Source organism: Citrobacter sp. Cpo037 (genome assembly GCF_030332945.1).
GTDB lineage: Bacteria > Pseudomonadota > Gammaproteobacteria > Enterobacterales > Enterobacteriaceae > Citrobacter > Citrobacter portucalensis.
Genome location: NZ_JAOWGW010000055.1, coordinates 1 through 57,671 on the forward strand (window position 1 = coordinate 1; position 57,671 = coordinate 57,671).

Consider the following 57,671-nt stretch of genomic DNA (forward strand, 5'->3'; position numbering starts at 1 on the left):
AATCGGCCCAGATCCGCGAAATTTTAATCAGCGAGTCAGCTTGGGAAGAAATGACCTGCTTATTCGCACCTTCCTTAGCTAACCTTTTACCCCAACTCTCCTGAGTATTTGATTCACTAATTAATCTTCGCGAATATGACTATTCGTCACAGGGTTAAATTAAACATTTCAATTAATGAAAAATACCTGCAAATCCTTTTATTGACCCTGGCCAATTCTTATTGGGACCTAAGAAAAATCTGGGTGAATATTACTTAAATCCTTCCATAAAGGTACGTAACAGACTGGTTTATGGCGCATTACCCCTGAAAACACCAGGGTGATGAATTGTTTCATTCACGTTAATTTTAATTCGCATGCTCATTAATTATTCGGGGGACTTCAGCCTCTGAACTGACCCCGTTCGCGGACCGCGGTGCTCCCTATCACACGTAAAAACGCAAACGAAAACTGACAGCACGCCCCGCTTCTGACAAAATAGTGGCATCCCCTTCGGTTTAACGTAACAGACGGAATTCTCTCTCTGATGGCAGCAAAGATTATTGACGGTAAAACGATTGCGCAGCAGGTGCGCTCTGAGGTTGCTCAAAAAGTTCAGGCGCGTTTAGCGGCTGGATTACGCGCCCCAGGCCTGGCTGTTGTGCTGGTAGGTAGCAACCCGGCTTCGCAGATTTATGTTGCGAGTAAACGCAAAGCCTGTGACGAAGTGGGGTTTGTCTCCCGCTCCTATGACCTGCCTGAAACCACCAGCGAGGCGGAGCTTCTTGAGCTGATCGATACGCTCAATGCAGATACCACCATCGACGGTATCCTGGTACAGCTGCCGTTGCCGGCGGGTATCGACAACGTGAAAGTGCTGGAACGTATTGCACCAGATAAAGACGTTGACGGTTTCCACCCGTATAACGTCGGTCGTCTGTGCCAGCGCGCGCCGCGCCTGCGCCCATGTACTCCGCGCGGTATTGTTACCCTGCTTGAGCGTTACAACATCGATACCTACGGTCTGAATGCCGTGGTCATTGGCGCCTCGAATATTGTCGGTCGCCCAATGAGTATGGAGCTACTGCTGGCTGGCTGCACCACCACCGTCACCCACCGATTCACCAAAGATCTGCGCCGCCACGTAGAAAATGCTGACCTGCTGATTGTTGCCGTCGGTAAACCGGGCTTTATTCCTGGTGAGTGGATCAAAGAAGGTGCGATTGTGATTGATGTCGGCATCAACCGTCTGGAGAATGGTAAGGTTGTTGGCGATGTGGTCTTTGACGATGCGGCCGCACGAGCGTCATATATCACGCCGGTCCCCGGCGGCGTAGGCCCAATGACGGTCGCCACACTTATCGAAAACACGCTGCAGGCGTGTGTTGAATATCATGATGTAAAGGACGTTTAAGATGGCCACATTTTCACTGGGTAAACACCCACACGTTGAACTCTGCGATTTGCTGAAGCTGGAAGGCTGGAGCGAAAGCGGCGCCCAGGCAAAAATTGCTATTGGCGAAGGGTTAGTGAAGGTCGATGGCGTTGTTGAAACGCGTAAACGCTGCAAAATCGTTGCCGGACAGACAGTCAGCTTTGAAGGCCACAGCATTAACGTCGTGGCGTGACCCTAAGTGCCGGATGAGGTTAACACCGTATCCGGCCACTTCCCCCTCTCGTTTTCAGATAATGACTTCATCCCCGCTTCACAGTGAACTGTTAGCATGTTGTTTTTCAACACGAAGCGATCATCATGCCCACTATCGTTACTCACGCGGCCGTTCCGCTCTGTTTAGGCTTAGGTCTCGGACTTAAAGTCATCCCCCCACGATTACTGTTTGCTGGCGTCGTTCTGGCCATGCTGCCAGATGCCGACGTGTTGTCATTTAAGTTCGGCGTCGCCTACGGCAATGTGTTTGGCCACCGGGGATTTACCCACTCACTGCTGTTCGCCTTCGTGGTACCGCTGCTCTGAGTCTTGATTGGCCGACGATGGTTTAAGGCGGGATTGATTCGCTGCTGGCTATTCCTGACGGTTTCACTGCTGTCGCACAGTCTGCTGGATTCTGTCACCACCGGCGGTAAAGGCGTCGGCTGGCTGTGGCCGTGGTCGGATGAGCGCTTCTTCGCGCCATGGCAGGTGATTAAAGTCGCCCCGTTTGCGTTATCACGCTACGCCACGCCGTACGGGCACCAGGTGATCATGTCGGAGTTAATGTGGGTATGGCTGCCGGGAATCGTAATGATGGGTGTGCTGTGGTGGTATCGGAAACATTAATCTGCCGGATGCGACGCGATGCGTCTTATCCGGCCTACACGGCCCGGTAAGCGTAAGCGCCACCGGGCATTACAGAGTTACTTACGACGCCAGGTGGTACCCTGCGGGCCGTCTTCCAGCACGATGCCCATCTCGTTGAGACGGTCACGCGCGGCGTCAGCTGCCGCCCAGTCTTTCGCCTTACGTGCATCCAAACGCTGTTGGATTAGCGCTTCAATTTCAGCAACTTCACCGTCATCCGCCTGCGCACCGCTTTGCAGGAATGCCTCTGGATCCTGTTCCAGCAGGCCCAGTACGCTGGAAAGCTTACGCAGATGCGCAGCCATGCCGTTAGCCGCCGCCATATCTTCACCCTTCAGACGGTTAACCTCACGCGCCATATCAAACAGCACGGAGTAGGCTTCCGGGGTGTTGAAGTCATCGTCCATCGCTTCAATAAAGCGCGCTTCAAAGGCTTCGCCACCGGCTGGCGCAACGGATTTGTCGGTGCCACGCAGCGCGGTATACAGACGCTCCAGCGCAGAACGCGCCTGCTTGAGGTTCTCTTCGCTGTAGTTTAACTGACTACGGTAATGACCGGACATCAGGAAGTAACGGATGGTTTCGGCATCGTAGTATTTCAGCACATCGCGAACGGTAAAGAAGTTGCCCAGCGATTTGGACATTTTCTCGCGGTCAACCATCACCATCCCTGAGTGCATCCAGTAATTAACGTACTCACCGTCATGTGCACAGGTGGACTGAGCGATTTCGTTTTCATGGTGCGGGAACATCAGGTCCGAACCGCCGCCGTGAATATCGAAATGGTTGCCCAACTGTTTGCAGTTCATCGCCGAACATTCGATGTGCCAGCCCGGACGGCCCGCTCCCCACGGAGACGGCCAGCTCGGCTCGCCTTCTTTGGACATTTTCCACAGCACGAAGTCCATCGGGTTGCGCTTCACATCAACCACGTCAACGCGTGCGCCTGCCTGCAGCTGATCCAGATCCTGGCGCGACAGCTGGCCGTAGTTCGGGTCAGTCGGCACGTCGAACATCACGTCGCCGTTATCAGCAACGTAAGCGTGACCTTTGGCAATCAGCTGTTCAGTGATTTCGATAATTTCAGCAATATGGTGCGTAGCACGCGGCTCCAGATCCGGGCGCAGAATATTCAGCGCATCGAAATCGCTGTGCATTTCCGCGATCATTCTGTCGACCAACGCCACAAAGCTTTCGCCGTTTTCATTCGCGCGCTTGATGATTTTGTCATCGATATCGGTAATGTTGCGCACATACTTCAGCTTATAGCCGAGGAAGCGCAGATAACGCGCAACGACGTCGAAAGAAACGAAGGTACGTCCGTGGCCAATATGACAGAGATCGTAAACGGTAATACCACACACGTACATGCCGACTTCCCCGGCATGAATAGGTTTGAATTCCTCTTTTTGGCGCGTCAGTGTATTAAAGATTTTTAACATCGAAGATTCCGTGTAGACGTGTGTGGATAGTAAAGTCTGTATAATACCCATAATTTAGACCGGAAGCAGCACACTTTGCGAGGTGATCGCAGCTTGCGGTTATGCTATAACACACCCCTAACTCTGACCCTTGACGGGGTCGAAGCACCAATCTATCGGAACAGGATGCAAAAATGGTTACTTTCCACACTAATCACGGCGATATCGTAATCAAAACGTTTGATGATAAAGCGCCTGAAACAGTTAAAAACTTCCTGGACTACTGCCGCGAAGGTTTTTACAACAACACCATTTTCCACCGTGTTATTAACGGTTTCATGATCCAGGGCGGCGGTTTCGAGCCAGGCATGAAGCAAAAAGCCACGAAAGAAGCGATCAAAAACGAAGCGAACAACGGTCTGAAAAACACCCGTGGTACGCTGGCGATGGCGCGTACTCAGGCTCCGCACTCCGCAACCGCACAGTTCTTCATCAACGTTGCAGACAACAACTTCCTGAACTTCTCCGGCGAAAGCATGCAGGGTTGGGGTTACTGCGTGTTCGCTGAAGTTGTTGAAGGCATGGACGTGGTTGATAAAATCAAAGGCGTTTCCACTGGTCGCAGCGGTATGCATCAGGATGTGCCAAAAGAAGACGTTATCATCGAAAACGTGACCGTCAGCGAGTAATCGTGGCGACACTGTTTATTGCAGATCTTCACCTCTGCACAGAAGAACCGGCGATCACCGCCGGTTTTCTGCGTTTTTTAGCCGGTGATGCGCGAAAGGCCGATGCGCTATACATTCTTGGCGACCTGTTTGAAGCCTGGATTGGCGACGACGATCCTAATCCGCTGCATCGTGAAATGGCCGCGGCGATAAAATCACTGACTGATTCCGGTGTTCCCTGCTTTTTTATTCACGGCAACCGTGATTTTCTGCTCGGTAAACGTTTTGCCCGTGCGAGCGGCATGACCTTGCTTCCCGAAGAAAAAGTGCTCGACCTGTATGGCCGCAAGGTGCTGATCATGCATGGCGACACCTTATGCACCGACGACGCAGGCTATCAGGCATTTCGCGCCAAAGTGCATCAACCCTGGTTACAGAAGCTGTTCCTCGCTCTGCCGCTGTTCGTTCGCCAGCGAATCGCTGCGAAAATGCGTGCCAACAGCAAAGCAGCCAACGACACCAAATCGCTGGAAATCATGGATGTGAATCAGCAGGCCGTGATTAGCGAGATGGAAAAACATCAGGTTCAGTGGTTAATTCACGGCCATACCCACCGCCCTGCCGTCCACGAGCTTACGGCCAATGAGCAACCCGCTTTCCGCGTGGTTTTAGGCGCATGGCACACCGAAGGTTCGATGATCAAAGTCACCCCTGACGACGTTGAACTGATCGCATTTCCGTTTTAATTCTGCAGATACCCAGTTCCTCTTTACACAAAACTATTCGAGTTGCATCGAGGCGGCAAATCTGTGAGTCCCCTGAAGCTTACAAAAGTAAGTGACTGGGGTGAGCAGATGTAGCCAACAAAGAGGCCGCTTGAAGAGTCAAGTGCAAAGCGCGCAATCGTTTTCCTTGGCGGTGAATTATGCTATTCTCTGTGGCCTCAAAAGTCGAGTGTAGTGCACCACAGGAGTTTTCAGACGCATGTCTTCCCGCAATAATCCGGCGCGTGTCGCCATCGTGATGGGGTCCAAAAGCGACTGGGCTACCATGCAGTTCGCCGCCGAAATCTTCGAAATCCTGGACGTTCCGCATCATGTTGAAGTCGTCTCCGCCCACCGCACCCCAGACAAACTGTTTAGCTTCGCCGAAAGCGCTGAAGAGAACGGTTATCAGGTGATTATTGCCGGGGCCGGTGGCGCAGCGCATTTGCCTGGCATGATTGCGGCGAAAACGCTGGTGCCTGTCCTCGGTGTTCCGGTGCAAAGCGCAGCGCTGAGCGGCGTAGATAGCCTCTACTCTATCGTTCAAATGCCGCGCGGTATTCCGGTCGGCACGCTGGCGATCGGCAAAGCGGGTGCGGCAAATGCGGCCCTGCTGGCAGCACAAATTCTGGCAACACACGACAAAGCCTTACACCAGCGTCTGAACGACTGGCGCAAAGCGCAAACCGATGAGGTGCTGGAGAACCCGGACCCGCGAGGTGTAGCATGAAGCAGGTCTGCGTACTTGGCAACGGACAGCTAGGGCGCATGCTGCGCCAGGCCGGTGAGCCACTGGGCATAGCGGTCTGGCCCGTCGGGCTGGACGCTGAACCGGCTGCGGTCCCTTTTCAGCAAAGCGTGATCACCGCTGAGATTGAGCGCTGGCCGGAAACGGCACTCACCCGCGAACTGGCACGCCACCCGGCGTTTGTTAACCGCGACGTCTTCCCGATTATTGCCGACCGTCTGACGCAAAAGCAGCTTTTTGACAAACTCGGTCTGGCGACCGCGCCGTGGCAACTGCTGGCAGATAAAAGCGAATGGTCTGCTGTATTCGACAAACTTGGCGAGCTGGCGATCGTGAAACGTCGCGTCGGCGGCTACGACGGACGTGGACAGTGGCGCTTGCGCGCAAATGAAACCGAGCAACTGCCGGACGACTGCTACGGCGAGTGCATCGTCGAGCGGGGAATCAACTTCTCCGGTGAAGTCTCACTGGTTGGCGCTCGTGCGCACGACGGCAGCACCGTTTTCTATCCGCTGACCCATAACCTGCATCAGGATGGCATTCTGCGCACCAGCGTGGTATTCCCGCAGGCTAACGCCAGACAGCAGGAACAGGCTGAAGCAATGCTCTCTGCCATCATGCAGGAGCTGGGCTATGTCGGCGTGATGGCGATGGAGTGTTTCATCACCCCGGAAGGTCTGCTGATTAACGAACTGGCTCCGCGCGTGCACAACAGTGGCCACTGGACGCAAAACGGTGCCAGCATCAGCCAGTTTGAGCTGCACCTGCGCGCCATTACCAACCTGCCGTTACCGACGCCGGTGGTGAACCATCCTTCGGTGATGGTAAACCTGATTGGTAGCGACCTGAACTACGACTGGCTGAAGCTGCCGCTGGTGCATCTGCACTGGTATGACAAAGAGGTGCGTGAAGGGCGTAAGGTGGGTCACCTGAACCTGAGCGACAGCGATACCGCGCGCCTTAGCGCAACGCTGGAAGCGCTTATCCCTCTGCTGCCGCCGGAATATGCCAGCGGTATTATCTGGGCGCAGTCAAAGCTGAAATAAGAAAATAGGGGGCGTGCATATAAACGCCCCCTTTTTTTACAGACGGATACAGGTTCCGGCTTTGCCTGCCAGCGTATCTTCAATGCGTGACAGCGCGCCAATCCATGCCGGTTTTCCACGTCGCTTCACATATCCGCTTACGGCAGTAACCTTTGGGCCCATCGAACCATCAGCTTTAGCAAACGGCGCCAGTTCATCAGGAGAGGCCTGACGGATCGCGCGTTGCTCCGGCGTCCCCCAGTTTTCATAGACCGCATCGGCATCGGTCAGAATGACCAGACCATCGGCATCGATCTGTTCAGCCAGCAGCGCCGCCGACAGGTCCTTATCAATGACCGCTTCAGACCCTAATCCTTCGCCAGTCACGGGCACGCCACCGCCCCCGCTACAAATCACCACATGCCCTTCTTTGAGTAAGAGCTTAATAGCATCGCTTTCTATGATCTGGCGAGGTTCTGGCGAAGCGACAACGCGCCGCAGGTATTTGCCGTCACGCTTCATATGCCAGCCGTAAGTCGCTTCCAGTTGCGTTTGTTCTTCGGGCGAATACACCGGGCCGATAAATTTTTCCGGTGCCATAAATGCAGGATCGTCCTCGGATACCACAATCCGCGTTAACACCGTGGTCACCGGCGGCATTTCCGGTTCTGCGGTCAGGCTCTGCGCCAACATATAACCGATCATGCCCTGCGTCTCGGCCACCAGCACATCTAATGGATAAGGCTCGACCTCCTTCCAGGCAAGGTTCTGTAACGACAGCAGGCCAACCTGCGGTCCGTTACCATGTACGATTGCCAGGCGATACGAACGCGCCAGACGCGCCAGGGCGGGTACGGCGCTGGCAATATTACGATATTGATTTTCTGCCGTTAGCGCCTCGCCGCGCTGCAATAATGCGTTGCCACCAAGAGCAACAACCAGCGTTTTCATTCCCTATCCTTCTATGATTTGTTGTCCAAGCCAGAACCCCAACAAGGTGTCTGCGCCGGAGGTATGCCCAAGCGCAAGCAGCGAATTTATCGCCGCATCCAGCCTTTCCTGGCGATGCAGAGCATGGGTGAAGTGGAGTAAAGGTGAAGCGAAGTACCCTAGCGCCGCGTAGCGCAAGTAGCTCACGCTAACCACGGTCGTCGCTTGTTCAAGGTTGCCGGAATAATCAAAGAAACGGTGACCGGAGTCCTTATTCAGCGCACCAAAATACCAGGCGGCCAACAGCATGCCAGTCAACGTGTCATCATGGCTGGGCGTTAAACCTGGTCCCTTGCCCAACCACTGCCGCCAGTCTGTCGACAAACCGGCAAGTGCCGAGAAGAAGCAGTGGCGGAACTGACGCAGCTCGGGGCACAAAGGCAGGCTTGTGGCCAGCATTAACGGTCCGAATAATCCCGTTTCCTCGCCGCGCTCCATCCAGCCAGGAGCAAGGCGCGCGGCATGAGGGCGATAGGTTATTTGCAATGAACAGCAGCGCTGAGGTTGACGTAAAAGATACTGTCCCAACACAATCCCCTCGGGGACAGCCAGAGGGGTTTCACTACCACTTAACGACGTACGCAGCGCGTCAAAGTCATGTGCGCGGATCACCCATCCTCCTGGGCTAAAGCCGCTTCCCTGGCGGTGCAGCGTTAACAGTGCGCCCCCTTCGGCTACAAGGTTAATCGAGCGTCGCCAGACACCAGACAATTGCCATGACTGGCGAAAATCCGCAGACTGCTGGCTGCCCATCAGAGGATGGATGATCATCATGCGCACCTCAGTTAGCTAATGCCCATGCTTTCAGCCAGCGCTTCCAGTGCCAGCTCAAAGCAAGCGAGCGGCGCACGGACTGTACCTGCACCGATCTGGCCAATACCGGCCTCTTTATGGGCAATACCAGTATTGATCAGCGGCGTGATCCCCGTTTCGACCACGCGACGGATATCGAGTCCCAGACAGGCCCCCTGGAAATCCCAGCCGGGAATCTGTAGCTGCATATTGCGCTCCAGATAGATTTCCGCCATCTCTTCGGAGACGGATTTTGCGGCTTCCATTCCTCCGGCACCGACAAAACGCGTTACGCCAGGCGCGGCAATCATCGCCGCACCGCCAATACCAAAGGTTTCAGTAATGGCGCTATCACCCATATCCGGGTTAGCCTGTTCCTGCGAAAAACCGGTAAAGAACAGTCCCTGCGGCGTGTTAACAGGTGCGGTAAACCAGCGATCGCCAAGTCCGCTCACGCGAATACCGAACATGTCGCCATTACGGGTCATTGCCGTCACAATACTGCCAGAACGCACCTGCGCCCCGGCGTCCATTGCCGCTTTGCAGTAAGCCATCGCCAGGTTGAGGAAGAACTGGTCGGTTACACTCAGGAAATCCATCACCTCAGCAATCTGCTGCTTATCATGTTCCAGACGGGCAATTTGTGGTGCCAGCGTACGCATCAACAGAGCTGAAGAGGCAATATTGCGCTGATGGAACTCATCGCCCATCGTAATGCCCTGTGCCATCATGGCGGTCAGGTCAATACCCTGTTCCAGTGTGCCCAGCGCTGCGCTTAAGACCGGCATCAGAACATCACGCATCCAACGTAAACGCTGCTGGACATCCTCACCGTACGCGCCAAAGCGCATCACTTTGCCGATGCCTTCGTTGAGATTGCAGTAAGCCCTGTTCCCTTCGGTGATATTTTCCACCACCAGCATCGGCATGCTGGCAGAGGTAATTCCACCCATTGGCCCCACGGCATTAACATGATGGCAAGGTACAAAGTTGACTTTCCCCTGCTCCAGTAATGCCAGCGCACTTATCTCATCATCAGCCCACCCTTCAAACAGGCATGCACCAATGCAGGCCCCTTTCATCGGGCCGGTCATCTCTTGCCAACGCATTGGCGGTCCTGCATGAAGCAGTGTTTTCCCCTCATTGAGTTCGCTGATTAACGAGGACGCGGGTTGCACATCCAGCCAGTGTGGACGCGCACGACGAATTTGTTCGATTACTGCAGCATTGGCTTGCGCCACTGATGTAAACATTGGAACCCCTTATTGCAAACGTTCTAATAAACGAGCCAGTTTTTTATTACCGCCAGCGACAGGCGCCCACTGGTAATGCACCACAGGTTTTTCTGCCGCCTGTAAATCCAGTGCAAAACTGCGTAACCCGGCATTAATGACCGCCACTTTTTCCAGTAGCGCAGGTGCGGATTGATGAGATAACGGTTGAACCGTTCGAATCAGTTCAGCGGCAAGTAGTGTTGCCTCAGGCAGTGAATTCACCACGGCGATACCGGCATCTTCCAGCGTGGCAATTTGCAGTGAACGGCACTGCGGATCGCGCTCGGTGCCGGTGACCGTCGCAATGGCAAACAGCGGTTGATCGCTATCTCGAGCAGCACACGCTTTCTGCCAGGCCTGAGCCAGTGATGCAGCCGGGTCGGCTGTCGCACCGTAGCCAATCACAACATCCACCAGCAGCACCCTAACCTGCGGCTGCGAACCCAGATCCGTAATAAGCTGATTACGTAATGCGGGATCGATCATCGGATGCGGACGCCCGACGGTGTAAAAATCATCACCCAGATCGATAATCTGATGCCCGGCGGCATCCAGCATCATCCCGTGGTGGTGTTCTGCATCCGCCGGGACATTCAGGTGACCGGCCAGCAGCCCCGCCGCTTCAGCAGCCAGCGTACCTCCGGTATACAGCCCCCTGATTACGCCATCTCCTGTAGCGAAAAGCGCACTGCGTCGCGCAGTCACTCGCGCCAGTAAACAGGCAAGACGGGCTGCATCATCCAGCATCGCTGCAAACCAGACGTTCTCGTCTCTGGCAACCGCAGAGACATAACCTAAAAACAGGGCGACAACAGGTTTGCCCGTGGCTTTCATCGCCGTAACCATACGCTGGCGAACAGCCTCCGCTGGTGGTTTAGAGACAAATGCCAACACCTGGCTTTTATCATCTGCACCGAGCATTTCCAGTGCGGTAAGTGCGCTAATTCCGCCCACCTCGGCACTTAGGTCTCGTCCCCCCAGACCAATGGCGTGAGTAATACCTTCACCAGCCAGTTCTATCTGTGAACAGAGCTCCTGAATCCCTGTACCGGATGCACCTATCACACCGATGTTGCCTTCCGGCATCACGTTGGCAAAAGCCAGCGGCGTACCGGCGATCATGGCGGTTCCGCAGTCCGGTCCCATCACCAGCAGACCTTTATCTTGTGCGCGGCGCTTGAGATTGATTTCATCTTCCAGCGTGACGTTGTCGGAGAACATCATGACGTTCAGGTTACGATCCAGCGCCTGGTTCGCCAGTTCTGCCGCATATTCGCCCGCAACAGAAATTAACGTCATATTCGCCTCAGGCAGTTTCTGACACGCGCTTTCCCAGCGTCTGACCTGCAGGAGCGCTTGACTCCCCCCGGTGGCCTGCGCCAACTGCTGCAACGACTCATCCAGTTGCTGCAAAATAGCCTGCGTAATACTTTCATCAGCCGTTTCAGTACGAATAGCCACGCAAATATCATTCGGCGTTGCCTGATTAAAATCGTCATGCCAAAACCCGGTCGTTTCCAGCAACGATTTATTCGCCGGCGTACCCATCATGACCGATACATCGTCTACATTTTCGGACTCACTCAGCTTGCGTGAAATAATCATTAAACTGACAGAGTCCTGAAAACACCCTTCTTTAATAAAGGCGTGAATCATAACAACCCCTTAATAATTGCACCCATGGCAATTGCACGAGTAGTGTTAATGTGGAACTCAAGGTATATATCCGGCATCACAAATAGAGTGACTGATATCACATACAATTTATTAGCAAAAGAATTTTAACAACCACCAGAGGATTACATGTTATTTTCTAACGGCATTATTTATTTAAAAAGAAATGGCAAATCAGCGCTGATTATCAAATAAATTCTAACTATATTTTTTTGTGTGTCTGGATCACATAATCTGTTTATATTCCCGGTATGTTAACGACAGTCATGCTTCACACCGTCGTTAAAAAGGAAGACAGATGAAAATCAGTCGGGAAACACTCCACCAGCTTATCGAGAATAAGCTTTGCAAGGCCGGACTAAAACGTGAGCACGCAGCAACGGTTGCCGAGGTATTGGTTTATGCCGATGCCAGAGGCATTCACTCTCATGGTGCCGTACGCGTTGAATACTATGCCGAGCGCATTTCAAAAGGCGGCACCAACCGCGAACCCACATTTCGTTTTGAAGATACCGGTCCCTGTACAGCGATTTTACACGCCGATAATGCCGCCGGGCAAGTCGCAGCAAAGATGGGCATGGAGCATGCAATTGAAATTGCTAAAAAAAATGGTGTCGCCGTTGTCGGAATTAGCCGAATGGGACACAGCGGAGCCATTTCTTACTTTGTGCAGCAAGCTGCCCGGGCAGGCCTGATTGGCCTCTCCATTTGCCAGTCCGACCCGATGGTTGTACCTTTCGGCGGCGCGGATATTTACTACGGAACCAACCCATTAGCCTTCGCGGCACCTGGAGAAGGTGACGATGTCATAACCTTTGATATGGCCACAACGGTGCAAGCCTGGGGTAAAGTTCTCGATGCCCGCTCGCGTAACGAACCGATTCCCGATACCTGGGCTGTCGATAAAAATGGTGCACCTACCACCGACCCTTTTGCAGTCAATGCGTTATTACCCGCAGCTGGGCCAAAAGGCTATGGTCTGATGATGATGATCGATGTGCTATCTGGCATTCTGCTGGGATTACCATTTGGTCGTCAGGTCAGTTCCATGTATGAAGATTTGCATGCGGGGCGTAATTTAGGCCAACTGCATATAGTGATTAATCCCGATTTTTTCTCCTCCAGCCAATTATTCCGTCAGCATCTCAGCCAAACCATGCAAGAGTTAAATGCCGTTACGCCTGCACCTGGTTTTAAACAAGTTTATTACCCTGGACAAGATCAAGATATTAATCAACGTAATGCCGCGGCCCATGGCGTCGACATTGTTGACGATATTTATCAATACCTGATTTCCGATGCTCTCTATATCAAGTCATACGAAACAAAGAATCCCTTTGCACAATAATTATTGAAACAGGAATTTCATATGATCAACCATTTTCGTCACGCAATAGAAGAAACCCTTCCCTGGCTCTCTTCCTTTGGCGCAGATCCTACTGGTGGGATGACGCGCTTGCTGTATTCGCCAGAATGGCTTGAAACACAACAGCAATTCAAAAAGCGTATGGATGCCAGTGGCCTGGAAACGCGCTTCGATGAAGTGGGCAATTTGTACGGTCGCCTGCGCGGAAGCGCATCACCGGAACAGGTAATTTTGAGCGGATCGCATATTGATACCGTCGTCAACGGCGGCAATCTTGACGGCCAGTTTGGCGCACTGGCTGCGTGGCTAGCGATTGACTGGCTTAAGACCACCTACGGCGCGCCGCTGAAAACGGTCGAAGTAGTTTCTATGGCAGAAGAAGAAGGCAGTCGATTCCCGTATGTATTCTGGGGCAGTAAGAACATCTTTGGGCTGGCAAATCCCGATGACGTTCGCAACATCCAGGATGCCAAAGGCACACGTTTTGTTGATGCGATGAACGCCTGCGGCTTTACCCTTCCTGCCAAGCCGCTTCACGCTCGCAGTGACATCAACGCCTTTGTTGAATTACACATCGAGCAAGGGTGCGTGCTTGAAAGCAATGGTCAGTCCATCGGCGTCGTCAGCGCGATTGTCGGGCAGCGCCGCTATACGGTAACGCTGAACGGCGAATCCAACCATGCGGGGACAACGCCGCTGAGCTACCGTCGCGACACCGTTTACGCCTTCAGCCGTATCTGTAGCCAGTCGATTGAGAAAGCCAAAAAACATGGCGATCCTCTGGTACTAACCTTTGGCAAAGTTGAGCCGCAGCCAAACACCGTCAACGTGGTGCCAGGAAAAACGACTTTCACGATCGATTGCCGTCATACCGACGCCGAAGTGCTGCGTGATTTTACTCAGCAACTGGAAAATGACATGCGTGCCATCTGTGATGAAATGGACATTGGCATTGATATCGATTTGTGGATGGACGAAACGCCGGTCCCGATGGACACAAAACTGGTCGCCACCCTCACCGAACTGTGTGAAAAGGAACAGCTGAACTACCGGGTGATGCACAGTGGTGCGGGCCACGATGCGCAGATTTTCGCTCCCCGTGTGCCGACCTGCATGATTTTCATGCCCAGCATTAACGGTATCAGCCACAACCCCGCTGAACGCACAAATATTAACGACCTTGCCGAAGGGGTCAAAACTCTGGCATTAATGCTTCATCAACTTGCCTGGCAGAAATAAGGAGTCAACAATGGGATATCTGAATAACGTCACGGGTTACCGCGATGATTTACTGGCTAACCGCGCAATTGTAAAACACGGTAACTTCGCCCTCTTAACCCCCGATGGACTGGTTAAAAATATCATTCCGGGTTTTGAAAACTGTGACGTCACCATCCTGTCAACGCCAAAACTGGGCGCATCGTTTGTTGATTATCTGGTGACGCTGCACCAGAACGGTGGCAACCAGAGTGGTTTCGGCGGTGAAGGCATTGAAACGTTCGTTTATGTTATTTCCGGAAAAATTGAGGCAAAAGCAGAGGGTAAAACGTTCGCTTTGACTCAGGGTGGATACCTTTATTGCCCGCCTGGCGAGCTGCTCACCTTTAGCAATGCCCAGACAGAAGACAGCCAGCTGTTTTTATACAAACGTCGTTATACGCCAGTAGCAGGTCATTCGCCGTGGCTGGTTTCCGGTAACGCCAACCAGTTAGAACGTATTCATTATGAAGGCATGGATGACGTGATCCTGCTGGATTTCCTGCCTAAAGAATTGGGCTTCGATATGAATATGCACATTCTGTCGTTCGAGCCGGGCGCCAGCCACGGTTATATAGAAACGCACGTACAGGAACACGGTGCCTATATTCTCTCAGGCCAGGGGGTTTATAACCTCGATAATCAGTGGATACCTGTGAAAAAAGGCGACTACATCTTTATGGGCGCTTATTCCCTGCAGGCCGGATACGGCGTGGGTCGTGGTGAAGCATTCAGCTATATCTATTCCAAAGATTGCAACCGGGATGTTGAGATCTAACGGCGTACAGCCCGCCTGATAATTTTTTATTTAGCTATGTTGGGTTTTGCCACGGTTAATACCGTGGCTTTTTTTATGCTTAACGCTGATTCACAACCTGGCCCAGTTTCATCGCGCATGCAATATTACGCGTGCAGTGATAGAGATTGGTTTCGCCGCTCGCCAGTACTTCTGCTAACGGTGCGAGGCGCGGCAAAATACTGAATACCGCATCAATACCGTGATCGTGAACCACCTCCACGCCTTCCCCCAGCACCCCTGCAATGCCAATTACGGGAACATGATGCTGCATGGCCACCGACGCTACACCAATGGGCGCTTTACCGCCGACCGTTTGTGAATCAATACGCCCTTCGCCGGTGATAACCAGCGCCGCGTCTTTGATGGATTGCTCCAGCTGTACTGCCTGCAACACAATCTCAATACCTGGCTTCATGCTGGCCTGCAGGAAGATAACCGCTGCAATCCCCATTCCTCCGGCCGCCCCACCGCCCGCAACCTGAGCAACATTCTCACCGGTCAGTGTTTGCAGCACACGGGCATAGTTGAGTAACCCTTCTTCCAGTATCTCAACCATCTCAGGCGTTGCCCCTTTCTGCGGGCCGAATACCCTTGCGGCGCCGCGCGGGCCAACCAACGGGTTATCCACGTCACAGGCAACGTCAATGCGACATGCTTTCAGTCGCGGATCGCACTGTTGCAGGTCGATGCTCGCCAGACGAGACAAGCTACCGCCTCCTGCATTTAATGACACACCCTGCGCATCAAGAAAACGCACGCCAAGCGCCTGAACCATCCCCATACCGCCATCAACCGTGGCACTCCCGCCAATACCAAGAATAATATGACGAATACCTGCATCCAGCGCATGCCGAATCAGCTCACCGGTACCGTAACTTGAGGCCAGGAGAGGATTACGCGCCTGCGGTTCGACCAACATCAGCCCACTCGCCGCCGCCATTTCAATAATTGCGGTCTTTCCGTCACCGGTCAGGCCATAAAACCCCATGACCTTTTCCCCCATCGGCCCGCAGACTTCCACAGAGATAACTTTTCCCCCTGTTGCCGCCACCATTGCATCCACGGTTCCCTCTCCACCGTCAGCAACCGGCAAACAAATATATTCTGCATCAGGGAATATGGCTGAAAATCCGGCTTTAATTGCCTGGCAGCATTGGTCGGCGCTTAAGCTCTCTTTAAATGAATCTGGCGCAATTACAATTTTCATCATCAATCCTTTTCATCATGTTATTTAATGCGTTCCCATGGAATGAGATTTTCCATAAGCACTGCCAGTAAAATCCCCACCAGCAAGCCATTGCTCAGTAATGGCCGAATAGTCAGCGGAAGATCTTGTAAATAAACCGGAGGCAGCCCCATCAAAAAAATGCCGACAAACAGCGGGAGCGCCAGTCGATAAATATTTCGCGCGGTAAATGTGATTTGCTGGCTAAATACCAGACCGGAATAAAGCAACGGAAGATAAGAAACCAGCATCACAGCGCTGCTGATCGCCAGCGGAATCGCGCAAAATAAGCGGGTTAGCGGCGTCACTATCGCCACGAATAAACATAATACGCTGCCGCAAATAAATGATTTTCGCGAGCTGTCGCCAGTCTGTGTTAACAGGCCGATAGAAGAGACAAAAGGTGAAAATGGAATCACGGCAAAAGGTACTGTCACCAGCGTTATAAAGCCGGAAATGATAAAACTGCGACGATAACGCGAGCTGCTGGAGCCTTGCTGCGCATAAAAAACATCGGTGCCACGCACCGCTCCATAGGTATTACTGATATTCACCAGACCGGTGATAACCGCAGTCAGAATAATGCCCGGTAACAGTCTGCCATGGCTGCCTAACGGGAACCACTGCCAGATTAATTCGCTGGACGGCAGGGATGTCGATGGAAAGCACAATCGCCAAAGCCCCCACCCTACGACTGCGCCCACCAACAGGGCATAGCGTGAGATCCGCTGCGGTAAAAAGATGATCATCGCAAGGATGAAGCACATCACGGCAACTGCCAGGCTAAAGGGAGCCAGTTGAATTTTGACGCTGGTATCAGCAATGCCAAAGGGTAAACCCAGCATGCCCTTAAAAAAGATGGTGGTCAGCTGCGCGCCGAGCAGCAGCATAAAAAAAACCATAACCGTTGGGGTAAAAAGCCGTGCTAATCGATGCCCTAAGCCACTAAAGCCGATAATCATCGTCAGAACAGCGGAAATCAAAATCCCAACGGACAGACTGGTGGCGATATCATTGAGCGGTGTTCCTCGTGACGCCTCAGCCAGAGTAATCGTCAGAATGGTTCCCCACCATAAACCGGTTGGCCCTTCCATAATGGCACGGCGATGGCCACAAATTACCTGAGCAAGACAGGCCAGCGACGTCGTTAAAAAAGCGTACTGCGTAAGCATTAGCAGATGGTTCGCGGGGAGATGAAAAGCAGAAACCAGCGTTGGCGGGACCACAACCGTATTACAAAAAATAAAGAAAAACCACTGAAAGCCGGATAACAAACTTTCACGGTTAATAACAGGAAGCATATTCATACCTTAAAATAGAGAATGCCCGCCAGCATGACGGGCATTAATTCACATCACATTATTGTTGATGTTTAAGGATAAATTGACCTTTTGGCGATACCGGGAAACCCTGCTCGATGTCATAAATAACATCACCACGCAGAATGGTTTTCGTAATGCGCGCGCCAATTGTACGGCCAACATACGGGCTGACTTTATGGCGATATTCCAGATCTTCATTTTTCAGAATGTATTTGCTGTCCGGCTGAATAAAGACGAAGTCAGCATCTTTACCGGGTGCGATACGCCCTTTCTGCTTCAGACCAAAAATATCTGCAGCATTGGTTGCCATCAATTTTGCAAACAGCGGCAGTGACATACCGCGTTTTTGCACTGCTTCATCAAACATAACGTCCATGCAGCTTTGCAGTCCGGCAATACCGCCCCACGCCTGCATGATATTTCCGGCCTTCATTTCTGGAGGACATGGAGAGTGGTCGGATACCAGGCAGTCAATCTCACCGTTAAACAATTTTTCCCACATACCCTGCTGGTTCTGCTGATCGCGGATCGGCGGAGAGCATTTTGCCAGGGTACCAATCTCTTCAAACTGATCGGTATCCAGCACGAAATAATGTGGACAAGATTCGCAGGTCACATCCTGACCTCCCTGACGAGCGCGGGTCACTTCTTCCACACCTTCTGGGCTGCTGATATGGCAGACGTGCAAGCGACAACCGGCGACTTTTGCCAGATACAATACGCGACGAATAGCTTCCACCTCGGTAAATACCGGACGTGAGGCCACATAATCATGCGCCGTCACACGGCCTTCGCGTTTAGCTTCCTCGCCAAGCTCATCGCAGATGAGCGCGTTTTCGCAATGCACCAGTACCGTTTGGCCCATTTCTGCCAACTTCTGCGCGCCTTTGTAGAACTGCCAGTCGTTAACATCACGGAAATCATTATCGATACCGCGGTCACCGCAGGTGGCAACAAAGCATTTGAAGCCGACAACACCGACCTCATCCAGCTCGTGCAGGCGATCGAGGTTATAAGAGACCAGACCGCCAAGCTGTGCAGCATCGATAGTCAACTTGCCTTTAGCCGCATCAAATTTCAGTTCGATGGTTTCACGATCCACCGTCGCTGGCAGCTGGTTGAGAGGCATTTCGATCATCGTGGTGATACCGCCTTTTGCCGCGGCGCGCGTTCCGGTCTCATAGCCTTCCCAATGCGTACGGCCCGGCTCAGAGATATGGGTATGCGCATCAACCATGCCAGGTGAAACCACCAGACCCGTCGCATCCATGACCTGTTTTGCCTCACCCAGGTTCTCGCCAATGGCGGCGATTTTTCCTGCCTGGACGGCAATATCAACAATACGAGCTTCATTTTCTAAAATAACAGTACCGTTCTTAATAATTAAATCAAAAGACATAACGAACTCCTTGTATGGATATAGATAGTTTTTATAAATAACGCACTTTTAATAAAATGCGCGTACTGATTTCATCACATCTGACCTGTAACTTTTTGTACGCCGGCTGACTGCACACCCGTTCTTTTTTTCAGTAAGGCATATGCCACGAAAGCGACAATAACCCCAACAAACCACGACACTCGCGATAAAGGCTCAAGGAATGGAATAAACTTGCCACCCAGTGAAAGAATTACGGCAACTAACGTTACGGAGAATGCAGTCAGGTTAAACCCATTATCATAATATTGGTAATCACCGCTCGCGGTATATAATTCATCAAGATTGATTTGGCCACGCATAACCACAAAGTAGTGAGCTAACATAACTCCAATAACAGGGCCAAGCATCCCACCAATGATATCCAGAAACAGATAAATACTGTTCTGATTTTCCATTAACTTCCACGGGCAAATCAGCAAACTAATAATACTTGCGATCAATACACCGTTTTTATACGTTAATTTAGTCGGTGCAATAGCGGCAATCTGATAACCGGCCGGGATAATATTACCCGTAGCGTTTGTTGAGATAGTTGTCATCAGAATAACCAGTACCGCAAAGAACGAGGCAAACAGACTGTCCCAACGCTGAACGATATCCAGCACATTCCACGTATCCATTCCGTAATGAATACTGGCACCGGCGATAATGCACACGCTGGCAATGGCAAATAGCACGTATGCGACAATAAGCCCCAGCGTCTGACCCAATGCCTGTTCACGGAATGAGTGGGCATTTTGCGTGAAGTCGGATGCGCTCACCGCCGGTGCGGCCCATACCGCGACAACCGCGTTGATAACAACCAGGAACAGGAATCCGCTGTTACCCGCTTTTTGCACACCGCCAGGAATGTAGTCCAAAATCGGTCCAATTCCTACCAGGGATATTGCCCAAATAGCCATCCCACCGAATACGATATAAATACAGGGGTTGAGGATAGCAGTAAATTTATTTAATACCTTACCACCGCCAAAACCAATACCGACGTTGATGAGCCAAAAAATAAGAAATGTAATTAATCCCGGCAGAGATAGCCCTAATAACGTAAAGTCACCGCCCAGCGTTAAAAAACCTGGCCATATCTTGCCAATGAGAATAAGAAATGCCAGCGATCCGGCATAACATTGCAGACCGAACCACATAATTGCTGCAATCCCCCCTCTCAATAGTCCCGGAAAGAGTGCTCCACGTACGCCATACGAGCCACGCAGAATCATTGCAAAAGGTACACCGTATTTACTTCCAGCGGCACCATTCATTACCATGACTAACGCAATAAACAATGCACTGATAATAATAGCCAGCATGATGCTAAATGTGGAAAGTCCAAGTATAAAGAACCCTCCGACCATAACGTAATTAGGTACGTTATGCACAGAACCCATCCATAATGTAAAATAATTGAATGTTTTCCAGTTTCGTTGTTCGGCCGTTTTTGGTAATAAGTCGTCACTATAACCACGTTGTTGGTATAGATCTCTTTGATGTTCCATAAATCCCTCTTGTCACGTATCGGATAACGTTGTAATGGGTTTAGCTATGCGGAACAAAAACAATAAAGAAAATAATGCAAATAATTTTTATAATATTTTATGCAGCAGTAATAATATGTGTTGCTTTCTTTTTATATAACGTAACACCAGCAAAAATCAGCGTTCCAGTTACCACCAGACAAGCTGAGATGACAAAGCTTATTTCTTTTGACCCAGTTAAATCAGAAATAAATCCGGTTAATGTTGGCGCAATAACTGCTGAACTCATGCCAAAGAAGTTAAACAGGCTGAATGCTCTGCCCAGCGTTTTTGACGACGCCTGTTCAGAGACAAAGGAGATCAGAATCGGATCCACCGCCATTTTGCCGAGTAAACCGTACAGAGTCAGGCTGACCATCAGCATCGTGGTATTTGGTGATAACACTGTAAATACCAGCATGGCTGCGGCCATAATTTCCAGACCAAGAATGACTTTGACTTTGCTGTTGCGAAACTTATCGGACAGATGGCTAAAGAACAATGCGCCAGGGACACCCACTACGGCAACCAGCGCCGAAGCCACTCCAATTGCACCGCCGTCAAATCCCCTCTCAGTCTGCAGATAAGACGGAAGCCAGGTCACAATCAGGTAATAACCATAACAGGTACAGAAGTAGAGGAAGTAGACGCTGCACAACAGACCCGAAAACAACGGCGGATTCTTCTCTTCTGTCGTCGTAGCCGTCTGTGCTTTCTGGTCTGACGCAGGTGTTTCGCTTTTTGCCTTGCCACGGATTACCAATGTAAATACACACAGCATCACAACCAGCACAGCGGCAACAAGGAACAGAACGTTTTGCCAGGCCATACTCATGTTTTTTACCAGCACGCTGGAACCAATCAAACCAATCCCCATCCCAATTGCTGAACCGCTATTAATAATAGCGTTTGCCAGTGCTCGACGAGCCTGCGGGACATTTGCCGAAGAGAGTGAATACGCTGAACTAAAGAAAGAGGCACAGCCCGCTCCCGCCATTAGCGAACCAGCATAGATCATCACCAGTCCCGTGGCTTTTGCAATACTGAGCGTACCAATAATAAAAAGCGTAAACCCACACATCAGCATAATTTTCTGGCCAAGTTTATCGACCAAAATTCCGCAGGGAATTTGCATACTGCAATAGGCGAAGAAATAAAAACTGGCAATGGCGCCAATTTCAGCATTGCTGACATTCCCCAACGATGCCTGAATCTCAGGGTAAATAGGAGTCAATACGGTGCGATAAATCCATATCGCCACCCAACCCAGACTCATTACAACGACGATCTTCTTCCAGTATTCAATACCGGATTTGTTCTTTTCACTCATGACATGCACCTTTCCAAAGTGTGTCTGATTAAAATGTATCGCTGCAAAGAGTGCAGCGATACCTACGATCATGACAATTTATGATTTGCCATTAATTCCAGTGCCTGAATCATTGCCGAGTGATCCAACTGGCTACCGCCATTCGCGGCACAGGTATTAAATAATTCCTGACAAGTTACCGTATTAGGCAAATTCAATGAGAGCGCCTTTGCACTTTGTAATGCAAGATTGAGATCTTTTTGATGCAATGCAATTTTGAAACCGGGATCAAAGGTGCGTTTGATCATGCGTTCACCATGAACTTCCAGAATACGAGAAGAGGCAAACCCGCCCATAAGGGCCTGGCGCACGCGAACCGGATCTGCCCCCGCTTTTGAGGCAAATACCAGCGCTTCAGAAACAGCTTCAATATTTAAGGCAACGATAATTTGGTTAGCCACTTTGCAGGTTTGGCCATCACCATTACCACCTACCAGAGTGATATTCTTACCCAGAATATCAAACAGCGGTTTGACCCGTTCAAATACCTCTGGCTCACCACCAACCATAATAGACAAGGTACCTTCGCGAGCGCCAATTTCCCCACCAGAGACTGGCGCATCCAGATAGTCACCGCCCAGCTCATTAACCTGCTTAGCAAAACGTTTGGTTTCGATAGGAGAAATAGAACTCATATCGACAATTGTTTTTCCCTGCAATGAGGTTTTAGCGCAGCCGTGCTCGCCAAAAAGCACTTCTTCAACCTGCGGCGTATCCGGAACCATTATGAAGATAATATCTGCAAAATCAGTTACCTGACGTGCGGTTTCAACATTTACTGCGCCTAATGACAGCAGTTCTTCCGCTACCGGACCAATGGTCGTCACATGCAGCTGATGTCCGGCGCGAGCCAGATTAATCGCCATTGGCGATCCCATAATACCCAGGCCAATAAATCCCAGTTTCATTTTTAACCTCTTATATATCTGCCGGTTTTCCCGAATTCAGGCAACACGCCCCCCTTCCAACAAAGTGGAAAAAATAGCGATGCCTGAAATCCTTACAAATTATCGATATTGATTAATCCACGTTAATCCCGCTTCGGTGGTGGTTAACGGTTTATATTCACAACCAACCCAGCCGTCATAACCTGATTTATCGATAAACTTAAAAATAAAGTCATAATTAATTTCCCCGGTCCCTGGTTCTCCGCGACGAGGATTATCTGCAATTTGCAAATGACCTATTTTATTTGCCCATGTGGTCATGGTTTGGGTTAACTCTCCCTCCATGCGCTGCATGTGATAAATGTCATACTGAATCTTGATATTATTGCAGCCGACGCTGTCAATTAGCGCCAGAGCCTGATGAGTTCCGGTGAGATGAAAACCCGGTATATCAAAATGGTTGATCGGCTCAATCAGCAATAAAATATCTTCTTTTGCTAACATATTTGCCGCATAGCGCAGGTTTTCCACCAGCGTCTGTTGGATCTGTTCGGCAGAAAACCCCGTAGGCGTTTTACCCACCAGGCAATTGATCTTCTTATTGCCAAGCCCCTTCGCATAACGAATAGCCGCTGCCACACCGTCACGAAACTCTTCTTCGCGGCCCGGAATACAGGCGATACCACGTTCACCCGCAGCCCAGTCTCCGGCAGGAAGATTATGCAGAGTATGTTCCAGTTGGTTGTTTTGCAGCTTTTCTTTTAATACATCAATGTCGTAATCGTAGGGAAACATAAACTCTACGCCACGAAAGCCCGATTGTGCCGCTTTATCAAAGCGCTCAAGGAAACTGTATTCCAGAAACAGCATGGAAAGATTGGCTGAGAAACGTAACATTTGTCACTCCCTCTATTCGTATTTCATAAAACAGGTTTCGGTTGGCGCATCGGTAGCACCGTCTGCAATCTCTTCAAACTCGGTAACATTATCCAGTTCGCTGCCCATGGAGATATTCGTCACACGTTCAAGGATCACTTCGACAACAACCGGAACGCGATACTGCGCCATCAGAGCTTTGGCTTGTTCAAACGCCGGAGCAAGCTCTTCAGGTTTAAATACGCGAATGGCTTTACAGCCTAACCCCTCAGCCACTTTGACGTGATCGACGCCGTAGCCGTTTACTTCGCTGGAGTTGATGTTTTCGAACGCCAGTTGCACGCAGTAATCCATATCAAACGCGCGCTGCGACTGGCGAATCAACCCCAGGTAGGCGTTGTTAACCAGTACATGGATGTAAGGAATGTTGAATTGCGCACCCACTGCCAGTTCTTCAATCAGGAATTGGAAGTCAAAATCCCCTGAAATCCCGACGACATTGCGCGAAGGATCAGCCACACAAACCCCTAATGCCGCCGGTAGCGTCCAGCCTAGAGGGCCAGCCTGACCGCAGTTGATCCAGTGACGGTCTTTAAATACATGCAGCATTTGCGCAGCGGCAATTTGCGATAACCCGATGGTGGTGACGTAGCAAACATCACGACCAAAGGCTTTATTCATCTCTTCATACACACGCTGCGGTTTAACCGGAACATTGTCGAAGTGGGTTTTACGCAGTAGCGTCCGCTTACGCTGCTGGCATTCATCAACCCAGCTATTCCGGCAAGGCAAACGTCCGGCTTTCTGCATCTCCTGAGCAACGTCAATCAGCAAAGTCAGCGCGGCTTTGGCGTCGGAAACGATACCTAAATCCGGGCAAAGAACGCGGCCAATTTGCGTCGGCTCAATATCGATATGAATGATTTTTCGCCCTTCAGTATATTTCGTGACGGAGCCGGTGTGTCGGTTAGCAAAGCGGTTACCAATACCGAACACCATATCGGAAGCCAGCAACGTGGCGTTTCCGTAACGATGCGCCGTTTGTAATCCCACCATTCCGGCCATTAACTCATGATCGTCCGGGATACATCCCCAGCCCATCAGCGTAGGAATTACCGGTACGTGGGTTAGTTCAGCAAAGCGTTGCAGCAGTTCGCAAGCATCCGCATTAATCACCCCACCTCCAGCTACGATGACCGGACGCTCAGACTGAATCAGCATTTCCAGCGCTTTCTCAATCTGTTTGCGGCTGGCAGCAGGTTTGTACACCGGTAGAGGCTCATACATTTCTGGATCGAATTCGATTTCTTCAACCTGAATATCAAAAGGTAAATCGATCAACACCGGACCAGGACGACCAGAGCGCATAACATGGAATGCCTGCTGTAAAACCCGAGGAAGCAGCGCCGCTTCACGCACCGTTACCGCCATTTTGCTAACCGGTTTGGCAATAGACTCAATATCAACAGCCTGGAAATCTTCCTTATGCAAGCGGGCGCGAGGGGCCTGGCCTGTGATGCATAAAATAGGAATAGAATCGGCAGAAGCGGAATACAGCGCGGTGATCATGTCAGTACCTGCCGGGCCGGAAGTGCCAAGGCAGACACCAATATTTCCTGCCGTTGCACGCGTATAGCCTTCCGCCATATGGGAAGCACCTTCAACATGACGAGCCAGAATGTGACGGATACCTCCGTGCTTACGCATCGCGGAGTAGAACGGGTTAATTGCCGCTCCTGGAACCCCAAATGCGGTGGTGATGCCTTCTTTTTCCAGCACATACATTGCCGCGTCAACGGCTCTCATTTTTGCCATTTTCTTTCTACCTCTATTTATTGGAAAAATTTTCCAACTTTGAAAAAATCCAAAAAAGTCCCGCTCCTCTGAGCGGGCTGCGACTTACGCTACGGGTGCTTTTAAACCAAGCGCCGTACTGATATCTCGTGCAGTATCCCGTACCAGCTCCCCCTGACTGATAAAACGATCTTCCGTCAGTCTGGATGCGGGCCCCGAAATAGAGATGGCAGCGACGACACTGCCTGCATCGTCATAGATAGCAGAAGCGATGCAATTCAATCCAATAACATGCTCTTCGTGATCGACGATATAGCCATTCTCACGCGCCAATTCCAGATTGCGCAGCAGAGTCGGAAAGTCTACCAACGTGGTCGGCGTAAATTGCTGCAAACCCGTTTTCACGACGATGTCCATTAGCTCTTCTTCCATCAACGGATAAAGCAGTGCTTTTCCCGCACCAGAAGCATGTAGCGGCATACGACTGCCCAAAGGTGCGCACATTCTGACCATCGATTTGCACTCCTTCTGACCAATCAACACCGCTTCGGTGCCATTGCGAATCGCGACATTAACCGTTTCGCCCGACAGCAGCATTAATCGGTGCATAAACGGTCCGGCTACTGACAGAACATCGCGATTATGAATATACGCGGAGCCTACGTTGAATACGCCTAACCCGATGTGCCACCAGCCTAATTGGCTGTCCTGATAAACAAAATCAGCAGCCTGTAAAACCTTTAACAGGCGAAAAGTCGTGGAGAGCGGTAAATCCAGACTGCCGGAAATATCGCTCACTGACGAACTGCCTCCACTTCTTTCGAGATACTGCAAAATTGCAATGCCTCTCTCAAGCGCCTGAGCGCCCTTTTGCGCGACCGGCTCCGCCTGTCCTGGCCTGCCACGCCGTCTTACTTCCGTCACCACTGCATTTACTCCGGCCCAAAATATGAGCATAAACAATGAACAATATGCTCATATTAAGCAAGAAGGCCGATAGCGTCACGCAAAACAGAGTTCATGTGCCGGGATACTTTCAACATCGCAATTATCGCTACCACCGCGATCAACAGTCAGAAAATTAGTCACGGTTTGCCAGGCAAACAACGGGTGATGCCAGACGTTTCGGTGGTAATTCACACCCTGTTGACCATTGGTGATAAAAGCTTTTAAGGTGGAAAGATCGGGTTTGTCCTCGCCGAGCGCGACAATCACCACAAACGCTTCGCCATTCATAGGCGTAAATGCCTGGGTGCCTAGCGGGTGGCGCTCCAGTTCATGCACAACAATCGGCATAGCCGCCGGTTGCGCGCGGTTAATACTGATGAGCGTACGATCCTGTTCAAGGACTTCCACATTAGCCAGGTCGTGATAACGCTCAACGAGCCCATCATTGATATGAAAAAAATCACGTTTATCAGTTTCTATGACATCGCCATAGGCGCTGAACGTGTGCTGGTTTAACGGTAATACCTCAAGTTTCATCATCATTTCCTTGTAACTGAATTCCGCTGAACCGCAGTCAGAACACGTGGCGGTTTCAATACCATGCAATCTAAAACCTTCGTGATTTAACATCAACACAAAAATTGGAAAATTTTTCCAAAACTAGATTTAGACCACAATTTAAACAAGGCCATTATGCAAAAATACTTATAAATCAGAGAACAAGAAATCAGGCTTGTAGAAGATCATTAAGGGAGTAGCTGACGATGTTTGACCCGGAAACACTGCGTACCTTTATCGGCGTCGCCGAAACGGGAAGTTTCTCCAGGGCGGCGGATCGCTTGTGTAAAACCACGGCCACCATCAGCTACCGCATTAAACTTCTGGAAGAAAATACCGGCGTCGCGTTGTTCTTTCGTACTACCCGAAGCGTGACGTTAACCGCCGCCGGTTCTCATCTCCTTTCTCAGGCAAAAGACTGGCTCGCCTGGCTGGACAGCATGCCCAGCGAGTTGCAACAGGTGAACGACGGCGTAGAGCGCCAGGTGAATATTGTGGTCAACAACCTGCTGTACAGCCCTGAAGCCGTCGCTCGCCTGTTATCCTGGCTTAACGCACGCTACCCCTTTACTCAGTTTCACTTTTCCCGGCAGATTTATATGGGCGTGTGGGATTCTCTGCTATACGAAGGATTTTCACTGGCTATCGGCGTCACCGGCACTGAACCAATGGCAAACACCTTTACCCTCGATCCTTTGGGTTCTGTTCAGTGGCGATTTGTCATGTCGGCAGATCATCCGCTGGCAAACATCAGCGGTCCATTAACGGAAGCGCAACTGCGCCGTTTTCCGGCAATTAACATTGAGGATAGCGCGCGGACCCTGACCAAACGGGTCGCATGGCGTCTTCCAGGTCAAAAAGAGATAATCGTCCCCGACATGGAAACCAAGCTTGCGGCGCATCTTGCAGGGGTGGGTATCGGCTTCGTTCCGCAGCCGCTCTGCCAGCCGCTGCTGGATAGCGGGCAACTGGTTAGTAGCATCATCCCGACCATGCGTCCCCCCTCTCCCTTAAGCCTCGCATGGCATAAGTTTGGCGCAGGTAAAGCAGTTGACGATATTGTGACGCTGTTTACCCAGCGAAAACCGGAAATTGCCGGATTTTTGGCAATTTTCAACAATGCACGCGATTGAAAATCAAGTCATCCTCTCATTTGGCGCGTAAAATAGTACGCAGGATGATTTGAGGTTTCGTTTTTTACTATGCAAGACACACAAACAACACAAGACTACCGCGCAATTTTGCTCGCCGGTACGCCTTTAATCGATGTACGCGCCCCCGTGGAATTTCAGCAGGGCGCAATGCCGGGCGCAATCAACCTTCCCTTAATGAACGATGACGAACGTGCCGCCGTTGGGACCTGTTATAAACGTCAGGGACCCGAAGCCGCCCTCGCGCTCGGCCATCAACTGGTCTCGGGTGAAACCCGCCAACAGCGTATGCATGCCTGGCTGGATGCCTGTCGTCAAAATCCTGCGGGCTATCTATGCTGCGCGCGTGGCGGTCAGCGTTCGCATATTGTGCAGCAGTGGCTGCACGATTCCGGCATTGACTATCCGCTGATTAAAGGCGGTTACAAAGCCCTGCGCCAGGCAGTGATACAGCTGACTGAAGAATTAGTGCAAAAGCCGATCGTCTTAATTGGCGGCTGTACCGGGAACGGCAAAACCCAACTGGTGCAACAGCAGCCAAACGGTGTGGATCTCGAAGGTCTGGCGCACCATCGCGGCTCCTCGTTTGGTCGCACCGTTGAACCTCAATTGAGTCAGGCGAGTTTTGAAAACCTGCTGGCGGTTGAAATGCTCAAAACCGATAGCCGTCAGGATTTACGTCTGTGGGTACTGGAAGATGAAGGCCGCATGATCGGGGCTAATCATCTGCCCGAATGCCTGCGCGAGCGCATGACCCAGGCATCAATTGCGGTGGTGAATGATCCTCTTGAGCGTCGTCTGGAGCGACTGCGCGAAGAGTATTTCGTGAAGATGCACCACGATTTTACCCACGCTTATGGCGAGAGCCAGGGCTGGCAGGAGTACAGCGAGTACCTGCACCACGGCCTGTTTGCTATCCGCCGCCGTCTGGGTTTACAACGTTTTGCCGAGCTGACCACCCTGCTCGACGAGGCCCTGCGCGAACAGCAGGTAACGGGCAGCACCGACGCCCATATGGGCTGGCTGGTACCGTTGCTCAACGAATATTACGACCCGATGTATCGTTATCAGCTGGAAAAGAAAGCCGCGAAAATCGTCTTTCGCGGCACATGGCAGGACGTTGCCGACTGGCTTAACGCACAGTGATCAGTGTCTGTCGCGCTTATCTGCGCGTTTTGCCAGCCAGTCACCCAGCACCTGAACGACCTGCACCAGAATAATCAGCGCCACCACGGTGACGATCATGACCTGGGTTTCGTAGCGGTAATAACCAAAGCGAATCGCCAGGTCGCCGACTCCACCGCCGCCAACGATCCCGGCCATCGCGGAGTAACCGATCAGACTCACCAGCGTTATCGTCAACCCACGCAGCAGACCCGCGCTCGCTTCAGGTAACAGAACGGTGCAGATGATGCGCATCGGGCTGGCACCAAACGCTTCCGCCGCTTCAATAATCCCTTTATCGACTTCACGTAGCGCGCTATCAACCAGACGGGCATAGAAGGCGATTGCCGCTACTGAGAGCGGGACCGACGCCGCAATCGGGCCAATGGTATTCCCGAGCAAAAACTGGGTTAGCGGCAACAGCAGAACCAGCAGGATCACAAACGGCACCGAACGAATGATATTCACCAGCACGGAGCTGAGCAGATACACAAAACGGTTTTGCCAGAATAAATGCCGATCGGTGACGAAAATAAGAAAACCGAGCGGCAGTCCGCCAATAATTGCCAGCGCCGTAGAGATGCTCAGCATCTGGAAAGTTTCATTAAACGCCAGCGTCAAATCCGGCAATAAATCATCCACGAATCACCTCCACCTGTGCAGTACGTTGACGAATATGTTCCACGGCGACATCCACCGCAGAAGGGTTATGCGGCGCGGTCAGTTGCACCACCAGAATCCCCAGCGCACGTTCACCGATATACTCAATTTTGCCGTGCAGAATGTTCACCGCCACGCCAAATTTAACCGCCACTTCTGACAACACCGGCTGTTCCGCCGAATCGCCGATGAACAGAATTTTTAGCAACTGGCCAGGCAGATGCTGGCGCAGACGCTCGGGCAGCGTCAAATTGAGGGTATGTGACACCAGCTGCTGTGTGAACGCATGCTGCGGGTGAGCAAAAACGTCAAACACCTCACCGGATTCCACCACCTTGCCGCCGGACATCACCGCCACGCGATCACAAATCGATTTGATCACGTTCATCTCGTGAGTGATCAGCACGATTGTGATCCCCAACTGTTGGTTGATCTGCTTAAGCAACGCCAGAATCGTGGCTGAGGTTTCGAGGTCCAGCGCCGAGGTAGGTTCATCACACAGCAGCACATCCGGGTGATTAGCAATCGCGCGGGCAATACCCACACGCTGCTTTTGCCCACCGCTGAGCTGAACCGGAAAGCGGTTCGCCTTGTCTGACAGCCCCACCAGCGCCAGGATTTCGCTCACGCGCGGGCCAATTTTACTGCGCTCCCATCCGGCAGCCTTCAGACTAAAGGCGACGTTTTGCGCCACGGTACGGGTATGCATCAGGTTAAAATGTTGAAAAATCATACCGATACGCTGACGGGCTTTACGTAGATGCCCCCCTTCCAGCGCGGAAATTTCTACGCCGTTCACCTTCACGCTTCCCTGGCTCGGACGCGTTAAGGCGTTCAGGGTGCGCAGCAGCGTACTTTTCCCCGCGCCGCTGGTCCCGACAATGCCAAATATCTCACCTGCGCCAATGCGCAAGCTAACGTCATCAACCGCCCGGGTTGATGGTCCACGGCCTGCGCTAAAATCCACGCAAACTTTCTCAATCTCAATCATAGCCACCTCAGAAATGCGAAAAGGGCAGTCGTCGCTGCCCCTGTTAACCCTTGTGCGCAGCGATTATTGGGCTGTCGACATCCATTCCGGTTTCTGGAAGGCGCTGTAGATATTTTGCGGATCGTCGATCACCGCGCGATACGCCGGAGATTTCACCGCCTCAACAATATCTTTTGCGAACGGTTTATCCGCATCTTCACTGCGTACCGCGATGATATTTTTCAGATTTTCGTCCAGATGTTCCTGCTTGATGGCGCTGGCGAGATCCATTTTTGCCGCCACGGCAAAGTTACCGTTGACCAGCGCACCGGTCACACCGTCCAGCGTACGCGGCAGCTGTGCCGCTTCCAGCGGTTTAAACACCAGCCCTTTGGGATTGCTGGCGATATCGCGCTCGGAGGCTTTAGTTGGATCAATATTGTCTTTGATGGTGATAAGGCCAATAGACTGCAGGAAACGCAGACCGCGAGCCAGGTTGGTGGGATCGTTGGAAAGCGTGATCACATCCCCTTTTTTCAACTCATCCAGGCTTTTGATTTTATGTGAGTAAAACCCCATCCCGGCCGTCGGGACCACAATCAGCTTGCTCAGCTTCAGGCCTTTATCGGCGGTGAATTTGTCAAAATAGAGCGAATGCTGGAACAGGTTAGCATCAATGCTACCGTTGGAGAGCGCCATGTTTGGCTGCACGTAATCGCTGAATTCGCGCACCACTACCTTATAGCCTTTCTCTTTCAGCGTGGGGGCAATGGCCTGTTTCACCATATCACCGTATGGCCCAGGCGCGAGGCCAAACACGATTGTGTGCGGGTCACTGTTCGCATGAGCAAACTGTAATCCACAGGCCAGTAACAGCGCCCCGGTCGCGACGCGTAAACTCTGACGCAATCCCATATTCTCTCCATTTTAACGTTGTGGTGTCATGTCTCACGCCGTTCTTGCGGCGTTGTTCTTGTTGGCCCGTTAACAGGCTGATTGTTAACATGACACAGATCACAACCTGCTGTCCTTGAAATTATTTCATGATGTTGCAGAGTATGTTTTTAAATGAAAGAAGGTATGAAAAAGCCGGATGTCGGCACAAGTGCCTTATCCGGCCTACAACAGCTTTCTTAGGCCCGATAAGCGCAAGCGTATCGGGCGGCAGGCGTTCGATTAGAAGTCGTAACGCAGACGAACCAGGTTCATGTCACCCAGATTGTCGGTGCTGGAGGTAAAGACGTGTTCGTAGTCAACACGGAAACCGTAATCCAGCTGGAAGCTGATCCCCACGCCGTTGTCGGTACGCAGGTAGTTACGGCCATTCACGTACTCAATACGGTCGCCCATAAAGTAAGGCTGAACGGATTTCAGCGCATACTGACCAACCGGGAAGGTGTATCCCGCGAAGTATTCCAGACCCCAGGCATCACCGGCAAAGTAGTCGTTAACAGAGACTTTTTTGGTGGTCATGAAGTTTTGATACCAACCGCCGCCCAGCGAGAAGGTCCAGTTGTCCGGTTTCCAGCTCAGCGCAGTACCGACGATGTTTTGATCGTAGGTTTTGCTGGTGTTACCACGCATTTCCGCGCGGGTGTAGTTCCACGCCGTACCCCAGGTCAGGTCATCGGTAATGTGATAATCCACACCCAGCGAGCCGCCGCCTTTACGCTTGTAGCGCAGACCGTTGTTCGGGTTGTAATCATCACTGAACAGATAAGAGGCGTAGAGATCCACATCACCAACGGTATTCTTATACTTCAGTGATTTACGCGTACGATAGGAACCATCATAGTCGCCATTAATACCGTTACCTGGCGCCTGACCGATCATGTCATAGTCCCAGATATCCGTTTTCGCACCGACTACATCATAGTAAATGCTGTTCTGTTGACCGAAGGTCAGCGTACCCCAGGTTGCACTCTTCAGACCGGTGTACAACATACGGCGCGTGGTATCGTTGGCACCGTCAGCGTAGTGGTTATCCCAGTTGAACATCGCCGGGAAGTTAACGCCCAGCTCGTAATAGCTCACCCAACTGATATCATCAAACAGATAGTAGTCAGCGGCGAAGCGGAAACGTGTACCGCCATCGAAGCCATTACGTTTGTAGCCATTCTTACCATCGTCACCGGCCATATTCTGGAACTGCGGACGAATACTGCCGCCGACGGTGAAGTTAAGACGGCTCAGCGGGTTGCCCGCCTGCGGATCTTGTTTCAGGACCGTGATTTCCGCCTGTGAAGCGAAAGTCGTTAATGCCACTGCTGCGCCGATCGATACCGCCAGCGCTGTTTTTTTTATAGTCATTATTTATACCTTGATAGATAGCCTGCCAATTATTCAGCACACAAATATTAACGTTTATTAATACTCTCGTGTTGTTGGGTTTTTATTGTTCTGTGCTGTTAAATATCAAGGAGTTATCATTTTGTGCTACATAGAAAAAAAGACGCACCGATTTAAAAACCGGTGCGTAATCATCACGAATATGAATTAACTACTGAACTGACGGAATAGCGCTTTACCTTTTAGCAGACGTGAACCGAGCCATCCGCCGCATAAAGAGAGCAGCAATGCTCCACTAAATGGTAATACTACCCACAGTCGCCAGTCTGGTTCCCACGGGAAATCAAACACTCTGGTTTGCAGTACCGCCAGCGCCGTTTCTGCGCCGATGGCTGCCACCAGTCCGGCAACCATCCCGAGCATGGCGAACTCGCACCACAGCGTGGTACGCAGCAGCTTCTTACCCGCGCCCAGCGTGCGCCAGACCACCAACTCCTGATGACGCTGACGCATCCCGACCTGGACCTGCGCCAATAGCAGCAGCATGCCACAGGCGGTGACCAGTACCACCATCACCTCCAGTGCGCGGCTCACCTGATCCAGCACCTGGCTCACCTGTTTGAGGATGGCGCCAATATCCAGCAGGCTGATGGTCGGGAATTCGCGGTTAAGCTGCGTTAGCATGCCGTTGCTGTTCTCCCAGCGAAAGCTGGTTAACCAGCTTTGCGGCTGAGCATCCAGCGCGCCGGAGGGGAAGATAAAGAAGAAGTTGGGCCGCAGGCTTTCCCAGTCCACTTTGCGCAGACTGCTGACCGTGGCGCTGAAATCCTGGGTGTCGCCCATAAAGGTCACTCGATCGCCGAGTTTGACGTTCAGCCGTTTCGCTAACCCCTCTTCCATCGACACTTCGCCTGCTTTTGGCGGCCAGCTTCCGGCGGTTATCGGGTTATGATCCGGTCGGGTATCCTGCCAGGTAAGATTAAGCTCGCGGTTCAGCGCCTCATCCTGATTGCCTTCGGTCGGCTTCTCATTGATCGCCGTCAGACGCGCCCGCACAATCGGATAGAACGATTCCGGGATCACCTGATGCTCGGACAGGAAAGCCTTCAGCGGAACCACCTGCTCGGTGGCAATGTTGATCAGAAAATAGTTCGGACTTTCCGGCGGCATTTGCTGCTGCCAGCGGTCGAGCAGATCGCCGCGCAGCACCAGTAACAACGCCAGCAGCATAAAGGAAAGCGAAAATGCCGATAGCTGGCTGAGCGTTGACCACGGCTGGCGTAACAGTCGACTGACCGCCAAACGCAGCGGCAGTGAGGAGAGCGTCAGACCACGCAGAACGTTGAGCAGCATCCAGCCGAGCACCCCGCACAACAGCGCCAGTACCACCGCACCAGCCAGTACCGCCCACAGCAGCGGACTTCCGCCCATCAGTCCAGCAAGCAGTGCAATCACGACTATCACGACCACCGGCAAATAAAACTTCAGCGGCCAGACGTTTGCCACCACGTCACGGCGTAGCACCCGCAGCGGCTGCGTCGCCAGCAGTAGACGGTACGGGCGTAACCCCACCAAGAGCGAAATCACCGTCATGGTGCCTAGTGCCCATAGCCACGGCCAGGGGCTGGCAGGCGGTAGTTCTCCGGGCAGAACCGGCTTGAGCAGCAGCACCAGCACGCGCTCAAATAACAGCCCGAATAGTCCGCCGGTCACGCCAGACAGCGCCAGCACCATCAACCATTGACCAACAATCAGCCTGCGCAACTGCGCTCTGCCCGCGCCGAGGGTTTTCAGAATAGCCACCAGATCGTAACGGCTGCGGCAATAATGGCTCATCGCCACGGCAACCGCGGCGACTGCCAGCAACAGCGTTAACAGCGCCGAAAGCAGCAAGAACTGTTGCGAACGCTCAAGTGATTTCCCCAGCGCCCCTTCATCCTGCTCCAGCCCATACCAGCGCTGTTCAGGCTTTAACTGTGGCAGCAGCCACTTTTCATAGGCTTCCAGTTGCGACGGCGTCCCGCCAAATTTATAGCGCCAGGTCACGCGACTTCCCGGCTGGACCGCCGCCGTTTTTTCGACATCCGCCATGTTCATCATCAGACGCGGTGCTATCTGGAACGGATTAAAACCAGAGTCCGGCTCCTGCACCACCTCCCCGGCAATACGCAGCGTGGCATCGCCAACGTCGATGGAATCACCGACTTTTAAGTTGAGTAGCGCCATCAGACGTGGGGCCAGCAGCACCGAGCCCGGCTGCGGTTTCAGTCCCGGCGGGTTAGTTTGCAGCGTGCCGTACATCGGATACACATCATCCACCGCTTTAACGTTCGCCAGTTGCGGCGTATCGCGGGCAAAAGTCATGGTAGCAAAGGTCAGCTGTTCTCCCACCTTCAGGCCACGCTGTCGCGCCTCGTCAATCCACGCTTTCGGCACGGTACGCGAACTTTGTAGCGACCGATCGCCCGCCATAAACTCACGGCTTTGTTGGCTCAGCCCTTTTTCCATACGATCGCTGATATTGCCCAGCGCCAGCACACAAGCTACCGCCAGGCTCAGCGCCAGCCAGACAATCAGTAATGAAGGCGAGCGCCATTCGCGCCAGAACCAGCGTGCAATCATGCCTCCTCCTGCAACTGTCCGTTCACCAGGCGTAAACGCCGATCGCAACGCGCCGCCAGCTGCGGGTCATGGGTCACCAGAATCAGGGTGGTACCGTGTTCCCGGTTCAGAGAAAACAGCAGGTTGGCGATTTTGTCTCCGGTCTGGCGGTCCAGATTGCCCGTTGGTTCATCGGCAAACAGCACGTCAGGGCGACCGTTAAAGGCCCGCGCCAACGCCACGCGCTGCTGCTCCCCGCCGGAAAGCTGGGCCGGAAGATGATCAAGACGTTTTCCCAACCCCAGTTGCTCCAGCAGCGTTTTTGCCCCGTCACGACTTTTTCCGCTGTTTTCGCCGCGCAACAACGCGGGTAGTTCGACGTTTTCCAGCGCGTTGAGGGTCGGAATTAACATGAACGACTGGAAGACAAAACCCACGTGCCGCGCCCGCAGCTGCGCCCGGGCTTCTTCGTCCATGGTGTGCAGCGCCTGCCCCACCAGACTGACTTCACCGCTGGTGCCATCGTCCAGCCCGGCAAGGATCGCCAGCAGCGTGGATTTCCCCGATCCCGACTCGCCAATCAACGCAATGGTCTCGGCGCGTTTGACAACCAGTTCAACTCCGGTAAGGATGGATAGCTCATGATCACCCTGACCGACGGATTTCTTAAGATGATGAACTTCAACAATGTTTTCCGCTGGCATTGGCCTTTCCTGTTCCTGGTCCTGTTAACTTTCCGCGCCGCCGCTGCGGACACGTTATTAATTCTGGGTGACAGCCTGAGCGCCGGATACCGTATGTCCGCCAGCGCCGCGTGGCCTGCGCTACTTAATGATAAATGGCAAACCAAAACGCCGGTGGTGAATGCCAGCATTAGCGGCGACACCTCGCAGCAAGGTCTGGCCCGTCTGCCTGCATTGCTCAAGCAGCACCAGCCGCGCTGGGTGCTGGTCGAACTTGGCGGCAACGACGGCCTGCGCGGCTTTGCGCCTGCGCAAACCGAACAAACCCTGCGAACAATTTTGCAGGACGTGAAAGCGGCAAATGCCGAACCACTGCTGATGCAAATTCGTCTGCCGGCAAACTACGGTCGCCGTTATAATGAAACCTTTAGCGCGATTTATCCAAAGCTCGCCAAAGAGTTTGATGTTCCTCTGCTGCCATTTTTCATGGAAGAGGTTTATCTGAAACCCCAGTGGATGCAGGATGATGGTATTCATCCTAACCGTGATGCCCAGCCGTTTATCGCCGACTGGATGGCGCAACATCTCACACCTTTTCTATCCTAAATAATTCGAGTTGTATGAAGGCGGCAAGTGAGAGAGTTCCCAGGAGCATAGATAACTATGTGACTGGGGGGAGCGAGCGTAGCCAACGCACAGACAACTTGAAGTATGACGGATATAGTAAATCACGACTCATAAAACAACGGAGATCCTGACAGGTAAAGTTATGCAAAAATCGGTCTTAATAACAGGATGTTCCAGCGGAATCGGCCTGGAAAGTGCGCTTGAGCTAAAGCGCCAGGGTTTTCAAATTCTGGCAGGCTGTCGCAAACCTGACGATGTCGCGCGTATGAACAGCATGGGATTCACTGGCGTGTTGCTGGATCTGGATTCACCCGAAAGCGTGGATCGTGCCGCCGATGAAGTGATCGCCCTGACCGATAATCGTTTATATGGGATCTTTAACAACGCCGGATACGGTGTCTATGGTCCACTGCCCACCATCAGCCGTGAACAGATGGAACAGCAGTTTTCCGCCAACTTTTTTGGCGCACATCAGCTTACCATGCGCCTGTTACCTGCCATGTTACCCCACGGCGAAGGGCGCATTGTGATGACCTCATCGGTGATGGGATTGATCTCAACGCCGGGACGCGGCGCCTATGCTGCCAGCAAATATGCACTGGAAGCCTGGTCCGACGCACTGCGTATGGAACTGCGCCATAGCGGGATTAAGGTCAGTCTGATTGAACCCGGCCCCATCCGTACCCGCTTTACCGAAAACGTCAACCAGACCCAGAGAGATGCTCCCGTTGAAAATCCCGGCATTGCCGCGCGTTTTACGCTGGGACCAGAAGCGGTTGTCGCCAAAGTGCGTCATGCGTTTGAGAGCGATAAACCAAAGCTACGTTATCCGGTTACGCTGGTGACCTGGGCAGTGATGCTGCTTAAACGCCTGTTACCAGGCCGCATAATGGACAAAATTTTACAGGGTTGAGTTGAAGCTCGCGCGTCAGCCCCCATGTAACAAGAAATCGACAAAAGAGAGTAACTCCATGTCCACACAGAATATTGTTAACATTAACGAATCGAACCTACAGCAGACCCTCGAACAGTCGATGACCACGCCGGTCCTGTTCTATTTTTGGTCTGAGCGCAGCCAGCATTGTCTGCAATTAACGCCGGTACTGGAGAGCCTTGCCGCCCAGTATAACGGTCAGTTTATTCTCGCTAAGCTGGACTGCGATGCCGAGCAGATGATCGCCTCCCAGTTTGGTCTGCGCGCGATCCCTACGGTTTATCTGTTCCAGAACGGCCAGCCGGTAGATGGATTCCAGGGCCCGCAGCCGGAAGAGGTTATTCGCGCGCTGCTGGAGAAAGTGCTGCCGAGCGAAGAAGAGCTGAAAGCACGCCAGGCTATCGAATTCATCGAAGCCGGTAATCACGCGGATGCACTGCCGTTGCTGAAAGAAGCCTGGCAGATCTCCAACCAGAGCAGCGAAATTGGTCTGCTGCTGGCGGAAACACAAATCGCCCTGAACCGTTCTGATGAAGCCGAAGCGGTACTGAAAACCATTCCGTTGCAGGATCAGGACACCCGCTATCAGGGGCTGATCGCGCAGATTGAACTGCTGAAACAGGCAGCTGATACGCCGGAAATCCAACAGTTGCAGCAGCAGGTCGCCAACAATCCGCAGGATGCGGCACTGGCAACGCAGTTGGCTATTCAGTTACACCAGGTCGGACGTAACGAAGAATCACTGGAATTACTGTTCAGCCACCTGAAGAAAGATCTTACGGCTGCCGATGGTCAGGCACGTAAGACCTTCCAGGAGATCCTTGCCGCACTGGGTACGGGCGATGCGCTGGCCTCGAAGTACCGCCGCCAGCTGTACGCGCTGCTGTACTAATCCATTTGATTTTGCCCGATAGCGCCTGCGCGCTTATCGGGCCTGTAAATTCGACAAATACCGATCCCTCCGGCATCACATCACGTCTTCTTCAAATGCGTTACCACTAATTGGTGGCGCGAATTATAGAATTTTCGATAGGTTAAATAGCAGGCGATAATGGTCGACAGGCTGGCGGTTGATAGCAGCATAAACGTCACCATAATCTGATACTTAATCGCTTTTACCGGGTCAATACCTGCAAAGATCAATCCTGACATCATCCCCGGTAAACTCACCAGCCCCACGGTCTTCGCTGAATCAATCGTCGGGATAAGCGAGGCGCGAATGCTGTCGCGAATAAGCGGTGCAGAAGCCACCTTCGGCGTTGCGCCGAGGCTGAGTTTTTCCTGAATTTGCTGCTGCTCGCTGTTAAACCGCTGCCCCAAATTGTTGTAACACAGCCCCACGGCCACCATCGCATTACCTGCAATCATGCCGGAGATCGGGATGACCTGCATCGGCGTGAACTCGATAGAGCCTGAAAGAACCAGCACCGAAAGCGTTAGCCCCGCACCCACCGTAATAGCAATAAACGACGAGAGAAAAGCTTTATCAATATATTTACTGCGTTTTTGCGCGTTATAGGCCGCGTTAAAGCAGATAAACAGCACCATCAATAAGGTCAGAATGCTATGATTGACGCCGAAAATATATTTCAGCACGTAGCCCACGATAATAAGCTGAACCACTGCCCGGCAAACGCTCCAGAGAATATCTTTTTCCAGCGCCAGCTTTTCTTTATTGCTGATCAGTATCGCGACCACCACCAGCATCATCGCTAACGCCAGGGATTCATTGGTAATATTATGCTCGTTCATTGCTTACTTCCTGCATTTCACCGGCGTGCGATTGAAGGGTTATGACGTTATCCGCATGTTCAATTTCATCTTTGTCATGCGTCACCCACAGCACAGCAATATTCTTATCGCGAACATAGTGGTGAATTAATTCGTTTACATTACGCTTGTTGGCTTCATCCAGCGCGCTGGTGATTTCATCAAGCAGCAGAATTTTCGGCAGAAACTGCAAATTACGAATTAACGAGACGCGCTGCTTTTCGCCGCCGGATAGCTCATTGATATTTTTTTTGAGGATCGTCTCGGGTAACTCAAAGCGGGCCAGATCGGCCAGAAACACATCTGGATCCGGACTTTTGTTGCGGATTTGCCAGGGGAAAATGAGATTGTCGTAAACGGTGTCACCAAACAAAGCGGGCGTTTGCGCGCAATAAGAGACCTGCTGACGATACGTTTCCGGCTTGAGGGTATTTATCTCTTTGCCCTCAAAGAGAATCTCACCACCAGTCGGACTTATTAACGACGCCACAATCTTGAGTAACGTACTTTTACCACAGCCGGACTGGCCGGTAATCAGCTTAAATTCTCCGGCGCGGAGATCAAAACAGATGTTATTAAGAACCTGCGTCGCCCCTGCCTGCCACGCGACATTTTTTAACTGAAGCAGAATGCTGCTTTCTTCCATTACCAATCCCTTTTTACATCTTTCGTGCAGACAGTGTATACCCAAAATAATTCGAGTTGCATGACGGCGGCAAGTGAGTGACAAATTCGTCAGGAACGAATTTGAACAGCCAAAGGCTGGCCTTCGGTGAGGGACATGGATGTCCCTCAATAACCTCCGGGAGCATAGTTAACTATGTGACTGGGGTGAGCGACAAATCTGCCGGGAGCAAATTTGAGCGCTGCTTACAGCGACCCCGCAGGGGCGAGGCCCAGGGATGGGCCGAGTAACGCAGCTAACGCACATGCAACTTGAAGTATGACGGGTATATCCCTGTAATTTATTATAGGGGAGCTCACCTTGATAAATCGGGTATAATTTGACTAATGAGGCAGTAAAGGACAGCACAACAGGAGGTTTCATCAATGCTCATTTTTATTCCTATTCTTATTTTTGTCGCGCTGGTGATCGTCGGCGCAGGCGTCAAAATCGTCCCGCAGGGATATCAGTGGACGGTAGAGCGTTTTGGCCGTTACACCAAAACCCTGCAACCGGGTTTAAGCCTTGTTGTACCGTTCATGGACCGCATTGGTCGTAAGATCAATATGATGGAACAGGTGCTTGATATCCCCTCTCAGGAAGTCATCTCCAAAGATAACGCCAACGTCTCGATTGATGCTGTGTGCTTTATTCAGGTGATCGATGCGCCGAAAGCCGCGTATGAAGTCAGCAACCTGGAACTGGCGATCATCAACCTGACCATGACCAACATTCGTACTGTTCTCGGCTCGATGGAGCTCGATGAAATGCTCTCCCAGCGCGACAACATCAACACGCGCCTGCTGCATATCGTTGATGAGGCCACCAATCCCTGGGGAATAAAAATCACCCGTATTGAGATCCGCGACGTGCGTCCTCCTGCAGAACTTATCGACGCCATGAACGCGCAAATGAAAGCCGAACGTACCAAGCGCGCCTACATTCTTGAAGCCGAAGGGATCCGTCAGGCAGAAATCGTTAAGGCCGAAGGTGAGAAGCAATCGAAAATCCTCATTGCGGAAGGTGAACGTCAGTCCGCATTTTTACAGGCTGAAGCGCGTGAACGTTCCGCAGAAGCAGAAGCCCGCGCCACGCAGATGGTGTCTGAGGCCATTGCCGCCGGGGATATTCAGGCCGTGAACTACTTCGTGGCGCAGAAATACACCGAAGCGCTGCAGCATATCGGTTCGTCGAATAACAGCAAAGTGGTGATGATGCCGCTGGATGCCAGTAGCCTGATGGGCTCCATTGCCGGGATCGCCGAACTGGTTAAGGACAGCGCCAGCGAGCGGAAAAAATCATGATAGCGATGATTCTGGTGCACCCGCACATCTTCTGGCTCAGCCTCGGCGGTTTGCTACTCGCCGCCGAGATGCTGGGCGGCAACGGCTATCTGCTGTGGAGCGGCGTGGCTGCGGTGATTACCGGTCTTGTCGTCTGGCTCGTTCCGCTAGACTGGGCGTGGCAGGGGGCAATGTTCGCTGTCCTCACTCTGCTGGCGGCCTGGCTGTGGTGGAAGTGGCTGGCAAGGCGCGTTCAGGAGCAAAAGCCAGCCGACAGCCATCTTAACCAGCGCGGACAACAGCTGGTTGGCCGTCGATTTATTCTGGAAACCACCCTGGTCAATGGTCGCGGACATATGCGCGTCGGCGACAGTTCCTGGCCCGTTAGCGCCCGTGACGATTTGAGCGCCGGAACGCAGGTTGAAGTCATTGCCGTTGAGGGAATCACCCTGATTATAAAAGCGGTATCACACTAAAGAGACAGGAAATAAGACTATGGTCAGGAAGACACCCCTTGCCTTTGCCCTTTGCATATTGCTGACCGCCGCCCCGCAGGCATTCGCTTCGTTCGATATGGAAGACTGCAAATGGAGCGACGACAGCTGTCTACTAAAGGGAACGCCGACCTTTAACCCTGAAAACGACAGCCGTGACAACCTGCTGCGGCTGCTGAGCCAGGAAAAATCATTTGCTCTGCCGGTGCAATCAATGCCCGCAGACATCACCCGCTCCCGTGATTTCTATTTTGCCTATCACCCGCAGTGGGATGAGGCTGCCCCGCAGCCAGCCGCTGCTCCGGCATCCGCCGCAGACAGCCCTCTCTCCCAACAGATGGCCGAGCTGAACATTAGCGCCGACGAAATAAACATCAACGACGCTGAGCTTGAGAACCGCCATGTTTCGAATAACACCGAGAGCGTCAGCGCGTTTTTTGCCGCGCTGTTGGCCGATTCCACGTTAACGGCGGAACAGCGTCAGGCCTTAGCCCAGGCGCGTACAGGACTGCTTTCCGGAGCAACCCGCGAGCAAATTGAGTCTTCTCTTGCTACCTTCCCGGCAGATTCTCCTGCTCTGCCCTATAAAAGCTATCTGGCAGCAGCTGCCAGTTTCTATGCCGGTGATTATGCCAGTGCCGAACGGGATTTCGCTCAGCTTGCCAAAAGCGATCGTCCGTGGCTGGCAGAGACCGCGCAATACATGCTGATGCGCACGGCGTTGAACAAGAGCAGTCAGAACAGCGTGGGCGAGTACGGCGATTTTGATATTGCGAAAATTAACCGCGAGGACGCTACTCAGGCTCAGACGCTGGCGCAGGCCTATTTGCAGCGTTTTCCTCAAGGACTCTACGCTGACTCTTCACGCGGTATGTTGCGTCGCATCAACTGGTATTTACAGGCGTGGCCGCAGTTAGCCGGGTTGTATGAACAGACGCTTCAGCAGTCGGTTGACGCACAGCAACTGCGCGAAAATGTCATCGAATACGATAATGTCTATGGCATGGCGTTCTACGACCAGTCCGTCGTTGAAGCCTTCCCCAACGCGCCGCGAGTCAGCTATATCGAACTGCTACGCGCGCTGCGCCTGGATAACAATAACAAACCCACGCTGACGCAGGCACAGCTCGACGCCAGCAAACCGGTGTTTGAACAGAGCCAAAAACTGCCGCTATGGCGCGATCTGCAACTCAATCTGTGGCTGGCAACGGGCAACTACGCGGCAATTATTCAGGCAGTTACGCCAGCGCAGAAACTTGCCGCTCACGATACCCTCGCCTTCAGCGAACAGGTGCTGTACGGCGAAGCGTTGATGGGCCAGAAGAAATGGGCCGAGGCGCGCGATTTCTGGCAGCAGTTGTTAAAACTCAGCCAGGATAACGAACAGCAGCAATATGTGCAGGCTAAGCTTGCCGCCACGCTGGTATATAGCGGCGACGTGGCTGCGGTTTTCGCACCGAATAGCGCGGTGACCAACCTGCGCTTTCGTTCGCAGGTACTGAAAACACAGGCCACACCAGAACTGCTGCGCCAGCAGGCCGTTCATGGCCCGAATAACGAAGAGCGTACCATTGCGTTGCATACGCTGCTGGTGCGAGATCTTACAGAGAATCGTTTTGGCGATTGGCTGAATGACAGAAAACTGGCCAGCGCGATTACGCCTCCGGTCATTGGCGAAGCGTTTGCTGACGTTAACCTGAGCATATTCGACTGGAATGGCGACACGGCGCAGGCGGGCTATACGTGCCGCAGCCTCAATGAAACGGTAACGGTATTGAGCAAAAAAGCGGATGATGCTCACGCGCTGAACTGCCTGGGCGAATTCTTCCGCACCACGCAAACACATGTTGATCTGTGGAAAAACAGCGCTGGCAACGACGTGCTTGAATCAGCTATCTCGCGCAAGAAACCTTTCGGCCAGTTCGACAGGCAAAGCTACTATCAGCAGGTAATCACCTCACCCACCGCGGAAGTCGAAGATAAGAGCTTCGCGTTGTATCGCGCCATCATGTGCTATGCGCCATCAGGCGCTAACGAATGCGGCGGTGAAGACGTGGATAAACTGCAGCGTAAGGGCTGGTTCACCCAACTGAAAACGCAGTATCCGGGAAGCCCGTGGGCGCAAAAACTCAAATATTACTGGTAACCGCACTGCTGATAGGTCAGGCGCGGCGGATATCGTCGCCGCCCGTGAACATTCGGCCTTCTGGCTGTGGTCTGGGGTGAAGGCCAGTGACGAGCTGAAAGACGCGCAAACGGTTTATCTGCACCAGGGCGAGGTACTGGTTCGTTCCGGTAACGTGGTGTTCCAGCGCCTCGGACTGCCGGTCAGTCATCTGTCTTTTCCCTCAATCTGGCTGACCGTACGCTTTACCACCCTCGACGTACCGGAAGAGATCCCAGCGCGTATCATACGGTTGATGCAGCGCTGGCAGACCGCCGGGAATCACGTCATCGGCCTGCAGGTTGATTTTGACGCAGCGACCCATCAACTGACCGACTACGCCCGCTTTCTGCAGCAACTGCGCCAACAGCTCCCGGCCGAGTTTGCGCTAGGTGTAACCGGACTACTGGATTGGGCAAAAACGGGCGACGTCGCTACGCTGAACGCGTTGGCGGTCGATGAACTGGTGGTGCAAAGCTATCAGGGGCGTCGCACGGTGACGAATTATCAGGCGTATCTGCCCGCGCTGAGCCGCCTGCGCATTCCATTTAAGCTGGGGCTGGTGCAAAACGGTAACCGGGATCCACTGGCTGAAGCGCAGCTTGAGAAATCCCCGTGGTACCGCGGCACGGTGGTGTTTATGCTTAATCCCTCTCGCCGTTAAGCCTTCGCTTTGTGATGGCAGCAGCCGGAGAGATTATCCATAATCGGACATTCAGCGCTGTCATCACCCGGGCAACTGTCCGCCAGCGCCAGCAAATGCAAACGCATGGCCTGCAGCTCACTGATATGCCGCTCAATATCCGCCACCTTTTCCAGGGTGCGCTTTTTCACATCCGCGCTATGACGCGCCGGATCGTTAAACAGGTTTACCAGCTCGCCGCACTCTTCCAGGTTAAACCCAACCTGGCGCGCCTGGCGCAGCAGAGTCAGTTCATTCAGATGCTGTTGGTTGTAAGTGCGATAGCCATTGTCACTACGCAGCGGCGGCGTCACCAGTCCTTTCTCTTCATAAAAGCGAATGGCTTTGCTGGTTAAACCGGTTTTTTTCGCAACATCACTAATATTCACATTTCCCCCGCGGTGCTTGTTGGTGCTGAGCCACATTATAGCCCAGATTGCCGTAATCGTTTACCCGAGAACCCGGCACATTTCCCACCAACACCGCAATGCACAAGTCCTTTTAATTCACATTGTTATATCCGGTTCAGATCACATTTCTGCATTTATTGACCGCACAAAATTGACTCAAATCAAAAGGTGTATTGGTTCTGCACCTTTCGTCTTGAACAAAAGGAAACAATTTTATATATAAATGCAAATGATAATGATGATCATTTACATTCAACAAAGGTTCTCTTATGTTGCCACGGATTAACCAAAGGCCATTTATTCTTTCAGCCCTGACATTATGCATGTCCGGCGCTGCTTCTGCAGCTACCTCTACAACACACGCTTCAACGCCCGACGATGATACGGTGATCGTCACGGCTAACCGCTCTGAAAGTAGTCTCTGGGATAGCCCGGCAACTATTCAGGTTATCGATCGCCAGACGCTGCAAAACTCCACCAGCGTTTCTATTGCTGATGATTTACAAGATATTCCCGGCGTCGAAGTCACCGATAACGCCCTCGCTGGCCGGAAACAAATTCGTATCCGTGGCGAAGCCTCTTCGCGGGTGCTGATTTTGATCGACGGCCAGGTCGTCAGCTACCAGCGCGCCGGACAAAACTACGGAGCCGGTTTGCTGATTGACGAATCCGCACTGGAACGAATTGAAGTGGTCAAAGGCCCCTACTCTGTCCTCTATGGTTCTCAGGCGATTGGCGGCGTCGTAAACTTTATTACCAAAAAAGGCGGCGATAAGCCTCTCGGCGGCAGCATTAAGGCCGTTTATAACTCCGCAACGGCAGGATGGGAAGAATCAGCGGCAGCCTGGGGCAGCATCGGAAACTTTGACTACCGCATCAATGGCAGCTACTCCGACCAGGGGGACCGCGATACGCCTGACGGAAGATTGCCTGACACCAACTTCCGTAATAACGGCCAGGGCGTGTGGCTGGGCTACAACTTCGATCGCCATAAAATCGGACTCTCCCTCGATCGTTACAAGTTGTCCACCCAAACCTGGTTTGACGACCCTGAAGGCCAGTTCGACGACTTTAGCGTCAAAATACCTAAGCTGGAACGCGAGAAAATCGGTCTTTTCTACGACTATGCGGCTGACGGGGATTACCTGAAGAAAATCCATGTTGACGCATACAGCCAGACAATAGAGCGCAAATTTGAAAACCGGGTCAAAACCACCCAGGTAATCCCCAGCCCGGCGATTAAAGCGCTGACGATAAACAATCAAACCAATACCAACGACAAACAGTATACCCAGGGGGTAACGCTGCAGGGCAATTTCTCCCTTCCCGTGAACAACGAGCTGGTGATTGGCACTCAATATCAGCATGACAAAATCAAACAGGACACGGACGGCAGTACACGCCAGACCGCGGCTACCGGCTTCTTCGATACGCAAACCCGCACCCTGTCATACAACGAAGCGGAGCAAAGCAATACCTCATTATTCGCGCAAAACGACTGGCGCTTTGCCGATGACTGGACCTGGACCATAGGCGCACGCCAGTACTGGCTGTCTTCGAAACTCAATCGCAACGATACGCAAACCCTGCAAAGCAGCGGCAGTACCTGGCAATCCACCGGAGGAAATTCAGTACACGATGATGAACTAGTGACCTCAACCAGCCTGCGCTATTCCGGTTTTAAAGATCTTGAACTCCGGGCAGCGTATGCCCAAGGCTATGTTTTCCCCACGCTGACTCAGCTGTTTATGCAGACGTCCGCAGGCGGAAGCGTGACCTACGGCAACCCAAACCTGAAGGCGGAACACTCGAATAACTATGAGCTGGGCGCACGGTATAAAGGGAATATGTGGCTGATTGACGGCGCCATTTATTACTCCGAAGCCAAAGACTATATCGCCAGCCTGGCCTGTTCAGGCCAACCCGTTTGCAGCGGTAATACCACCTCTTCACGGGGTGGCTATTACTACTACGAAAACATCGATCGGGCCAAAACCTGGGGCATGGAACTCACCGCAGAATACAACGGCTGGGCGGTTTCACCTTACCTGAGCGGTAATCTCATTCGCCGTCAGTACGAAGGCAATACCCTAAAAACCTGGGATACCGGCGAGCCCACGCTGACCGGGCGCGTCGGCCTGAAACATACCTGGTTGATGAATGTCGCTAACGTGACGTCTGATGCCTTTATCCGCGCGGCGTCCAGCGCTAAAGATAATACCGGCACCACGGAAATCAACTACCCTGGCTGGGCCACACTTAACCTCGCATTCAACACCGAGTTCGGTCCGCAGGACCAGTATCAGGTCAACCTCGCGCTCAACAACCTGACCGATAAGCGTTACAGAACCGCACATGAATCTATTCCAGATGCTGGTTTCAATGCCGCCGTTGGCTTTGCGTGGAATTTCTGACGATGAAAAAACTCATGATTGGCTTACTGAGCCTCGCCTGCGTTTTCAGTGCCCAGTCCGCCGACCGCCTGGTGGTGGCGGGCGGCTCGCTTAGCGAACTGGTATACGCCATGGGCGTCGGCAACCGGGTGGTAGGCGTTGATGAAACCACCTCATATCCGCCCGAAACTGCCGCACTCCCGCATATCGGCTACTGGAAGCAGTTAAGCAGCGAGGGCATTTTGTCGCTCCATCCGGACAGCTTTATCACCTGGCAGGATGCAGGTCCCCAAATCGTGTTGGATCAGTTGCGGGCGCAAAAGGTTAACGTCGTGACGTTGCCGCGCGTACCGGCCACCGTAGAACAGATGTACGCCAACATTCGAGAACTGGCTACAACACTGCACATTCCTGACCAAGGTGAGGCGTTAGTCAATCGCCTGCAGCAACGTCTGGAGCGTATTAAGCACAGCGTGGCGGCGAAAAACGCGCCGGTCAAAGCAATGTTCATTCTCTCTGCTGGCGGCAGCGCACCTCAGATCGCCGGAAAAGGCAGCGTTGCCGATGCCATTATGGCCCTCGCAGGCGCACAAAATGTCGCCACCCATGCGCAGTATAAAAGCTACAGCGCGGAGTCACTGATCGCCGCCAACCCGGAGGTGATCGTGGTGACGTCGCAAATGGTCGATGGCGGTCTGGCTCGCCTGAGCGCGATTGCCGGTATTACCCACACTGCGGCCTGGAAAAATCAGCGCATTGTGGCAGTAGACCAGGCGCTGATTCTGGGGATGGGACCTCGCGTCACCGATGCGGTTGAAGCCCTGCACCAGCAATTCTGGCCTCACTAACTGGATTTATTAAGAAGAATGAAAACTGAACACTCGCTGGATCTCACCGCGCATTTTGCGCTCGAGGGAAGTCAGCCATTTAAGGATCGCCGCGCCACGATGCCCTGGCGTGGGGCGATCCCGGTTGCCAAAGAGCTTTTGTCACAAACCTGGCAGGAGGTCATCAGCCAGCCAACCCCGCCACGTAAACGGCTGGTGTACTTGCATATCCCTTTTTGTGCAACACATTGTACTTTCTGCGGTTTTTATCAAAACCGGTTTGAAGAAGACAACTGCGCCCGCTACACCAACGCGCTGTTGCGCGAAATAGAGATGGAAGCTGATAGCGCATTACACCAGTCAGCCCCCATTCACGCCGTCTATTTTGGCGGCGGTACGCCTTCTGCGTTGTCTGCACAGGACCTGGCCAGAATCATCACCGCGCTGCGTGACAAGCTACCGCTGGCGCCGGACTGCGAAATCACCATTGAGGGGCGAGTGCTCAATTTTGACGATGCGCGAATCGATGCCTGCCTTGACGCTGGTGCCAATCGATTTTCGATCGGTATTCAGTCTTTTAACAGCCGGATCCGCAAGAAAATGGCGCGTACTTCGGACGGCCCGACCGCAACGGCCTTTATGCAGGGACTGGTAAAACGGGATCGTGCCGCCGTGGTGTGCGATCTGCTATTTGGTCTGCCAGGACAAGACGCAAAACTGTGGGGCGAGGATCTGGCGATTGCCCGCGACATTGGCCTCGACGGCGTAGATCTTTATGCGCTGAATCTGATCCCTAATACACCGCTTGGCAAAGCAGTTGAAACCGGGCGCACAACCGTTCCCTCTCCCGCCGAACGCCGCGATCTCTATCTTCAGGGCTGCGATTTCATGGACAGCGCGGGCTGGCGCTGCATCAGCAACAGCCACTGGGCGCGTACCACACGGGAACGCAATCTGTACAACCTGCTGATTAAACAGGGTGCAGACTGTCTGGCATTCGGCTCTGGCGCAGGAGGGTCAGTCAATGGCTATTCCTGGATGGTCGAGCGCAACCTGAATACATGGCATGAATCTATCGCCGCCGGAAAAAAACCGCTAATGATGATGATGCGCACCGCCGAGCGTGGTTTCCAGTGGCGACACACTCTCCAGGCTGGTATTGAGACGGCCCGCGTTCCGCTGGATGAGCTGACGCCTCATGCACAAAAACTGGCCCCGCTACTGACCCAATGGCATCACGCAGGACTGACGCGAGATGCCAGCACCTGTGTACGCCTGACCAATGAAGGGCGTTTTTGGGCGAGCAATATTTTGCAGTCTCTTGATGAACTGATTCAGGAACTTAACGCGCCGCGCATTGCGGTAGAGCAACCATAAAAGGAGTGAATAATGAGCCATGTCTCTTTACAGGATTTTTTGAAAACTGAGCCGGACGGTACGCTGGAAGCTATCGCAGCCCAGTACAACACTACATTGCTGGAGGTGGTGAAAAACCTCCCTTCCCCAACGCTGGTTTCCGGCAGTCAATTTGATACCGTCTGGGAAACCGTCTGCGAATGGGGCAAAGTCACCACCCTGGTCCATACTGCTGATGTCATTCTGGAATTCACCGGTGAATTACCTTCCGGATTCCACCGCCACGGTTACTTCAACCTGCGCGGCAAAAAAGGCATGACTGGTCATATCAAGGCAGAAAACTGCACGCATATTGCCCTGATTGAACGCAAATTTATGGGAATGGACACTGCGTCCATTCTCTTCTTCAACCAGGCGGGTAGCGCTATGTTCAAAATTTTCCTCGGTCGCGATGAACATCGACAGCTACTGGCCGAACAGGTCAGCGCCTTTCACGCGTTGTCTTCATCTTTAAAGGAACATGCCTGATGGCTCCATGGCTTATTTTTGGTGCAGGTGGAAGCGGCGTCGGCGCGAAAACGCTGGAGCTCGCACTGGCGGAGCATCGTCCGGTGATTACTGTCGTTCGCAATCCCCAGGTTGCTGCCGGGCTGCAGGAAAAAGGTGTGCAGGTCTTTATTGGCGACGCCTGCGACAGCCGGGTCACCGCCTGCGCCTGTCGCGCAGCGGGTCAGCATGCCACGGTGATCTCCTCCATGGGCGGTGCCCAGGATTATCTGGCGCACAGAACCGTCATTGATGAAGCAGAAAAAGCTGAGATCAAACGCATGATTCTGGTTACCTCTCTGGGCTGTGGCGACAGTTGGCCCTTTTTGTCCCCACGCGCCAGGGCCGCATTTGGCCAGGCCGTACGGGAAAAATCGTTGGCTGAAAGCTGGCTACAAACCAGTCAACTGGACTACGCCATTCTCCGCCCCGGCGGTTTGCTGAACGGTGAAGCCACAGGCATGGCGCAACGAATACAGGCCGAGGAGTGTCATGGCTTTGTGATGCGCGCAGATGTTGCCAGGCACATTCACGAACTGGCCACGGCACCGGCACTCAAAAACCAGATTTACAGTTTGGTTGAGCCGGGACTGAAACCCGCGTAAACCCCTCGCGGCGCGGAAACTTCGCGCCGCAAAGACGTTATGGAGCGTTGCGTGCTTAAGGACTCGCTTTCTTCCGTCAGCATTCTGACGGGCCTTTCTCTCTTGCTGGTCGCTCTGATGCTGTTCGGTGCCAGCCAGGGGGCGTTGAACATTAGCTTCAGCGCCCTGTTCAACGACGAATACCGAGATATCTGGTTGAACATTCGCCTGCCCCGCGTGCTGCTGGCCGTTTTGGTCGGTGCTGCGCTGGCTACGGCAGGGGTCATTATGCAGGGACTTTTTCGCAATCCGATGGCCGATCCCGGCCTGCTTGGCGTCAGCAGCGGCTCCGCGCTGATGGTTGGCATCGCGATAGTTATCCCATTTTCATTCCCCGTAGTGCTGGTGTTGTATGAGCAGATGATTTTTGCCGTCGCGGGCAGCATGGTGGTCTGCACGATTATTTTCCTGATAAGTCAGCGTCATAACCACGGCGGAATGATGCAACTACTGTTAGCAGGTATCGCTATCAATGCTCTGTGCGGTTCGGCTATTGGTGTGCTGAGCTATGTGGGCGACGAACAGCAGCTACGTCAACTTACGCTGTGGATGATGGGGAATCTCGGCCAGGCCCAGTGGCCAACGCTGCTGGTTGCCAGCACGTTTGTTCTTCCAGCCATTGCTGTCACCGTCTGTATGGCGGGAACGCTTAATTTGCTGCAGTTGGGTGATGAAGAGGCGCATTACCTCGGCGTAAACGTCAAACGTAAGCGCCAGCAATTACTGTTGCTCAGCTCGCTCCTGGTTGGCGCTGCCGTTTCCGTCAGCGGCGTGATTGGCTTTATTGGCCTTGTGATCCCGCATCTGATCAGAATGACTACCGGCGCCGATCATCGCTGGTTGATTCCCTGCTCTACGCTGGCCGGCGCCTGTTTACTGCTGATTGCCGACACGCTGGCTCGCACACTTGTTCAGCCTGCCGAAATGCCCGTTGGTCTGTTAACCAGCCTGATCGGTGGACCGTATTTCCTGTGGTTAATACTGCGTAGCCGGAGGATGTCATGATCGTCGCTGAAAATCTGGTCTACCACATTCAGGGCAGACGACTGACCGATGACGTTTCCCTGACGCTACCTGATGGAGAAATCATCGCGATTCTTGGCCCGAATGGTGCCGGAAAATCGACGCTGCTTCGCCAGCTTACGGGCTATCTGCAGCCCCACAGCGGGCGTTGTAGCTTGTTTGGCAAGCCGCTGAACGAGTGGTCAATCACCGAGCTGGCAAAAACCCGTGCCGTGATGCGCCAGAACAGTCATATGGCCTTCCCGTTTAGCGTGCAGGAGGTCATCCGCATGGGCAGGCATCCGTATCGTACGCGCAACACGGGCGATGAAACGGAGCACATCATGACGTTGTGTGACTGCCAGGCGCTGGCCGCGCGCGATTACCGGCACCTGTCGGGAGGAGAACAACAGCGGGTACAGCTGGCGCGTCTGCTGGTTCAACTTTGGGAGCCCGAACCCAGGCCAAAATGGTTGTTTCTCGATGAACCCACCTCCGCCCTGGATATTCACCACCAACAGCATCTTTTTCGTCTGCTGCGTCGTCTGGTAGGTAAACGACAGTTCAGCGTCTGCTGCGTCCTGCACGATCTCAACCTTGCGGCGCGCTATGCTGACCGCGTTGTATTGATGGAACGCGGCAGGATAGTTGATAACGGTCGTCCGCAGGATGTTCTGCAGCAATCGTCACTAAATGCACTGTACGGCGCCGATCTCACGGTGATGAATGAACCGGAGCATCGAACGCCGCTTATTGTTCTCAATCAATAATTGACCGGGAGCGTCCTGTTCTGACGTTCCCGTTTTTCTTCCTTTTCGCCCTTTTTGCACCTTTTCAAAAAACTCCCTTGACCTTCCCCTAGATGGAAGGTTTAACCTTTATCACAGTCAGTTAATCCTGCAATAAAGGAGTTGGTTATGTCTCAAACAATCGATCTAACCCTGGACGGCTTGTCCTGTGGTCACTGTGTAAAACGCGTTAAAGAGAGTCTGGAGCAACGCCCGGACGTTGAGCAAGCGGATGTCACTGTGACTGAAGCGCACATCACCGGGAGCGCCAGTGCTGAAGCGCTGATTGAAACCATCAAACAAGCCGGTTACGGCGCGGAGTTAAGCCACCCAAAGGCTAAACCGCTGACGGAGTCATCAATCCCGTCGGAAGCACTGGCAGCGGTCCCTTCCGAGCTTCCGGCAGCTACGGCTGATGATGACAGCCAACAGTTGCTGTTAAACGGCATGAGCTGCGCCAGCTGTGTTATCCGCGTACAAGATGCTCTGCAAAGCGTACCGGGTGTCACGCAGGCACGGGTAAACCTAGCGGAACGTACTGCGCTGGTAATGGGCAGTGCGTCCGCCGACCAGTTAGTGAAAGCGGTGGAAAAAGCGGGCTACGGCGCAGAAGCCATTGAAGATGATGTTAAGCGCCGCGAGCGTCAGCAAGAAACCGCCGTGGCAACCATGAAACGTTTTCGCTGGCAGGCGGCCGTCGCGCTGCTGTTGGGTATCCCTGTCATGGTATGGGGAATGATTGGCGAAAACATGATGGTCACTGCCGACAACCGTAGCCTGTGGCTGACGATTGGTCTGGCAACGCTTGCCGTGATGGTTTTCGCGGGCGGTCATTTTTACCGCAACGCGTGGAAAAGCCTGATGAACGGCACCGCGACCATGGATACGCTGGTGGCGCTGGGTACGGGGGTGGCATGGCTTTATTCCATGAGTGTCAACCTCTGGCCGCAATGGTTCCCGATGGAAGCACGACACCTCTATTATGAAGCCAGTGCGATGATTATCGGTCTGATTAACCTCGGGCACATGCTGGAAGCACGGGCTCGTCAGCGCTCGTCCAAAGCACTGGAAAAATTACTCGATCTGACACCGCCGACCGCGCGTGTTGTTACTGACGAAGGTGAAAAGAACGTGCCGCTGGCAGACGTTCAGCCGGGAATGTTACTGCGCCTGACCACCGGTGACCGCGTTCCGGTAGATGGCGAAATCACTCAGGGCGAAGCCTGGCTGGATGAAGCCATGCTGACCGGAGAGCCTATTCCGCAACAAAAAGGCGAAGGTGATAGCGTCCACGCCGGTACGGTCGTACAAGACGGCAGCGTGCTGTTTCGCGCCAGCGCCGTTGACAGCCACACCACGCTGTCACGTATTATTCGTATGGTGCGCCAGGCGCAAAGCAGTAAACCGGAGATTGGCAAACTGGCTGACCGTATCTCCTCAGTGTTCGTTCCGGTCGTCGTAGTCATTGCGCTGGTAAGTGCAGCAATCTGGTATTTCTTCGGGCCGGCACCACAAATGGTTTATACGCTGGTGATTGCCACTACCGTACTGATTATTGCCTGCCCTTGTGCGCTGGGCCTGGCAACACCAATGTCGATTATTTCCGGTGTGGGTCGTGCCGCTGAGTTTGGGGTTCTGGTACGTGATGCCGATGCGCTGCAGCGCGCCAGTACGCTTGATACCGTCGTATTTGATAAAACCGGGACATTGACTGAAGGTAAACCGCAGGTTGTCGCCATCAAAACGTTTGGCAACACCGATGAAGCACTGGCAATTCGTCTGGCAGCAGCCCTTGAACAGGGGTCCAGCCACCCGCTGGCCAGAGCGATACTGGACAAAGCCGGTGATGTTACGCTGCCACAGGTCAATGGTTTCCGTACGCTGCGCGGTTTAGGCGTCAGTGGTGAAACGGAAGGTCATACGCTGCTGCTGGGCAACCAGGCGCTGCTTAATGAACAGCAGGTAGATACCACTGAAATGGAAGCTGAAATCACTGCTCAGGCATCCCAGGGTTCAACCCCGGTCCTGTTGGCGATTGATGGTAAAGCGGCGGCGCTGTTAGCGGTGCGTGATCCACTGCGTAGCGACAGCGTGGCAGCACTTCAGCGTCTGCACCGCAACGGGTATCGTCTGGTGATGCTTACCGGTGACAACCCGACCACGGCTAACGCTATTGCCAAAGAAGCCGGTATTGATGAGGTGATTGCCGGTGTTCTGCCGGACGGTAAAGCCGAGGCGATTAAACGTCTGCAAAGCCAGGGGCGTCAGGTTGCCATGGTGGGTGACGGTATCAACGATGCACCTGCGCTGGCTCAGGCCGATGTAGGGATTGCCATGGGTGGCGGCAGCGATGTGGCGATTGAAACCGCCGCGATTACGCTGATGCGTCATAGCTTGATGGGCGTTGCGGATGCACTGTCTATCTCCCGGGCAACGTTGCGTAATATGAAGCAGAACCTGGTCGGCGCGTTTATTTATAACAGCATCGGTATTCCCGTTGCCGCGGGGATCCTGTGGCCGTTCACCGGAACACTGCTGAATCCGGTCGTTGCCGGGGCGGCGATGGCGCTCTCCTCCATTACTGTGGTGAGCAACGCTAACCGACTGCTGCGCTTCAAACCGAAAGAGTAACCCTCTACCGCATGGCGCTCACGCTTATCCGGCCTACAAAGTGCAGGTAACATTGTGGGCCGGATAAGACGATTTCGCGTCGCCATCCGGCGATTCTCGCATTGCACCTTCCTGGACCACGCGCTAGCATGAAAGTCTACATAGGGAGGTCGTATGGATCTGTTATACCGGGTAAAAACATTTTTCACCGCGCTACGCGGCAACCACTATACCTGGCCTGCCATCGACATTTCATTGCCCGGCAACCGCCATTTTCATCTGATTGGCAGTATTCACATGGGCAGTCGCGATATGGCACCTCTGCCTGCCAAATTACTCAAAAAACTCAACCATTCCGATGCGCTGATTGTCGAAGCGGATGTTTCCGGTGACGACGCGCCGTTTGCTAACCTTCCTACATTTGCCGCACTCGAAGAACGAATCAGCCCGGAGCAGTTAGAAAACCTGCGAAAAGTCACCAACGAACTGGGCATTTCCCCATCGCTGTTATCTACTCAGCCGTTGTGGCAAATCGCCATGGTATTACAGGCGACACAGGCACAGCAGTTGGGTCTACGGGCAGAATACGGGATTGATTACCAATTGCTGAAAGCGGCAAAACAAGCGCATAAACCCGTTATCGAGCTGGAAGGCGCATCCAGTCAAATCGAGCTGTTATGTCAGTTGCCTGATAACGGACTGGCCCTGTTGGACGATACTCTGACGCACTGGCATACCAATGCCAGATTGTTGCAACAAATGATGGGCTGGTGGCTTAAAACACCGCCACGCAATAGCGAACTGACGCTTCCCAACACCTTTAGCCAGTCGTTGTATGACGTATTGATGCATCAACGTAACACAGCCTGGCGCGATCGGCTCAGAGCGATGCCTGCTGGTCATTACGTCGTGGCCGTTGGCGCGTTGCATCTGTACGGAGAAGGAAATTTGCCGGAGATGTTACGGTAAAAAAATGGCCAATATTTCTATTGGCCCGTCAAAGAGGAATTTCATCATTATTATGATCCCAATGCTTAAAGCATCGGTGTAGTTCGATTGTCGCTCAAAGTCATCATCCTGCCAATACTATTGCGCAAGATGGTACTATTTTTTAGACAGACATCAGGCGTATGCTTGAGTCGTATTTTGTCTGGTCCAGGAAAATTGCTATGACACCCGCCGTTAAATTACTCGAAAAAAACAAAATTTCTTTCCAGATCCATACCTACGATCACGATCCGTCCGAGACGAACTTTGGTGATGAAGTGGTGCGCAAGTTAGGTTTGAATGCGGACCAGGTCTACAAAACGCTGCTGGTTGCCGTGAATGGCGATATGAAGCATCTGGCAGTTGCGGTCACGCCTGTAGCCGGTCAACTGGATCTCAAAAAGGTCGCTAAGGCGCTGGGGGCTAAAAAGGTTGATATGGCCGATCCAATGGTTGCGCAACGAACCACCGGTTATCTGGTGGGGGGGATTAGCCCATTAGGACAGAAAAAGAGATTGCCAACGCTCATTGATGCCCCTGCCCAGACGTTTGACACCATTTATGTTTCCGGCGGCAAACGCGGGTTGGATATCGAACTGGCAGCGGGCGATCTGGCGAAAATTCTGGATGCGAAATTCGCCGACATCGCACGCCGTGATTAAGCGATTTTAGAATGATTGCCTGATGGCGCGCAGCTTTAAGGCCTACAAATCACACTGACTTGTAGGCCGGATAAGGTGCAAGCACCGCCATCCGGCGCTCCGCCCTGTTACTGCCAGGTAACTTCACCCTTCGGCTCATACATACTGGCATCCAGCGGTGAGTTCTTCTGCACGTACTCTTTCAGCACTTCAGCATCAATAAACCCGGTATTCACATAGCCTGGTTTGTTATCAATTCGCGGATAGCCATCGCCGCCGGTCGCATTGAAGCTCAGGGTCGCCATGCGATAGGTTTTGGCTGAGTCAACGGGTTCGCCTTTGAT

At 52.7% G+C, this 57,671-nt stretch carries 52 protein-coding genes and 2 pseudogenes (1 of these 54 running past the window's edge); 29 read left to right on the forward strand and 25 right to left on the reverse strand.

The features are described from left to right. Positions 1-526 precede the first annotated feature (526 nt). The 3 genes and pseudogenes from folD to OGX94_RS09820 all read left to right on the forward strand — a co-directional run bounded on the left by folD (position 527) and on the right by OGX94_RS09820 (position 2,257). Positions 527-1,393 (forward strand): bifunctional methylenetetrahydrofolate dehydrogenase/methenyltetrahydrofolate cyclohydrolase FolD, encoded by an 867-nt coding sequence (gene folD / locus OGX94_RS09810; protein WP_003831112.1) that lies wholly within the window; start codon positions 527-529, stop codon positions 1,391-1,393. Between the two features lies 1 nt (position 1,394). After that, positions 1,395-1,607, forward strand: a complete 213-nt coding sequence (ybcJ, locus tag OGX94_RS09815) for a ribosome-associated protein YbcJ (RefSeq protein WP_003831111.1) — start codon at positions 1,395-1,397, stop codon at positions 1,605-1,607. 125 nt (positions 1,608-1,732) lie between these two features. Further along, positions 1,733-2,257, forward strand: a pseudogene (locus tag OGX94_RS09820) (metal-dependent hydrolase). Between the two features lie 77 nt (positions 2,258-2,334). Here OGX94_RS09820 and cysS read toward each other — a convergent pair. Continuing rightward, positions 2,335-3,720, reverse strand: coding sequence for a cysteine--tRNA ligase (cysS, locus tag OGX94_RS09825; protein ID WP_003831109.1), 1,386 nt, complete (start codon positions 3,718-3,720; stop codon positions 2,335-2,337). Between the two features lie 173 nt (positions 3,721-3,893). Here cysS and ppiB point away from each other — a divergent pair, with 173 nt between their 5' ends. The 4 genes from ppiB (at position 3,894) to purK (ending at position 6,925) form a co-directional block, all read left to right on the forward strand. Then, entirely contained in the window at positions 3,894-4,388 is a 495-nt protein-coding gene (gene ppiB / locus OGX94_RS09830; RefSeq protein ID WP_286569133.1) for a peptidylprolyl isomerase B, read from the forward strand. Between the two features lie 2 nt (positions 4,389-4,390). Continuing rightward, on the forward strand, positions 4,391-5,113 hold the full coding sequence (gene lpxH, locus OGX94_RS09835) for a UDP-2,3-diacylglucosamine diphosphatase (protein WP_003831108.1): 723 nt from the start codon (positions 4,391-4,393) through the stop codon (positions 5,111-5,113). Positions 5,114-5,351: 238 nt separating this feature from the next. Continuing rightward, complete coding sequence (gene purE, locus OGX94_RS09840; protein WP_003831107.1) at positions 5,352-5,861, forward strand: 5-(carboxyamino)imidazole ribonucleotide mutase; 510 nt, start codon at positions 5,352-5,354, stop codon at positions 5,859-5,861. Further along, positions 5,858-6,925, forward strand: a complete 1,068-nt coding sequence (purK, locus tag OGX94_RS09845) for a 5-(carboxyamino)imidazole ribonucleotide synthase (RefSeq protein ID WP_008783999.1) — start codon at positions 5,858-5,860, stop codon at positions 6,923-6,925. The genes purE and purK overlap by 4 nt, the downstream gene beginning before the upstream one ends. A gap of 36 nt (positions 6,926-6,961) precedes the next feature. Here the strand turns inward: purK and OGX94_RS09850 are convergent, their stop codons facing one another. The 4 genes from OGX94_RS09850 to OGX94_RS09865 are packed head-to-tail and all read right to left on the reverse strand — an operon-like array spanning position 6,962 to position 11,616. Further along, positions 6,962-7,855, reverse strand: coding sequence for a carbamate kinase (locus tag OGX94_RS09850; RefSeq protein ID WP_063941349.1), 894 nt, complete (start codon positions 7,853-7,855; stop codon positions 6,962-6,964). 3 nt (positions 7,856-7,858) lie between these two features. After that, a complete protein-coding gene (locus tag OGX94_RS09855) occupies positions 7,859-8,668 on the reverse strand; it encodes an oxamate carbamoyltransferase subunit AllH family protein (RefSeq protein WP_032934355.1) in 810 nt (269 codons plus the stop codon). Positions 8,669-8,679: 11 nt separating this feature from the next. Further along, positions 8,680-9,939: a YlbE family protein gene (locus tag OGX94_RS09860; RefSeq protein WP_003831103.1), complete on the reverse strand. Its 1,260-nt coding sequence runs from the start codon at positions 9,937-9,939 to the stop codon at positions 8,680-8,682. 9 nt (positions 9,940-9,948) lie between these two features. Then, positions 9,949-11,616: an acyl-CoA synthetase FdrA gene (locus OGX94_RS09865; protein ID WP_286569135.1), complete on the reverse strand. Its 1,668-nt coding sequence runs from the start codon at positions 11,614-11,616 to the stop codon at positions 9,949-9,951. A 316-nt stretch (positions 11,617-11,932) separates the two neighbouring features. Here OGX94_RS09865 and allD point away from each other — a divergent pair, with 316 nt between their 5' ends. The 3 genes from allD to allE are packed head-to-tail and all read left to right on the forward strand — an operon-like array spanning position 11,933 to position 15,035. Then, the gene (gene allD, locus OGX94_RS09870) at positions 11,933-12,982 is read left to right on the forward strand and encodes an ureidoglycolate dehydrogenase (RefSeq protein ID WP_126955894.1); all 1,050 of its coding nucleotides are present in this window, start codon (positions 11,933-11,935) and stop codon (positions 12,980-12,982) included. 21 nt (positions 12,983-13,003) lie between these two features. Next, entirely contained in the window at positions 13,004-14,239 is a 1,236-nt protein-coding gene (gene allC / locus OGX94_RS09875; RefSeq protein WP_003831100.1) for an allantoate deiminase, read from the forward strand. A 10-nt stretch (positions 14,240-14,249) separates the two neighbouring features. Further along, complete coding sequence (allE, locus tag OGX94_RS09880) at positions 14,250-15,035, forward strand: (S)-ureidoglycine aminohydrolase (RefSeq protein WP_048226232.1); 786 nt, start codon at positions 14,250-14,252, stop codon at positions 15,033-15,035. A gap of 79 nt (positions 15,036-15,114) precedes the next feature. Here allE and glxK read toward each other — a convergent pair whose 3' ends face one another. The 10 genes from glxK to allA all read right to left on the reverse strand — a co-directional run bounded on the left by glxK (position 15,115) and on the right by allA (position 26,966). After that, complete coding sequence (gene glxK / locus OGX94_RS09885) at positions 15,115-16,263, reverse strand: glycerate 3-kinase (RefSeq protein ID WP_286569189.1); 1,149 nt, start codon at positions 16,261-16,263, stop codon at positions 15,115-15,117. A gap of 20 nt (positions 16,264-16,283) precedes the next feature. Next, on the reverse strand, positions 16,284-17,582 hold the full coding sequence (locus OGX94_RS09890; protein WP_257661442.1) for a uracil/xanthine transporter: 1,299 nt from the start codon (positions 17,580-17,582) through the stop codon (positions 16,284-16,286). Positions 17,583-17,640: 58 nt separating this feature from the next. Next, on the reverse strand, positions 17,641-19,002 hold the full coding sequence (gene allB, locus OGX94_RS09895; protein WP_063941344.1) for an allantoinase AllB: 1,362 nt from the start codon (positions 19,000-19,002) through the stop codon (positions 17,641-17,643). A gap of 74 nt (positions 19,003-19,076) precedes the next feature. Then, the gene (locus OGX94_RS09900) at positions 19,077-20,537 is read right to left on the reverse strand and encodes an allantoin transporter (protein WP_003831095.1); all 1,461 of its coding nucleotides are present in this window, start codon (positions 20,535-20,537) and stop codon (positions 19,077-19,079) included. Between the two features lie 97 nt (positions 20,538-20,634). Beyond that, positions 20,635-21,885: an MFS transporter gene (locus tag OGX94_RS09905; protein WP_063941371.1), complete on the reverse strand. Its 1,251-nt coding sequence runs from the start codon at positions 21,883-21,885 to the stop codon at positions 20,635-20,637. Positions 21,886-21,953: 68 nt separating this feature from the next. Beyond that, entirely contained in the window at positions 21,954-22,832 is an 879-nt protein-coding gene (gene glxR / locus OGX94_RS09910; protein ID WP_257661441.1) for a 2-hydroxy-3-oxopropionate reductase, read from the reverse strand. Between the two features lie 99 nt (positions 22,833-22,931). Continuing rightward, positions 22,932-23,708 carry a hydroxypyruvate isomerase gene (gene hyi / locus OGX94_RS09915; RefSeq protein WP_003831092.1) on the reverse strand — a complete coding sequence of 259 codons (777 nt, stop codon included), beginning with the start codon at positions 23,706-23,708 and terminating at the stop codon, positions 22,932-22,934. A 12-nt stretch (positions 23,709-23,720) separates the two neighbouring features. Next, positions 23,721-25,502, reverse strand: a complete 1,782-nt coding sequence (gene gcl / locus OGX94_RS09920; protein WP_063941341.1) for a glyoxylate carboligase — start codon at positions 25,500-25,502, stop codon at positions 23,721-23,723. Between the two features lie 84 nt (positions 25,503-25,586). Continuing rightward, entirely contained in the window at positions 25,587-26,405 is an 819-nt protein-coding gene (allR, locus tag OGX94_RS09925) for an HTH-type transcriptional repressor AllR (RefSeq protein WP_032934542.1), read from the reverse strand. A gap of 78 nt (positions 26,406-26,483) precedes the next feature. Continuing rightward, positions 26,484-26,966 (reverse strand): ureidoglycolate lyase, encoded by a 483-nt coding sequence (gene allA, locus OGX94_RS09930; RefSeq protein WP_286569191.1) that lies wholly within the window; start codon positions 26,964-26,966, stop codon positions 26,484-26,486. Positions 26,967-27,193: 227 nt separating this feature from the next. Between allA and allS the strand changes: the two genes are divergently transcribed. Both allS and mnmH read left to right on the forward strand, forming a co-directional pair. Continuing rightward, positions 27,194-28,120 carry an HTH-type transcriptional activator AllS gene (allS, locus tag OGX94_RS09935; RefSeq protein ID WP_003831088.1) on the forward strand — a complete coding sequence of 309 codons (927 nt, stop codon included), beginning with the start codon at positions 27,194-27,196 and terminating at the stop codon, positions 28,118-28,120. Positions 28,121-28,189: 69 nt separating this feature from the next. Then, a complete protein-coding gene (gene mnmH, locus OGX94_RS09940) occupies positions 28,190-29,284 on the forward strand; it encodes a tRNA 2-selenouridine(34) synthase MnmH (RefSeq protein ID WP_257661440.1) in 1,095 nt (364 codons plus the stop codon). Here mnmH and OGX94_RS09945 read toward each other — a convergent pair whose 3' ends face one another. From OGX94_RS09945 to ybbA, 6 genes are all read right to left on the reverse strand, one after another. After that, entirely contained in the window at positions 29,285-29,944 is a 660-nt protein-coding gene (locus OGX94_RS09945) for a methionine ABC transporter permease (RefSeq protein WP_257661439.1), read from the reverse strand. Continuing rightward, a complete protein-coding gene (sfbB, locus tag OGX94_RS09950; protein ID WP_003831084.1) occupies positions 29,937-30,953 on the reverse strand; it encodes a virulence-associated ABC transporter ATP-binding protein SfbB in 1,017 nt (338 codons plus the stop codon). The genes OGX94_RS09945 and sfbB overlap by 8 nt, the downstream gene beginning before the upstream one ends. A 63-nt stretch (positions 30,954-31,016) precedes the next feature. Continuing rightward, positions 31,017-31,847: a MetQ/NlpA family ABC transporter substrate-binding protein gene (locus OGX94_RS09955; protein WP_257661438.1), complete on the reverse strand. Its 831-nt coding sequence runs from the start codon at positions 31,845-31,847 to the stop codon at positions 31,017-31,019. 261 nt (positions 31,848-32,108) lie between these two features. After that, positions 32,109-33,242, reverse strand: a complete 1,134-nt coding sequence (locus OGX94_RS09960) for a porin (RefSeq protein WP_123268429.1) — start codon at positions 33,240-33,242, stop codon at positions 32,109-32,111. Between the two features lie 186 nt (positions 33,243-33,428). Then, on the reverse strand, positions 33,429-35,843 hold the full coding sequence (gene ybbP / locus OGX94_RS09965) for a putative ABC transporter permease subunit YbbP (protein WP_257661437.1): 2,415 nt from the start codon (positions 35,841-35,843) through the stop codon (positions 33,429-33,431). Beyond that, on the reverse strand, positions 35,840-36,526 hold the full coding sequence (gene ybbA, locus OGX94_RS09970; protein WP_257661436.1) for a putative ABC transporter ATP-binding protein YbbA: 687 nt from the start codon (positions 36,524-36,526) through the stop codon (positions 35,840-35,842). The genes ybbP and ybbA overlap by 4 nt, the downstream gene beginning before the upstream one ends. Here ybbA and tesA point away from each other — a divergent pair. The 3 genes from tesA to OGX94_RS09985 all read left to right on the forward strand — a co-directional run bounded on the left by tesA (position 36,497) and on the right by OGX94_RS09985 (position 38,958). Then, a complete protein-coding gene (gene tesA / locus OGX94_RS09975) occupies positions 36,497-37,111 on the forward strand; it encodes a multifunctional acyl-CoA thioesterase I/protease I/lysophospholipase L1 (RefSeq protein WP_032934351.1) in 615 nt (204 codons plus the stop codon). The genes ybbA and tesA overlap by 30 nt on opposite strands. A 163-nt stretch (positions 37,112-37,274) precedes the next feature. Further along, entirely contained in the window at positions 37,275-38,045 is a 771-nt protein-coding gene (locus OGX94_RS09980; protein ID WP_063941334.1) for an SDR family oxidoreductase, read from the forward strand. Between the two features lie 58 nt (positions 38,046-38,103). Next, positions 38,104-38,958, forward strand: a complete 855-nt coding sequence (locus OGX94_RS09985; RefSeq protein ID WP_003831076.1) for a co-chaperone YbbN — start codon at positions 38,104-38,106, stop codon at positions 38,956-38,958. Between the two features lie 80 nt (positions 38,959-39,038). Here OGX94_RS09985 and fetB read toward each other — a convergent pair whose 3' ends face one another. Next, entirely contained in the window at positions 39,039-39,818 is a 780-nt protein-coding gene (gene fetB / locus OGX94_RS09990) for an iron efflux ABC transporter permease subunit FetB (RefSeq protein ID WP_003831075.1), read from the reverse strand. Then, a complete protein-coding gene (gene fetA, locus OGX94_RS09995) occupies positions 39,805-40,482 on the reverse strand; it encodes an iron efflux ABC transporter ATP-binding subunit FetA (RefSeq protein WP_257661435.1) in 678 nt (225 codons plus the stop codon). The genes fetB and fetA overlap by 14 nt, the downstream gene beginning before the upstream one ends. A 404-nt stretch (positions 40,483-40,886) precedes the next feature. Here fetA and OGX94_RS10000 point away from each other — a divergent pair, with 404 nt between their 5' ends. From OGX94_RS10000 to OGX94_RS10015, 4 genes and pseudogenes are all read left to right on the forward strand, one after another. Further along, positions 40,887-41,804: an SPFH domain-containing protein gene (locus tag OGX94_RS10000; protein WP_003831073.1), complete on the forward strand. Its 918-nt coding sequence runs from the start codon at positions 40,887-40,889 to the stop codon at positions 41,802-41,804. Beyond that, a complete protein-coding gene (locus OGX94_RS10005) occupies positions 41,801-42,259 on the forward strand; it encodes an NfeD family protein (RefSeq protein ID WP_126955905.1) in 459 nt (152 codons plus the stop codon). Before OGX94_RS10000 ends, OGX94_RS10005 begins: the two co-directional genes overlap by 4 nt. 19 nt (positions 42,260-42,278) lie before the next feature. Further along, positions 42,279-44,423, forward strand: coding sequence for a PA5441 family protein (locus tag OGX94_RS10010; protein ID WP_257661434.1), 2,145 nt, complete (start codon positions 42,279-42,281; stop codon positions 44,421-44,423). Continuing rightward, a pseudogene (locus OGX94_RS10015) lies at positions 44,393-45,105 on the forward strand (DUF3142 domain-containing protein). The gene OGX94_RS10010 and the pseudogene OGX94_RS10015 overlap by 31 nt, the downstream one beginning before the upstream one ends. On the opposite strand, the gene cueR reads toward OGX94_RS10015, so the two are convergent. Continuing rightward, positions 45,102-45,512, reverse strand: a complete 411-nt coding sequence (gene cueR / locus OGX94_RS10020) for a Cu(I)-responsive transcriptional regulator (RefSeq protein ID WP_008783984.1) — start codon at positions 45,510-45,512, stop codon at positions 45,102-45,104. The pseudogene OGX94_RS10015 and the gene cueR sit on opposite strands and share 4 nt — an antisense overlap. A 290-nt stretch (positions 45,513-45,802) precedes the next feature. Here cueR and OGX94_RS10025 point away from each other — a divergent pair, with 290 nt between their 5' ends. The 10 genes from OGX94_RS10025 to ybaK all read left to right on the forward strand — a co-directional run bounded on the left by OGX94_RS10025 (position 45,803) and on the right by ybaK (position 57,348). Next, the gene (locus OGX94_RS10025) at positions 45,803-47,947 is read left to right on the forward strand and encodes a TonB-dependent receptor plug domain-containing protein (RefSeq protein WP_257661431.1); all 2,145 of its coding nucleotides are present in this window, start codon (positions 45,803-45,805) and stop codon (positions 47,945-47,947) included. A 2-nt stretch (positions 47,948-47,949) separates the two neighbouring features. Next, positions 47,950-48,774, forward strand: a complete 825-nt coding sequence (locus OGX94_RS10030) for a heme/hemin ABC transporter substrate-binding protein (protein ID WP_257661430.1) — start codon at positions 47,950-47,952, stop codon at positions 48,772-48,774. Positions 48,775-48,792: 18 nt separating this feature from the next. Further along, on the forward strand, positions 48,793-50,130 hold the full coding sequence (hutW, locus tag OGX94_RS10035) for a heme anaerobic degradation radical SAM methyltransferase ChuW/HutW (RefSeq protein WP_257661429.1): 1,338 nt from the start codon (positions 48,793-48,795) through the stop codon (positions 50,128-50,130). Between the two features lie 12 nt (positions 50,131-50,142). Then, the gene (gene hutX, locus OGX94_RS10040; protein WP_079938344.1) at positions 50,143-50,637 is read left to right on the forward strand and encodes a heme utilization cystosolic carrier protein HutX; all 495 of its coding nucleotides are present in this window, start codon (positions 50,143-50,145) and stop codon (positions 50,635-50,637) included. Beyond that, positions 50,637-51,260: an anaerobilin reductase gene (gene chuY, locus OGX94_RS10045; protein WP_286569147.1), complete on the forward strand. Its 624-nt coding sequence runs from the start codon at positions 50,637-50,639 to the stop codon at positions 51,258-51,260. Before hutX ends, chuY begins: the two co-directional genes overlap by 1 nt. A 51-nt stretch (positions 51,261-51,311) precedes the next feature. Continuing rightward, positions 51,312-52,304, forward strand: a complete 993-nt coding sequence (locus OGX94_RS10050) for a FecCD family ABC transporter permease (RefSeq protein ID WP_048235958.1) — start codon at positions 51,312-51,314, stop codon at positions 52,302-52,304. Continuing rightward, positions 52,301-53,071, forward strand: coding sequence for a heme ABC transporter ATP-binding protein (locus OGX94_RS10055; RefSeq protein WP_286569149.1), 771 nt, complete (start codon positions 52,301-52,303; stop codon positions 53,069-53,071). Before OGX94_RS10050 ends, OGX94_RS10055 begins: the two co-directional genes overlap by 4 nt. 147 nt (positions 53,072-53,218) lie before the next feature. Then, entirely contained in the window at positions 53,219-55,720 is a 2,502-nt protein-coding gene (copA, locus tag OGX94_RS10060; RefSeq protein ID WP_257661427.1) for a copper-exporting P-type ATPase CopA, read from the forward strand. Between the two features lie 153 nt (positions 55,721-55,873). Continuing rightward, complete coding sequence (locus tag OGX94_RS10065) at positions 55,874-56,668, forward strand: TraB/GumN family protein (RefSeq protein ID WP_257661426.1); 795 nt, start codon at positions 55,874-55,876, stop codon at positions 56,666-56,668. A 200-nt stretch (positions 56,669-56,868) separates the two neighbouring features. Further along, on the forward strand, positions 56,869-57,348 hold the full coding sequence (ybaK, locus tag OGX94_RS10070; RefSeq protein WP_003831056.1) for a Cys-tRNA(Pro)/Cys-tRNA(Cys) deacylase YbaK: 480 nt from the start codon (positions 56,869-56,871) through the stop codon (positions 57,346-57,348). A gap of 107 nt (positions 57,349-57,455) precedes the next feature. On the opposite strand, the gene ushA is transcribed toward ybaK, so the two are convergent. Further along, positions 57,456-57,671: the final stretch of a bifunctional UDP-sugar hydrolase/5'-nucleotidase UshA gene (gene ushA, locus OGX94_RS10075; RefSeq protein WP_003831055.1), read on the reverse strand. 1,437 nt of this gene lie beyond the right edge of the window; the window shows 216 of its 1,653 coding nt (coding positions 1,438-1,653); its start codon lies off the right edge, out of view; it ends in the stop codon at positions 57,456-57,458.

Coding starts and splice junctions, on each gene's coding strand:
- OGX94_RS10000 (WP_003831073.1), top strand. CDS start 40,887: ATGCTCATTTTTATTCCTATTCTTATTTTTGTCGCGCTGGTGATCGTC.
- allE (WP_048226232.1), top strand. CDS start 14,250: ATGGGATATCTGAATAACGTCACGGGTTACCGCGATGATTTACTGGCT.
- OGX94_RS09955 (WP_257661438.1), bottom strand. CDS start 31,847: ATGGGATTGCGTCAGAGTTTACGCGTCGCGACCGGGGCGCTGTTACTG.
- hutW (WP_257661429.1), top strand. CDS start 48,793: ATGAAAACTGAACACTCGCTGGATCTCACCGCGCATTTTGCGCTCGAG.
- mnmH (WP_257661440.1), top strand. CDS start 28,190: ATGCAAGACACACAAACAACACAAGACTACCGCGCAATTTTGCTCGCC.
- OGX94_RS09865 (WP_286569135.1), bottom strand. CDS start 11,616: ATGATTCACGCCTTTATTAAAGAAGGGTGTTTTCAGGACTCTGTCAGT.
- OGX94_RS09850 (WP_063941349.1), bottom strand. CDS start 7,855: ATGAAAACGCTGGTTGTTGCTCTTGGTGGCAACGCATTATTGCAGCGC.
- folD (WP_003831112.1), top strand. CDS start 527: ATGGCAGCAAAGATTATTGACGGTAAAACGATTGCGCAGCAGGTGCGC.
- allS (WP_003831088.1), top strand. CDS start 27,194: ATGTTTGACCCGGAAACACTGCGTACCTTTATCGGCGTCGCCGAAACG.
- allC (WP_003831100.1), top strand. CDS start 13,004: ATGATCAACCATTTTCGTCACGCAATAGAAGAAACCCTTCCCTGGCTC.
- OGX94_RS09890 (WP_257661442.1), bottom strand. CDS start 17,582: ATGCTTCCTGTTATTAACCGTGAAAGTTTGTTATCCGGCTTTCAGTGG.
- OGX94_RS09905 (WP_063941371.1), bottom strand. CDS start 21,885: ATGAGTGAAAAGAACAAATCCGGTATTGAATACTGGAAGAAGATCGTC.
- allA (WP_286569191.1), bottom strand. CDS start 26,966: ATGAAACTTGAGGTATTACCGTTAAACCAGCACACGTTCAGCGCCTAT.
- purK (WP_008783999.1), top strand. CDS start 5,858: ATGAAGCAGGTCTGCGTACTTGGCAACGGACAGCTAGGGCGCATGCTG.
- ybbA (WP_257661436.1), bottom strand. CDS start 36,526: ATGCCAGCGGAAAACATTGTTGAAGTTCATCATCTTAAGAAATCCGTC.
- fetB (WP_003831075.1), bottom strand. CDS start 39,818: ATGAACGAGCATAATATTACCAATGAATCCCTGGCGTTAGCGATGATG.
- OGX94_RS09855 (WP_032934355.1), bottom strand. CDS start 8,668: ATGATGATCATCCATCCTCTGATGGGCAGCCAGCAGTCTGCGGATTTT.
- hyi (WP_003831092.1), bottom strand. CDS start 23,708: ATGTTACGTTTCTCAGCCAATCTTTCCATGCTGTTTCTGGAATACAGT.
- ybcJ (WP_003831111.1), top strand. CDS start 1,395: ATGGCCACATTTTCACTGGGTAAACACCCACACGTTGAACTCTGCGAT.
- OGX94_RS09960 (WP_123268429.1), bottom strand. CDS start 33,242: ATGACTATAAAAAAAACAGCGCTGGCGGTATCGATCGGCGCAGCAGTG.
- ybaK (WP_003831056.1), top strand. CDS start 56,869: ATGACACCCGCCGTTAAATTACTCGAAAAAAACAAAATTTCTTTCCAG.
- OGX94_RS09985 (WP_003831076.1), top strand. CDS start 38,104: ATGTCCACACAGAATATTGTTAACATTAACGAATCGAACCTACAGCAG.
- glxK (WP_286569189.1), bottom strand. CDS start 16,263: ATGAAAATTGTAATTGCGCCAGATTCATTTAAAGAGAGCTTAAGCGCC.
- OGX94_RS10065 (WP_257661426.1), top strand. CDS start 55,874: ATGGATCTGTTATACCGGGTAAAAACATTTTTCACCGCGCTACGCGGC.
- copA (WP_257661427.1), top strand. CDS start 53,219: ATGTCTCAAACAATCGATCTAACCCTGGACGGCTTGTCCTGTGGTCAC.
- purE (WP_003831107.1), top strand. CDS start 5,352: ATGTCTTCCCGCAATAATCCGGCGCGTGTCGCCATCGTGATGGGGTCC.
- chuY (WP_286569147.1), top strand. CDS start 50,637: ATGGCTCCATGGCTTATTTTTGGTGCAGGTGGAAGCGGCGTCGGCGCG.
- OGX94_RS09980 (WP_063941334.1), top strand. CDS start 37,275: ATGCAAAAATCGGTCTTAATAACAGGATGTTCCAGCGGAATCGGCCTG.
- fetA (WP_257661435.1), bottom strand. CDS start 40,482: ATGGAAGAAAGCAGCATTCTGCTTCAGTTAAAAAATGTCGCGTGGCAG.
- OGX94_RS10005 (WP_126955905.1), top strand. CDS start 41,801: ATGATAGCGATGATTCTGGTGCACCCGCACATCTTCTGGCTCAGCCTC.
- OGX94_RS09860 (WP_003831103.1), bottom strand. CDS start 9,939: ATGTTTACATCAGTGGCGCAAGCCAATGCTGCAGTAATCGAACAAATT.
- tesA (WP_032934351.1), top strand. CDS start 36,497: ATGAACTTCAACAATGTTTTCCGCTGGCATTGGCCTTTCCTGTTCCTG.
- OGX94_RS10055 (WP_286569149.1), top strand. CDS start 52,301: ATGATCGTCGCTGAAAATCTGGTCTACCACATTCAGGGCAGACGACTG.
- ppiB (WP_286569133.1), top strand. CDS start 3,894: ATGGTTACTTTCCACACTAATCACGGCGATATCGTAATCAAAACGTTT.
- hutX (WP_079938344.1), top strand. CDS start 50,143: ATGAGCCATGTCTCTTTACAGGATTTTTTGAAAACTGAGCCGGACGGT.
- ybbP (WP_257661437.1), bottom strand. CDS start 35,843: ATGATTGCACGCTGGTTCTGGCGCGAATGGCGCTCGCCTTCATTACTG.
- sfbB (WP_003831084.1), bottom strand. CDS start 30,953: ATGATTGAGATTGAGAAAGTTTGCGTGGATTTTAGCGCAGGCCGTGGA.
- glxR (WP_257661441.1), bottom strand. CDS start 22,832: ATGAAACTGGGATTTATTGGCCTGGGTATTATGGGATCGCCAATGGCG.
- cysS (WP_003831109.1), bottom strand. CDS start 3,720: ATGTTAAAAATCTTTAATACACTGACGCGCCAAAAAGAGGAATTCAAA.
- OGX94_RS10025 (WP_257661431.1), top strand. CDS start 45,803: ATGTTGCCACGGATTAACCAAAGGCCATTTATTCTTTCAGCCCTGACA.
- allD (WP_126955894.1), top strand. CDS start 11,933: ATGAAAATCAGTCGGGAAACACTCCACCAGCTTATCGAGAATAAGCTT.
- OGX94_RS09900 (WP_003831095.1), bottom strand. CDS start 20,537: ATGGAACATCAAAGAGATCTATACCAACAACGTGGTTATAGTGACGAC.
- allB (WP_063941344.1), bottom strand. CDS start 19,002: ATGTCTTTTGATTTAATTATTAAGAACGGTACTGTTATTTTAGAAAAT.
- OGX94_RS10010 (WP_257661434.1), top strand. CDS start 42,279: ATGGTCAGGAAGACACCCCTTGCCTTTGCCCTTTGCATATTGCTGACC.
- OGX94_RS10030 (WP_257661430.1), top strand. CDS start 47,950: ATGAAAAAACTCATGATTGGCTTACTGAGCCTCGCCTGCGTTTTCAGT.
- gcl (WP_063941341.1), bottom strand. CDS start 25,502: ATGGCAAAAATGAGAGCCGTTGACGCGGCAATGTATGTGCTGGAAAAA.